Genomic DNA, 56,277 nt, shown 5'->3' on the forward strand with positions numbered 1-56,277 from the left:
GGTGCATCCGGGAGGATTCGAACCTCCGACCGCTCGGTTCGTAGCCGAGTACTCTATCCAGCTGAGCTACGGATGCAAAATGGCGGTGAGGCGGGGATTCGAACCCCGGATGCAGCTTTTGACCGCATACTCCCTTAGCAGGGGAGCGCCTTCAGCCTCTCGGCCACCTCACCACACAACGCCTCTTTCGAGTGCTTCGAGCAACTCGTTAAGAGCTTCTCGTCGCTGCGTGGCGCATATATTACTTTCTGGGACTTATAAGTCAAACAATTTTCCAAAAGCTTTTATCGTTTGCACAAATCACACGCAATTCGCATGTAAAAGCCGCAAAGAGGGTGTTTTATAAGCGGATTTTGCAGGCAACGCCACAGAAAACATCTGCCGAAATGGCGGTATTGAGACGAGTTAAGGGTAACGGAGTGGTTAAAAAGAGAGCGATTGAAATTAAACGGTAACTTTGAGCAGGAAAAATAGCGGGAGGGTTGCGTCTCGCCCGACAGCGAGACGCGACAATATCAGTAACTGGACTGCTGGGATTTTTCAGCCTGGATACGCTGGTAGATCTCTTCACGGTGGACAGATACTTCTTTAGGAGCGTTAACACCAATACGTACCTGGTTACCCTTTACCCCTAAAACTGTCACGGTGACCTCATCCCCAATCATGAGGGTCTCACCAACTCGACGAGTCAGAATCAGCATTCTTTGCTCCTTGAAAGATTAAAAGAGTCGGGTCTCTTGTATCCCGGCATTATCCATCATATAACGCCAAAAAGTAAGCGATGACAAACACGTAAAGTGTAAGCAGTCACGGCATCACATTCTGTTAAACGTAAGTTTAGCCGATATACACAAACTCAACCTGACTTTATCGTTATCGATAGCACAGTGAACAAGACGCCATAACGTTGCCGCTATGGCGTCTGCTTGTGCTTTGTAGTTATTACAGTTTCGCGCTTACCCAGCTTTCAACGCTGGCTAATGCCGCAGGAAGTGCCGCCGCATCCGTACCACCGGCTTGCGCCATGTCCGGACGACCGCCACCCTTGCCCCCCACCTGCTGAGCGACCATACCAATCAGTTCCCCTGCTTTAACGCGGTCGGTCACATCCTTAGAGACGCCCGCAATCAGAGAAACCTTACCTTCTGCCACCGTCGCCAGCACGATAACGGTAGAACCAAGCTGGTTCTTGAGATCGTCGACCATAGTGCGCAGCATCTTAGGCTCAACGCCCGCCAGATCGCTGACCAGCAGTTTGACGCCCTTAATGTCTACAGCCTTGCTGGAGAGGTTTGCACTCTCCTGCGCCGCAGCCTGCTCTTTCAGCTGCTGCAGCTCTTTTTCCAGCTGACGCGTGCGATCCAGCGCAACGCGCACTTTCTCGCCCAGATTCTGGCTATCGCCTTTCAGCAGCTGCGCGATGTCGTGCAGCTGATCGCTCTGCGCATGCAGGCTGGCGATTGCGCCTTCACCGGTCACCGCTTCAATACGACGCACACCTGCAGCCGTACCGGATTCGGAAACAATGCGGAACAGGCCGATGTCACCGGTGCGTGAGGCGTGGGTACCGCCGCACAGTTCGGTAGAGAAGTCGCCCATGCTCAGCACGCGAACGCGCTCGTCATATTTCTCGCCAAACAGCGCCATCGCACCTTTTTTCTTCGCGTCCTCAAGATCCATGATGTGGGTCTCAATTGGCAGGTTACGACGGATCTGCGCGTTCACCAGGTCTTCCACCGCGCGAATTTCAGACGGCTTCATCGCTTCAAAATGCGAGAAGTCGAAGCGCAGCACTTTATCGTTTACCAGAGAACCTTTCTGTGCAACGTGGGTACCCAGCACGTCACGCAGGGCTGCGTGCATCAGGTGGGTTGCAGAGTGGTTCAGACGAATGCGCGCACGGCGTGCTTCATCAACGTTAGCCTGTACGCCCTCGCCCACTTTCAGAGAACCGGATACCAGTTTGCCCTGGTGACCGATCGCCTGACCGTATTTCTGGGTGTCGCTGACGCTGAAGCTAAAACCGTTGCCTTTCAGTTCGCCTTTATCGCCAACCTGGCCGCCGGATTCCGCATAGAACGGCGTTTTGTCCAGAATGACGACGGCTTCCTGACCCGCGCTGATGCTGTCTACGGCTTTACCGTCAACAAACAGGGCGGTCACTTTGCCGGTCAGTTCCAGCGCTTCATAACCTTTGAATTCAGACGCGCTATCAACGCGGATCATCGCGTTGTAGTCTGCACCGAAACCGCTGGACTCACGCGCACGACGACGCTGCTCTTCCATCGCGGCTTCAAAGCCTGCTTCATCAACTTTGATGTTGCGCTCGCGGCAAACGTCCGCCGTCAGGTCAACCGGGAAGCCGTAGGTGTCGTACAGGCGGAAAGCGGTTTCGCCATCCAGCGTGTCGCCCTTAAGCTTCGCCAGTTCTTCGTCCAGCAGCGCCAGACCGCGCTCCAGCGTACGAGCGAACTGCTCTTCTTCGGTTTTCAGAACCTGCTCAACCTGCGCCTGCTGGCGTTTCAGCTCGTCGCCGGCTGACCCCATCACGCCAATCAGTGGCCCAACGAGTTTATAGAAGAAGGTGTCCTTCGCGCCCAGCATGTTGCCGTGACGGATCGCACGGCGAATGATACGACGCAGCACGTAGCCACGGTTTTCATTCGACGGAATAACGCCGTCGGCAATCAGGAACGCACAGGAACGAATATGGTCTGCGATAACGCGCAGCGATTTGTTGTTCAGATCGGTCGCGCCGGTAACGTTCGCAACGGCTTTGATCAGAGTGCTGAACAGGTCAATCTCGTAGTTGGAGTTAACGTGCTGCAGAACCGCGGCGATACGCTCCAGGCCCATACCGGTATCAACGGACGGCTTCGGCAGCGGCTCCATGGTGCCGTCAGCCTGGCGGTTGAACTGCATGAAGACGATGTTCCAGATCTCAATATAGCGATCGCCGTCTTCTTCCGGGCTGCCTGGAGGGCCGCCCCAGATATGGTCGCCGTGATCGTAGAAGATCTCGGTGCACGGACCGCAAGGACCGGTGTCGCCCATCTGCCAGAAGTTATCAGACGCATATGGCGCGCCTTTGTTATCACCGATGCGAATAATACGCTCGCGCGGGATACCCACTTCTTTTTCCCAGATTTCGAACGCTTCGTCATCGGTTTCGTAGACGGTCACCCACAGACGCTCTTTCGGCAGGTTGAACCAGTTTTCACCGGTCAGCAGCTCCCATGCGTATTGAATGGCATCATGTTTGAAGTAGTCGCCGAAGCTGAAATTACCCAGCATTTCGAAGAAGGTGTGGTGGCGCGCGGTGTAACCGACGTTTTCCAGGTCGTTGTGTTTACCGCCCGCACGCACGCAACGCTGTGAGGTTGTGGCGCGGGAATAATTACGCTTGTCGAGACCAAGGAACACATCCTTGAACTGGTTCATCCCGGCGTTGGTAAACAGCAGAGTCGGATCGTTGTTCGGTACCAGGGAGCTGCTGGCAACAACCTGGTGTCCCTTACTATGGAAAAAATCGAGAAACGCCTGACGGATCTCAGCGGTGCTCTTGCTCATAATTATCCTGAAATCAAGCTAACGAAATGTCGTAGCCAGCCTGTATCGGTAAACCGTTGGACGGACCAGCTACTGGAAAAAGTGGGAATAAGATAAGTTTTCTTTAGTGGGAAGTAAAATCCCGCATGCGTTCAATCGGCAAAATTACGCCAGATATCCTGAATATCTTCCATCAGAAAGCCGCGGTAGAGCAAAAAGCGCTGGATTTTGACTTTTTCTGAAAATTCACGCGGCAACGGTTCGCCGTACTTACGAATCGCCTGCTCTTTTGCCAGTTCGCACCAGTCGATGTCGCTTTCGCGCATCGCTTTTTCGATGGACTCTCTGGCTACCCCTTTCTGGTTCAGCTCCTGGCGGATGCGCGCGGGCCCATACCCTTTGCGACCACGGCTGGCGAGAAAACGCGAGGCAAACCGGTCATCGTCCAGGTAATGATGCTCATAGCACCAGGCCACCACGCGGTCGTAGTCTTCCGCAGTGGCATCAATCTCTTCCGGCCCGTTTTTGCTCATGACGGGCGCTGACAGCTTCCGCCGCAGCTCCTGTTCACTGTGGTCGCGCACGGCGAGAATGCGTACCGCACGATCCAGCAAGCGCGCGTAGGCGGGTCGGCGTGATGTCGGTTCACTCATAAAAAACCTGCAGAATCAGAAATGCAAAAAGGGCCGCGTCAGCAGCCCTTCATCTTTACACGAGAGACTTAAAAGTCTTCGTTGGTTTCTTCAGCATCCGCGGCATCCACCACGAAATCAGGTTTGGAGTCCTGGTTGTTCAGCAGAAGCTCACGCACCTTCTTCTCAATCTCTTTCGCCGCAGCCGGGTTCTCTTTCAGCCAGGAGATAGCATTCGCTTTACCCTGACCAATCTTGTCACCGTTGTAGCTGTACCAGGCGCCCGCTTTTTCAATCAGCTTCTCTTTCACGCCCAGGTCAACCAGCTCGCCGAGGAAGTTGATACCTTCGCCGTAGAGGATCTGGAATTCGGCCTGTTTGAACGGTGCTGCGATTTTGTTCTTCACAACCTTCACGCGGGTTTCGCTACCCACCACGTTCTCGCCCTCTTTCACCGCGCCGATACGGCGGATATCCAGACGGACAGAGGCGTAGAATTTCAGGGCGTTACCACCGGTGGTGGTTTCCGGGTTACCGAACATCACACCAATTTTCATACGGATCTGGTTGATGAAGATCAGCAGCGTATTGGACTGTTTCAGGTTACCGGCCAGCTTACGCATCGCCTGGCTCATCATACGTGCCGCGAGGCCCATGTGAGAGTCACCGATTTCACCTTCGATTTCCGCTTTTGGCGTCAGCGCCGCAACGGAGTCGACGATGATCACGTCAACCGCACCGGAGCGTGCCAGCGCGTCACAAATTTCCAGCGCCTGCTCGCCGGTGTCCGGCTGGGAACACAGCAGGTTGTCGATATCAACGCCCAGCTTACGGGCATAGACCGGGTCCAGCGCGTGCTCGGCATCGATAAACGCACAGGTTTTACCTTCGCGCTGCGCCGCTGCAACAACCTGCAGGGTCAGCGTCGTTTTACCTGAGGATTCCGGACCGTAGATTTCTACGATACGCCCCATCGGCAAACCGCCCGCGCCCAGTGCGATATCCAGAGAAAGCGAACCGGTGGAGATAGTTTCCACATCCATGGAACGGTCTTCACCCAGGCGCATGATGGAGCCTTTACCGAATTGCTTTTCGATCTGGCCCAGTGCTGCCGCCAACGCTTTCTGTTTGTTTTCGTCGATAGCCATTATTACTCCTGTCATGCCGGGAGAAGCAACTGCGCTTCACCATGGACTTCTGTTCTGTTGGTGCAATTATACTGTATAGTCATACAGTATCAAGTATTTTGTAGAAATTGTTGCCAGAGCGTTTTTAACGCATAAACGGTAGCCTGACGACGCACGCTTTCGCGATCGCCGCTGAAGCACTCCCGGCGGGTGATCCCCTCCCCTTTGGACGTGGCAAACCCGAACCAGACGGTGCCGACAGGCTTCACGTCGCTGCCGCCGTCCGGCCCCGCGATGCCGCTGATGGAAATGGCGTAATCTGCCCGCGCCTCTTTCAGCGCGCCAATGGCCATTTCAATGACAACCGGTTCGCTGACCGCGCCATGCTGTTCCAGCGTGGCTTCGCGCACGCCAATCATCTGCGCCTTAGCTTCGTTACTGTAGGTCACAAAGCCACGTTCAAACCAGGCGGAACTGCCGGCGATATCGGTAATCGCTTTCGCCACCCAGCCGCCGGTGCAGGATTCCGCAGTGGTAATAGTCGCGCCACGCTGCTTCAGGGCAAGGCCAACGATCTCGCTAAGCTGCATCAATTCATGGTCAGTCATTCTAGCTCCAGGCTTGAGAAAAACGTGCAGCACAAGATAGCACTTTCTCGTCAGATATGGGGATGCGCTTCAGGTTTTACGAGGGGGCTTCAGAAAAAAGCCGGTGCGAGCGCACCGGCTGTAGAAATATTATTTCATGCTGTTCGCAAGCGTATCGACATTATGGCGAAACGCCTTAACGTAGGTGTCTGCTGCCCCACCTTTTGCCGACAGGGCTTCCGGGTAAAGTTCGCCGCCCGGCTGTGCGCCCGTCGCCGACGCAATCTGCTTCACCAGACGCGGATCGAGCTGGTTTTCCATAAACCACGTTTTCACGCCGTCGGCTTTAATCTGCTTGATAATCTCCGCCACCTGCGACGCGCTGGCCTCGCTCTCTGAAGAGAGTCCTTGAGGTGCCATGAAGGTTACGCCGTAAGCGCGGCCAAAATAACCAAACGCGTCATGGCTGGTCAGCACTTTGCGCTTTTCCTGCGGGATCTGGCTAAAGCGCGTTTTTGCCCAGCTGTCCAGTTGAGTCAGTTGCGCAATGTATGGTTTTCCTGAAGCCTCCAGCGCCGCTTTGTCTTCCGGATCGGCTTTCACCAGCCCGTTCAGAATATTTTGCGCATACAGCGCACCGTTCGCCGCGCTGTTCCAGGCGTGCGGATCGGTCACGGTCTTTCCATCTTCCTCAAGCGTGTGGGTTTTCACCCCGTTTGAGGCAACGACCAGCTGGCCTTTGAACCCGGAGGCTTTCACCAGGCGGTCGAGCCAGCCTTCCAGCCCCAAACCGTTGACCACGACCACGTCAGCCTTGCTCAGCGCCGCGCTGTCCTTAGGCGACGGTTCGAAGGTATGCGGATCGCCGTCCGGCCCCACCAGCGTCGTCACGTTTACACGATCGCCCCCCACCTCCTGCGCGATATCCCCCAGTATCGAAAAGCTGGTGACCACATTCAGCGTTTTCGCCATCACGCTATGCGACATCATCCCCAGCGCTAGCGCCATGATTAATCCTGTACTTTTCATCGTTTCCCCTTGCGTTAATAAAGCGCCCGCAGGCTGCCAGCCAGCCTGCTGCGCGTGCCAAATAAAACGGAAATAAAGAACAGCGCGCTGGCGGTCAGCACAATAGATGGCCCCGCGGGTAAACTTGCCGCCCAGGAGAGGCTTAGCCCCAGCCACGCGCAGAAAATACCGCTGATACCAGCCATCAGGAGTAATCCGGGTAAGGTGCGGACCCAACAGCGCGCCGCCACCGCCGGGAGCATCATCAGCCCGACGGCCATCAGCGTGCCGAGCACCTGAAAACCGGCCACCAGGTTCAGGACCAGCAGCGCCAGAAACAGACCGTGCAATAAGCCGGGTAGCCAGCGGGCATTCACCTGCAGCCAGGCGGTGTCAAACGCCTCCGTCACCAGCCCGCGGTAAAAAAGGGCCAGCATGATAAGGGTGAAGATGCACACGCCGGTCACAAACAGCGCGGCGTCGTTGTCCACCGCGAGGATTGAGCCAAACAGCAGATGCAGCAGATCGACATTCGAGCCGCGCAGAGATACCAGCGTGACGCCCAGCGCCAGTGACCCCAGGTAAAAACCGGCAAAGCTGGCATCCTCTTTCAGCGGCGTGCGGCGGCTGACCAGCCCGGCCACCAGCGCAACGGCAATCCCGGCGATAAACCCGCCGACGGTCATAGCCAACAGCGACATCCCGCTGAGCAAATACCCCACGGCGACGCCGGGCAAAATGGCGTGAGAAAGCGCATCGCCCATCAGGCTCATCCGGCGCAGCTGAAGAAACACGCCGAGCGCGGTGGTGCTGACGGAGAGCGCCAGGCAAACCACCAGCGCGCGACGCATAAAGCCGAATTCGATAAACGGCTGGAAGAATGTGTGCCAGATCATGCCACCCTCACCCGTTCGGTTTTCCACTGGGGGGCGTCAGCATCCAGCCGCAGCGTCTGCGGGAAGTGGCGCGCCACGCGCTCGCTGTCGTGCAGTACCGCGAGCAGCGTTTGCCCCTGCATATACATATCCAGCATCAGATCCATCAGCACGTTGCAGGTCGCTTCATCAACGCCGGTGAAGGGCTCGTCGAGCATCACCAGCGGCGCCTGCTGTACTAACACGCGGGCAAAAAGCATGCGCTGAAACTGGCCGCCGGAGAGTTCATCAATGGTGGAGAGCGCCATCGACTCCAGTCCCACGCGCTCAAGTGCACCACTAATGCGCAGACGCGCTTCGCGACGAAAACCGGCGAAAAGCGAAATTCCGGGCCAGCAGCCCATGCTCACCACGTCCTGCACGGTCAGCGGAAACTGCGCTTCCAGCGCGTGACGCTGCGCCAACCAGCCGATTACCGGTCGTCTACCCTGCCAGTGAAATCTGCCGCTGACGGGCGGAATAAATCCGGCGAGGGTTTTCAGCAGCGTGGATTTGCCGCAGCCGTTGGCGCCGATAATCGCGGTCATGCTGCCGCGTTCAATCACGCCCGAAAGCGGACGCGTGACGGGCTGGCGGTCGTAGCCCGCAACCAGTGCGTTCATCACGATCATGGCAGCGCCACCGCCCAGCGCACGGCCAGCCCGAGAAACAGAATGAGCACCATCGCCAGCAGCAGCCGAACCGGGGATGAGAGAGAAAACAGGGACATGGATATTTCAACTCAAAAATAATGTTATAACATAACAATAATGAAAGGCGATGAAGATGTAAACGGCGGAAATGAAATGGGAGTGTGGCGAAATGTTTCTGCGGGAAAGCGGTGCGCGCGGGTGCCCTCTCCCACAGGGAGAGGGCGGAATAAGGCGAGTTACTGACTAAACGGCGACGCCGCCGGGACGCGAGCCTGCGATACCGCAAGCCCCAGTTGCCACACCGCCATCGCATAGTGGGTGCTATGGTTGTAGCGGGTGATGGTGTAGAAGTTCGGCATGCCGTACCAGTACTGGTAGCCAGTTCCCACGTCCAGACGCAGCAGGCTCACCTGGTCAACATTGCCCAGCGGCTGGGTTGGCGTTAAGCCTGCCGCCGTCAGCTGCGCAACGCTGTATTTGGTTTTAAAGCCGTTTTCCAGACCAAACGCTTCGCCGTTCGCCTGCACGGCAACCTGGCCGCCCGGCGTCCAGCCGTGCGCTTTGAAGTAGTTCGCCACGCTACCGATGGCATCCACCGGATCCCACAGGTTAATGTGACCATCCCCGTTAAAGTCGACGGCATACTGCTTATAGGAGGACGGCATAAACTGGCCGTAGCCCATCGCGCCGGCAAATGACCCTTTCAGATCGAGCGGATCGTCCTTCTCGTTGCGCGCCATCAGCAGGAAGGTTTCCAGCTCGGAAGAGAAATACTCCGCGCGGCGCGGGTAGTTAAAGGAGAGTGTCGCCAGTGCGTCGAGGATGCGGGTTTTGCCCATCACGCGCCCCCAGCGGGTCTCTACGCCGATAATCCCGACGATGATTTCCGGCGGCACGCCGTAAACCTGCCACGCGCGGTTGAGCGCATCTTCATACTGGTTCCAGAACGCCACGCCGTTTTGCACGTTGTCCGGGGTAATAAACTGTTTGCGGTAGCGCAGCCATGCGCCGTTCGGCCCGCTCGGCACCTGGGCGGACGGTGCCTGCCTGTCCATCAGGCGCAGAACATAGTCCAGACGCTTCGCCTGAGACAAAATTTCATGCAGCTGCTGGCGGTCGAAACCGTGTTTGCTCACCATTTTATCGATGAACTGCTCGGCCGCCGGGTTATTCGCGAAGTCGCCTCCCATCTGCATCATATTGTGCTGCGGCTCCAGCAGGAATCCCCCGGAAGGCGCGCCCGCCGTTTGCTGAACGGCTTCGGTCTTAGGTTTGCTGCTACAGGCAGACAGCAGGATAAGCGCAGGCAACAGCGCTGCATAACGACGCTTGAACATGAGACATCCATTTAACGGGTTCGATAAGAACCCAGTATGGTAAAGCATCCGCAACACCTCAAGGAAGCGGTACGCGCCTCCACAACGCAAATCCGCGCTTTTTTCCACCGAAAATCATTCACCCCACCAATTAACTTTCAAAATAATACATTTTTCTTTCATTGTGAGATCCAACTAACACTTTAAAACCTTTCAAAGTGATTATTATTAGCCGCAGTTATACAAAAACAAAAAAGCCCCACAGGAGAGAAGAATGATAGAGACCATCACCCACGGCGCCGAGTGGTTCATCGGGCTGTTTCAGAAAGGCGGAGAAGTGTTCACCGGCATGGTGACCGGGATCCTGCCCCTGCTGATCAGCCTGCTGGTGATCATGAACGCGCTGATCAACTTTATCGGCCAGCAGCGCATCGAACGCTTTGCCCAGCGCTGCGCCGGTAACCCGCTGTCCCGCTACCTGATATTGCCATTCATCGGCACCTTTGTTTTCTGTAACCCGATGACCTTAAGCCTCGGCCGCTTTATGCCGGAAAAGTACAAGCCGAGCTACTACGCCGCCGCCTCCTACAGTTGCCACTCGATGAACGGCCTGTTCCCGCACATCAACCCCGGAGAGCTGTTTGTCTACCTCGGGATCGCCAGCGGCCTGACCACGCTTGGCCTGCCGCTCGGCCCGCTGGCGGTGAGCTACCTGCTGGTTGGCCTGTTGACCAACTTCTTCCGCGGCTGGGTGACTGACCTCACCACCGCTATTTTCGAGAAAAAAATGGGCATCCAGCTTGAACAGAAGGTCCATCTTTCAGGAGCGACAGCATGAACCGGATCCGCATTGAGAAAGGCACGGGCGGCTGGGGCGGCCCGCTGGAGTTCAACGCCACCGAAGGCAAAAAGATCGTCTACATCACCGCGGGCACGCGCCCGGCGATTGTCGACAAGCTGCGCGAGCTGACCGGCTGGGAAGCGGTTGACGGCTTTAAAGAGGGCGAGCCGCCGGAAGCGGACATCGGCGTGGCGGTGATTGACTGCGGCGGCACGCTGCGCTGCGGCATCTATCCGAAGCGCCGCATTCCGACGGTGAATATTCACTCCACCGGGAAATCCGGCCCGCTGGCGCAGTACATCCTTGAGGACATTTATGTCTCGGGCGTGAAGGAGGACAACATCACTCTGGTGAATGGCACTGCCGCGCCGCAAAAAGCAGCCCCGCGCGAGTACGACACCAGCAAGAAGATCACCGAGCAGAGCGACGGCCTGCTGGCAAAGGTCGGGATGGGGATGGGCTCCGCCGTGGCGGTGCTGTTCCAGTCCGGGCGCGACACTATCGACACGGTGCTGAAAACGATTCTGCCGTTTATGGCGTTCGTCTCGGCGCTGATCGGCATCATCATGGCGTCCGGTCTGGGCGACTGGATTGCCCACGGCCTCGCCCCGCTCGCCAGCCACCCGCTCGGGCTGGTGACGCTGGCGCTGATCTGCTCCTTCCCGCTGCTGTCGCCGTTCCTCGGTCCGGGCGCGGTGATTGCCCAGGTCATCGGCGTACTGATAGGGGTGCAGATTGGTCTGGGCAACATTCCCCCGCACCTCGCCCTGCCCGCCCTGTTTGCCATTAACGCCCAGGCGGCGTGCGACTTCATCCCCGTGGGGCTGTCGCTGGCCGAAGCGCGCCAGGACACCGTGCGCGTGGGCGTGCCGTCCGTGCTGGTGAGCCGCTTCCTGACGGGCGCGCCGACGGTGCTGATTGCCTGGTTTGTCTCCGGCTTTATCTATCAATAAGAGGTTCCTGCAATGAACGTCATTTACCAGACCACCATTACCCGCATCGGCCAGAGCGCAGCAGACGCGCTGAGCGACCAGATGCTGATCACCTTCCGCGAAGGCGCTCCGGCGGATATCGAAGAGTTTTGCTTTATCCACTGCCACGGCGAACTGAACGGCGAGCTGAAGGCCGGAAGCCAGCTGGAGCTGGGCGAGGCGCGCTATGCCGTCACCGCCGTCGGCGACGTGGCGGAGCAAAACCTGCGCGAGCTCGGCCACATCACCCTGCGCTTCGACGGCCAGCCGCAGGCGGAATACCCCGGTACGGTTCACGTGGATGGCCCGGTTCCGCAGGCTGTCACCCCAGGCTGCACGTTAAAATTTGTTGCGTAATTAAGGAGAATCACATGAGTCAGGTTGCCGTTGTCATTGGTGGGGGACAAACCTTAGGCGAGTTCCTCTGCCGTGGGCTTGCCGCAGAGGGCTACCGCGTGGCGGTAGTGGACATTCAGAGTGAAAAAGCCGCCCGCGTGGCGGACACCATTAACACCGAGTTTGGCGAAGGGATGGCGTACGGGTTTGGTGCCGACGCCACCAGCGAGCAGAGCGTGATGGCGCTAGCTCGCGGCGTGGACGAGATTTTTGGGCGCACCGACCTGCTGGTCTACAGCGCGGGAATTGCGAAAGCGGCGTTTATCAGCGATTTCGAGCTGGGGGATTTTGACCGTTCGCTGCAGGTGAATCTGGTGGGCTATTTCCTTTGCGCCCGCGAGTTTTCCCGCCTGATGATCCGCGACGGGATTCAGGGGCGCATTATTCAGATCAACTCAAAATCCGGGAAAGTGGGCAGCAAGCACAACTCCGGGTATAGCGCGGCGAAGTTTGGCGGCGTGGGGCTGACGCAGTCCCTGGCGTTGGATCTGGCCGAATACGGGATTACCGTGCACTCGCTGATGCTGGGCAACCTGCTGAAATCGCCGATGTTCCAGTCCCTGCTGCCGCAGTACGCCACCAAGCTCGGCATCAAGGCTGAGGAAGTAGAGCAGTACTACATCGATAAAGTGCCGCTGAAGCGCGGGTGTGACTATCAGGACGTGCTGAACATGCTGCTGTTTTACGCCAGTCCGAAAGCGTCGTACTGCACCGGGCAGTCGATTAACGTGACCGGTGGGCAGGTGATGTTCTGATCGAGCGGCCTGATGCCCTCACCCTAACCCTCTCCCACCGGGAGAGGGAACAAAACAAGGAGTCGATATGGTAACCGCACTCATCACCGTCGCCGGCCTCGCCTGGCTGTGCCAGATGGCGTTTGGCGGCTGGCAGATCCACCAGTTTAACCGCGCGTTTGATGCGCTGTGTCAGAAGGGCCGCGTCGGCGTCGGGCGTTCCGGCGGACGCTTTAAACCGCGCGTGGTCGTCGCCGTAGCGCTGGACGAGCACGACCGGGTGTGCGATTCCCTCCTCATGCGTGGCATGACGGTATTTGCCCGTCCGGCCAAAATCCAGGCAATCAACGGCCTCTTGTTACAGGAATTGCAGCCTGATGTGATCTTTCCCCATGATCCACTCTGTCAGAATGCACTATCATTAGCGCTCAATCTGAAACATGGATAATTTCGTTGTGAAAGTTATAGACTTGCGAAATTATCATTTCGCAACCTAAGGAACGAAGCGCCTATGAAACCACGTCAGCGGCAGGCGGCCATTCTTGAGCATCTACAAAAGCAGGGAAAATGCTCGGTAGAGGATCTGGCCCACTACTTTGACACCACCGGCACGACAATACGCAAGGACCTGGTATTGCTCGAAAACTCTGGCGCCGTTATTCGCACCTACGGCGGCGTGGTGCTCAACAAGGACGAAGCGGACCCGCCAATCGATCACAAAACGCTGATCAATACCCACCAGAAAGCGCTGATTGCCGAAGCCGCCGTGAAATTTATCCAGGACGGCGATTCCATCATCCTCGACGCAGGCAGTACCGTCCTGCAGATGATCCCCCTGCTCAGCCGCTTTAACAACATCACGGTGATGACCAACAGCCTGCACATCGTCAACGCGCTGTCCGAGTTCGACAGCGAGCAGACCATCCTGATGCCCGGCGGCACCTTCCGCAAAAAATCGGCGTCCTTTCACGGCCAGCTGGCGGAGAACGCTTTCGACCACTTCAGCTTCGATAAACTATTTATGGGCACCGACGGCATCGACCTGAACGCAGGCGTCACGACGTTTAACGAGGTGTTCAGCGTCAGTAAAGCCATGTGCAACGCCGCGCGGGAAGTGATTTTAATGGCCGACTCGTCGAAGTTTGGCCGCAAAAGCCCCAATATTGTCTGTAGCCTCGAAAGCGTTGATAAGCTGATTACCGACGCGGGTATCGATCCGGCGTTCAAAAAAGCGCTGGAAGAAAAAGGCATCGACGTGATCGTAACCGGAGAAAGAGATGAGTGATTTTCTGTTAGAAACGGGCCGCCAGACGCTGATGCTGGAGCTGCAGGAAGCCAGCCGCCTGCCGGAACGTCTGGGCGAGGAGTTTGTCCGCGCCGCCAACACCATTATCCACTGCGAAGGCAAAGTGATTGTGGCGGGCATCGGTAAATCTGGCCATATCGGCAAGAAGATTGCCGCGACGCTCGCCAGCACCGGTACCCCGGCGTTCTTCGTGCATCCGGCAGAGGCGCTGCATGGCGATCTCGGGATGATCGAAAGCCGCGACGTGATGCTGTTTATCTCCTACTCCGGTTCGGCCAAAGAGCTGGATCTGATTATTCCGCGCCTGCAGGAAAAATCTGTCGCCCTGCTAGCGATGACCGGGAAACCCCGCTCGCCGCTGGCGCTGGCCGCCAAAGCGACGCTGGATATTTCCGTTGAGCGTGAAGCCTGCCCGATGCACCTCGCCCCCACCTCCAGCACCGTTAACACCCTGATGATGGGCGACGCACTGGCGATGGCGGTAATGCAGGCGCGCGGATTCAATGAGGAAGATTTTGCCCGTTCGCATCCGGCAGGTGCGCTCGGTGCGCGACTGCTCAACAAGGTTCACCATCTGATGCGCACCGACGATGCCATTCCGCAGGTCAAACTCGATACCAGCGTGATGGACGCGATGCTGGAGCTGAGCCGCACCGGTCTGGGGCTGGTGGCGGTATGCGATGACGGCGGAAACGTGAAGGGCGTGTTCACCGACGGCGACCTGCGCCGCTGGCTGGTGGGCGGCGGCAGGCTGGAAACAAACGTGTCTGACGCCATGACCAAAGGCGGGCTGACGCTCAACGCCGACAGCCGCGCCATTGAAGCCAAAGAGGTGCTGATGAAGCGCAAAATCACCGCCGCACCGGTGGTGGACGAGCACGGCAGGCTGTGCGGCGCTATAAACCTGCAGGACTTCTACCAGGCCGGGATTATTTAACCCTTCAGCCCAAGACGCTTCGCCAGCCGGTGCAGGTTGGCGACGTCCATCTCCAGCGCCCGCGCGCACGCCGCCCAGCTGCGGTTATTCTGCTCCAGCGCGCGGGTAATCATCTGACGCTGAAACTCTTCCGTCGCTTCGCGCAGGTTTTCGATTGCGCTTTCAGGCACAGCAGGCTTCACGATCGGGGCATTTTCCTCATGCAGCGCAAAATGGCGCGCATGAATCACCACTTCATCCCCCGAGCGCGTCGCCCTCGCCAGCACCACCGCGCGGTGAATCGCATGCTCCAGCTCGCGCACGTTGCCCGGCCAGCCGTAGCTGAGCAGATGCGCTCTCGCCCCCGGGCTAAGCACCACGCGGGACAGCCCCATTTTGAGACGGCACTGTTCGCAGAAATAACCCGCCAGCAGCACCACGTCGTCTCCGCGCTCACGCAGCGGCGGCACGGACAGCGGGAACACGCTCAGGCGATGGAACAGGTCGGCGCGGAACTGCCCGGCCAGCACCGCTTCGCGCAGATCCCGGTTGGTCGCAGCAAGGACCCGCACGTCCACCCGCAGGCTGCGGTCATCCCCCACGCGCTGGATGTCGCCGTACTGCAATACGCGCAGCAGCTTGGCCTGAAGTGAAAGGGAAAGCTCGCCAATCTCATCAAGAAACAGCGTGCCGTTATCGGCCATTTCAAACTTGCCGCTGCGGTTGCTGATGGCCCCGGTAAACGCCCCTTTGACGTGACCGAAAAGTTCGCTCTCCGCCACGCTTTCCGGCAGCGCCGCGCAGTTGAGGTACACCAGCGGGTTGACCGCGCGCGGCGAAGCTTCGTGGATGGACTTCGCCACCAGCTCCTTACCGGTACCGGTCTCTCCGAAGATCAGCACGTTCAGATCGGACGCGGCAACAATCTCAATCTCTTTTTTGAGCTGCGCCATGCCGGGCGAAAGGCCGATCATCTCCGTATGCGCCACCTGTTCAAACGCCGCCGGGCTGCCGGGAAGAATATTCTGGCTCTCCAGCTGCTCTATCAGCAGCGCATTATTCAGCGCTCCAGCGGCCAGCGCCGCAATCAGGCGCAGCTCTTCGTCGCTGAAGGTATCGAACTGATCCGGCGACATGCCGTCGAGGGTTAATGCGCCAATCAGATTCTGCCCGGCGAACAGCGGCAGGCCAATACAGGCGTGCACCTTCAGGCTCTCCTGCCCCGGAATCAGGCCGTCGTATGGATCGGGCAGATCGCTGTCTGCCGGGAAACGCACCACGTCGCCCGCGCGGGCGATGGTTTCCAGACGCGGGTGGCCCTCCAGCGTAAAGCGCCGCCCGAGTACGTCCTTCGCCAGGCCGTCGATAGCCAGCGGAATAAACTGCCGCCCTTCGTAACGCAGCAGCGCCGACGCATCGCAATCCAGCACGTGGCGCAGCGTGGAGATCAGGCGCTGAAAGCGGTCCTGATGGCCGATACCGGTTTGCAGCTCAATGGCGATCTTCGCCAGCACGTCTACGGAAAAGCTCATGTCTGCCTCACTGTCATTTTGACAATGCATAATGTCATATTGACTCTTTTTAGGATAGTCATAATGACTACTCATTATGGGGCATTAAATCACAAGTTATTGAATATTAATAATTTAAAAAGTTGGCACGCAACTTGATATAAGCAAACCATCTTATTTGAAAACGCTGTATTAAGTTGAGGTTGCTATGTCTATTCTGGTTAAAAATAACATTCATTGGGTGGGTCAACGTGACTGGGAAGTGCGCAATTTCCACGGGACGGAATACAAAACGCTGCGCGGCAGCAGCTACAACAGCTATCTCATCCGCGAAGGTAAAAACATCCTGATCGATACCGTCGATCACAAATTCAGCCGTGAGTTCGTGCAGAACCTGCGCGGTGAAATCGACCTGAATGACATCGACTACATCATCATCAACCATGCGGAAGAGGACCACGCCGGGGCGCTGACCGAGCTGATGTCCCACATTCCGGATACCCCAATCTACTGCACCACCAACGCCATTGATTCAATTAACGGCCACCACCATCATCCAGAGTGGAACTTCCACACTGTAAAAACCGGCGACACGCTGGATATCGGCAACGGCAAGCAGCTGATCTTCGTCGAAACCCCGATGCTGCACTGGCCGGACAGCATGATGACCTACATGACCGGCGACGCGGTGCTGTTCAGCAACGACGCCTTCGGCCAGCACTACTGCGACGAACGCCTGTTTAATGATGAAGTGGATCAGACCGAGCTGTTCGAACAGTGCCAGCGCTACTACGCCAATATCCTGACCCCGTTCAGCCGCCTGGTGACGCCTAAAATTACCGAGATCCTCGGCTTCAACCTGCCGGTGGAGATGATTGCCACCTCCCACGGCGTGGTGTGGCGTGAAAACCCCACCCAGATCGTCGAGCTGTACCTGAAATGGGCCGCGGATTACCAGGAAGACCGCATCACTATCTTCTACGACACCATGTCCAACAACACCCGCATGATGGCGGACGCGATTGCCCAGGGTATCAATGAAGTTGACCCTAACGTGGCGGTGAAAATCTTCAACGTGGCGCGCAGCGATAAGAACGAGGTATTGACCAACGTCTTCCGCTCCAAGGGCGTGCTGGTGGGTACCTCCACCATGAATAACGTGATGATGCCGAAGATTGCCGGCCTGGTGGAAGAGATGACCGGCCTGCGCTTTCGTAACAAACGCGCCAGCGCCTTTGGTTCACACGGCTGGAGCGGCGGCGCGGTAGACCGTCTTTCCACCCGTTTACAGGATGCGGGTTTTGAGATGTCCATGAGCCTGAAGGCGAAATGGCGTCCGGATATCGACGCGCTGGAAATCTGCCGCCAGCATGGCCGCGACATCGCCCGTCAGTGGGCGCTCGCCCCGCTTCCTGAAGTCACCGCAAAACCTGCGGAACAGCCACAAACCTGTTCTACGGCAGCCAGCGCCGATCTCGGTCCGCGCATGCAGTGCAGCGTCTGCCAGTGGATCTACGATCCTGAGCTTGGCGAACCGCTGCAGGATGTAGCCCCGGGCACGCCGTGGAGCGAGGTGCCGGACAACTTCCTCTGCCCGGAATGCTCGCTCGGCAAAGACGTCTTTGATGAACTGGCAACGGAGGCAAAATGAGCAACGGCATCGTTATCATCGGCTCGGGCTTTGCTGCCCGCCAGCTGGTGAAAAATATCCGCAAACAGGATGCAAACGTGCCGTTGACGCTGATCGCCGCCGACAGCATGGACGAGTACAACAAGCCTGATTTAAGCCACGTCATTAGCCAGAATCAGCGCGCCGATGACCTCACCCGCCAGACGGCGGGGGAGTTCGCGGAGCAGTTCAACCTGCGTCTGTTTCCGTACACCTGGGTCACCGATATCGATGCCGACGCCCACGTGGTAAAAGCGAAAGAGAAAACCTGGCAGTACGACAGGCTGGTGCTGGCGACCGGGGCATCTGCGTTTGTGCCGCCGGTTGAAGGCCGCGAGCTGATGATTACCCTCAACAGCCAGCAGGAGTATCAGGCCAGCGAAACCCGGCTACGCGATGCCGCCAGAGTGATGATTGTCGGCGGCGGGCTGATCGGCACCGAGCTGGCGATGGACTTCTGTCGGGCGGGAAAATGCGTGACCCTGGTTGACCACGCAGCGAGCATTCTGTCGGCGCTGATGCCCGCAGAAGTAAGCAGTCGCTTACAGCATCGTCTGACCGATATGGGCGTGCATCTGCTGCTGAAATCGCAGCTACAAAGCCTGAGCAAAACCGAAGGCGGTATGCGTGCCACGCTCGACCGAAGCCGCAGCGTAGAAGTGGATGCGGTGGTTGCCGCGACGGGCCTGCGCCCGGAAACCGCGCTGGCGCATCGCGCAGGGGCTGAAATAAACCGCGGCGTGAAGGTAAATAGCTACCTGCAAACCACGCGGCCGGATATTTATGCCCTGGGCGACTGCGCGGAAATTAACGGCCAGGTGCTGCCCTTCCTGCAGCCGATACAATTAAGCGCCATGTATCTGGCAAAAAACCTGCTCGGCGGCAGCGCGCCGCTGAAATTACCCGCCATGCTGGTAAAGGTCAAAACGCCGGAATTGCCGCTGCATCTTGCAGGTGAAACGCAGCGTCGGGATCTGGACTGGCAGATTGCCCTTTCGCCGCAGGGCATGGTGGCGCGCGGCACCGATGCTGACGGTCAGATACGCGCCTTTGTCGTCAGCGAAGACCGGATGAAGGAGGCTTTCGCGCTGCTGAAATCGCTGCCTGCTTAACCCTCGTATTGCCGGGTGGCGCTCCGCTTACCCGGCCTATATGCAGACCCGCGCAAGCGTAGCGCCGCCGGGTAAAACAGGGTGGGGAGTTCAGGAACGCACCACCAGCGCGTCGTAGCCGCGCCAGCGATAGTTGGCCATGGAGATGAGCCAGCAGGCAACGAACAGCCCGACAACCACAAACCCGGCGTTGCCCAGGTTGTCATTTACCGCGCCGATCAGATCCCAGATGCCGCCGCTGAGGGCAAATTTATCCATCAGCAGACCCAGCGCTTCCAGCCCGCCGATAAACAGCGCCACCACCACGGAGGTGCCGGTGATGGTCATGTTGTAGTAGAGCTTGCGCTGCGGTTTATCAAACGCCCAGCCGTAGGCACCGACCATCAGCAGGTTATCGAGCGTATCCACCAGCGCCATGCCGCTGGCGAAGAGCGCCGGGAAGATCATGATTGACCACACGGACATCCCGCTGGAGGCGCTGGCGGCGGAGATCCCCAGCACGCCAATTTCGGTGGCCGTGTCGAAGCCGAGGCCAAACAGGAAACCCACCAGATACATCTGCCAGCTTTTATTGACGAGGCGGAAGGTTTTACCGAACAGCCAGTTCATAACGCCCCCCTGGGTAGGCAGCGTGACGTCACCCTGCACCGTCTGGCCCTTTTTCAGCGCCTGGAAACTGCGCCAGACGCCGCGCAGGATCACCATATTCACCAGCGCCATCGCCAGCAGGAAGGTGGCGGATACCGCAGTGCCAATCAGGCTGCCGGTTTCGTGGAACCATTCCATGTTTTTCTGAAACGCCGTGGCGGTGGCGGCGATGGCAATGGAGGCCAGCACCACGATGGTGGAGTGCCCCAGCGAGAACCACGCCCCCACCCCGCACGGGCGTTTGCCCTGCTGCATCATCTTACGCGTCACGGTATCAATGGCCGCGATGTGGTCGGCATCCACCGCATGGCGCAGCCCGTAGCACCACGCCAGCAGGCTGGCGGCCATCAGCGCCGTGCTGCCGCTAAAAGAGTGCCATGCCCATCCCCAGGCCAGCAGGTTTGCCATTACCAGAGCCAGCAGCAGAAGCGCGGCGCGAGGTTCGTTGCGTAACAGTCGTAACATTTTAAATCCTTTTTGAACATGACCGGGCAGCGGCAACCACCGCCTGCCCGAAGGAGATCGCTCCGTCACCTGCGGGCAGGCGCGAAGGAAAAAGAAGCGTAAAGTCAGAAAGATAATGATGCAGGCGCGCGCGCAGCAGGCGGTTGTGCAACACGCCGCCGCTGAAGCAGATTGTCGAAATCGATAAGCGTCGGGCATGGCGCGCGGCGAGCTGAGCCAGCCCTTTTGCCAGCGCGTCGTGAAACGCCCACGCGCGCTCGCAGGGCTCCGCCTGCCAGTTCAGCCACTGCTGCCAGAACAGCGCAAGGTTATTCGCTTCCAGAATCACCGGATGGTCAACGCCCGCGCACTGCGATGCCAGCGCCTCCAGCCTGCACGCTGCCTCGCCTTCGTAGCGCTGCGCGTCGATGCCCAGCGCGCAGGCGACCGCGTCAAACAAACGACCGCAGGACGACGCCTGCGGCGCGTTGATGCCACGCTGGATCGCCGTTGCCAGCATCGGCCAGCTGTGGCACTGAACCGCTCGCGTTTCCGGGTAGCGTTGCCAGTCCGGGACAAACGCCAGGCAGTGGGCGAGCAGATTACGCCACGGCTGTTTTGCCGCCAGATCGCCGCCCGGCAGCGCCACGGCAGGCAGGCCGCCGAGCCGTTCGCAGTCGAGATAGTTCACCCGCAGGCACTCTCCGCCCCACAGCGCGCCGTTCTCGCCCATGCCGATCCCGTCCAGCGTCAGAGCGATAGCGTCTCCGCCGCCGAGCGGCCAGCCGTTCTCCGCCAGGCACGCCGCCGCGTGAGCGTGATGATGTAGCACGGTTTCGACGGGCAGCGCCTGCTCCTGCGCCCACTGGCGCGCGCGATACCCCGGATGGGCATCGCACACCAGCTTATCAGGCTGGAAAGCGTAGATGTCCTGCATCGTCGAGAGCGCGCTGCGCCACTGCGCCTCTACGCCCTCGTCGCTCAGATCGCCAAAGTGCTGGCTCAGCACCGCCTGGTTGCCGCGCACTAGGCAGAAGGTGTTTTTCATCTCTGCACCGGTACACAGCATGGCGGGGATATTCTCAAAACCCGCGGGCAACGTGACGGCATCGGGCACAAAACCCCGGGCACGACGCAGGATAGCGCCATCCCGATCCATCACCGAATCATCCATGCGCTGCAGGATGTCGCGGTTGTGCAGCAGGAAGCCGTCCGCGATGCCGCCGAGCTCCTCCAGCGCCTGCGCGTTGGTGACGGCAGGCGGCCTGCCGCAGAGGTTGCCGGAGGTCATCACCAGCGGGCGCCGGCAGTCCATCAGCAAAAGATGCTGGAGCGGGTTCGCGGGCAGCATCACGCCTACGCAGTCGAGCCCTGGGGCAATTTCCTCGGGAAACGCGGGAAGCGAAGCTTTCGGCGTCAGCACGATCGGTGCCGCGGGCGAGCGTAACAGCGTCTGTATCGTCTCCGGCAGATCGTCCGCATCCGGTAGCATCACCGCCAGCGGCTTCGTCGGGCGCTGCTTGCGTGCCCGCAGCGTCGCCACTGACTGCGGGTTAAGCGCGTCGCAGACCAGATGAAATCCCCCCAGCCCTTTAACCGCCACGATCCCGCCGTTTTTCAGCCTCTTCACCGCCTCGTTTAAGGCCGATTCGCGAGTGGCAATAGTGTCTCCGGCTCGCCATTCCAGCTGCGGCCCGCAGTCCGGGCAGGCCACCGGCTGGGCGTGGAAGCGGCGGTCGGCCGGGTTGCGGTACTCAGTTTCGCACGGCGCGCAGAGCGGGAATGCGGCCATCGATGTGGCCGGACGGTCGTACGGCATGGCGCGGATAATGGTAAACCGCGGCCCGCAGTGGGTGCAGTTGATAAACGGGTAACGATAGCGGCGCTCGCGGGGATCGCGCATTTCAGCCAGACACGCCGGGCAGGTGGCGGCATCCGGCACGATTTGCGTATCCATCGCCCCGCGATCGCTGTGGCGGATGGTAAAGTCCTCAGGCATGTCCGCCCAGGTGAACGGCTGCGTTTCAACGCGATCGATGCGCGCCAGCGGTGGGCAGTCCTGATGCAGCCTCGCGGTAAAGTCCCCCCCATTACCCGCGAGACGCACCAGGACACCCTCTCCGTCGTTGCAGACATCGCCCACAAGCTTCAGCCGGTGCGCCAGCTGCCAGACGAAGGGCCGAAACCCCACGCCCTGCACTTTGCCGCGCACCCGAAGCAGTACGCCGTTAACGCTCATCGCAGCTTAAAACAGCAGCGATGACGAGGTGTCGAACGCCGCGCGACGGCGTTTTTCTGCGCTCATCTGCTCAAGCTTGTCACGATCCACGCAGACCAGCGCGTGCGTCGGGCAGGCCTCCATACAGGCCGGGCCGGCTTCGCGGTGATAGCAAAGATCGCATTTATTGGCTTCGGCTTTCTCCGCCCGCACGCTCAGCCCCATGCCGCTGTTGCGCACCACCGGGCGGACAACCACCTCCATCGCGCCATACGGACACGCCACCACGCAGGTTTTGCAGCCAATGCAGCGCTCCTGCATCACGTGCACAAAGCCCTTCTCGCGCTTAATCGCCCCGTTCGGGCAGACGTTCGCGCACGGCGCATCTTCGCACTGGCGACAGATGGCGGCGGTGGAAATATTCACACCTTTAATGACGTGAATGCGCGGCAGGAAAGTATCGGGAGTGAGAGAGGCGCAATCCTGCTCCGCCTGGTGGGAAACCACGCACGCCACTTCACAGGTACGGCAACCAATGCACTTGCTGGCATCGGCCATAATAAAACGGTTCATCTGCTTCTCCGGCATAACTGTTATGCGCGAAGCTATTCATAAACCGTGCCAATATTTAACACACTGATTTTTAATAATAATAAAACCGCAGCGTTTCTGTCATCGTCATTAGTGACGATGACAGATGTCGACGTCAGCGGTGCGGGCCATCGGTAACGGAGTCGCGCAGGACAAGCTCGCCAGAAAAGGTTTGCTGGTATTTAAACTCACCGCCGTCGAGCATGAAAATCAGGCGGCTGACGGTCTCCTGGATCATCGCCGTCACCGGAATGCGCACGCTGGAGAGCGACGGCACGATGTAGGGCGCAATCGCCACGTCGTCAAAGCCGATGACGGACACCGCGTCCGGCATGGCGACGCCGCTGTCGTGCAGCTGCTTGATGGCGCCGATCGCCATATCGTCGTTGCTCGCCACCAGCGCGGTAAACGGTTCGCCGCGGGAGAGGAGTTGAGTGACCGCCGCCGCGCCGCTGGCCGGGTTCCACTTCCCTTCGGCGATAAGCGCGTCACGCGCTGCAATACCGTGCTGCGCCAGCGCATCCCTGTAACCGGAAAGACGCTCAACCCCGGTGGGGGAATCCAGCGAACCGGTGATAAAGGCAATCTCCCGGTGCCCTTTCGCAATCAGCTGCGACACCGCGTCCTGACACGAGGCTTTATGATCGGACCAGACGCTGTGGCTGCTGTTTTTCCGCAGGCGGCGGTTAAGCACCATAATCGGCTGCTCGCATTTCTCGACGAGCTCGTCCAGCTCTTCCACGCTCAGAAAACGCGGGTAGATAATTACCGCATCGCAGCGCATATCCAGTAGATACTGGATCGCCTCGCGCTCTTCTTCGGCGCTGTGCTTGCCGTCGGCGAGGATCAGCTGCCGCCCTTTTTCTTCCGTCATCCGCGCGGCGTTAAACAGCAGCTCGCTAAAGTAGACGCCGTGATACAGGGTGTTGGTCACTACCAGCCCAAGCGTCTGGGTGCGTTTGGTCGCCAGATTTCGCGCCAGCAAGTTCGGGCGATAGCCGCTCTCTTCAATGGCCTGAAAAACCCGGTCTTTGGTCTCCTGGCTAACGTAGCCGTTGCCCGACAACACCCGGGAGACCGTCGCTTTCGATACGCCTGCCCGCTTCGCCACTTCCAGCATCGTGGTCATATTGTTCTTCCATCCGAAACTCATGCGGGCAGTGTACTGCACCGCGAAAAAATTGTCGCAGCGACGACGTCACGCTTTCTACACCCCACTGCGATCTTCATCACGAAAAGAAAAAATGTCCAAAAAACGGTCTTGTTTCAACAAAAGAAACTCATGATGATTATGTGGAACCGGTTTCCTACATTTCACACAACGATAACAGGAACAGATCCGATGGCCAAAAACTACGCTGCGCTGGCAAACGACGTTATCAGCGCGCTGGGCGGCAAAGAGAACATCGTCGCCGTCACCCACTGCATGACGCGCCTGCGTTTCGTTCTGAAAGACGAAAATCTTACCGACGTTGCGCGCCTGAAAAGCATCAGCGGCGTGCTTGGCGTGGTGCGTAACGACAACCAGTGCCAGGTGATTATTGGCAACACGGTTTCACAGGCGTACCGCGAAGTAGTGAGCCTGCTGCCCGTTGACCTGCAGCCCGTGGTACCGGAAGGCCCGCAGAAGCTGACGTTACGCCGCATTGGTGCCGGGATCCTCGACGCGCTGATCGGCACCATGTCGCCGCTGATCCCGGCGATCATCGGCGGTTCGATGGTCAAGCTGCTGGCGATGATCCTCGAAATGACCGGCGTGCTGGAAAAAGGCGCGCCGACGCTCACCATTTTGACGGTCATTGGCGACGGGGCGTTCTTCTTCCTGCCGCTGATGGTGGCGGCCTCGGCGGCGGTGAAGTTTAAAACCAACATGTCGCTGGCGATTGCCATCGCGGGCGTGCTGGTGCACCCGAGCTTTATCGAACTGATGGCGAAAGCCGCGCAGGGCGAGCACGTTGAGTTCGCCTTTATTCCGGTGACGGCGGTGAAATACACCTATACCGTCATCCCGGCGCTGGTCATGACCTGGTGCCTGTCGTATATCGAACGCTGGGTGGATCGCATCACCCCGGCGGTGACCAAAAACTTCCTCAAGCCGATGCTGATCGTGCTGATTGCCGCCCCGCTCGCCATCGTGCTGATTGGCCCGCTGGGGATCTGGATCGGTAGCGCCATCTCCGCGCTGGTTTACACCATTCACGGCTACCTGGGCTGGCTCTCCGTCGCCATCATGGGCGCACTGTGGCCGCTGCTGGTGATGACCGGGATGCACCGCGTGTTTACGCCGACCATCATTCAGACCATTGCCGAAACGGGCAAAGAAGGAATGGTGATGCCGTCAGAAATCGGCGCCAACCTGTCGCTCGGCGGCTCGTCGCTGGCGGTAGCATGGAAAACGAAAAACCCGGAACTGCGCCAGACGGCGCTGGCCGCGGCGGCCTCCGCCATCATGGCGGGGATCTCTGAACCGGCCCTGTACGGCGTAGCGGTACGCCTGAAGCGTCCGCTGATTGCGAGCCTGATCAGCGGTTTTATCTGCGGCGCGGTGGCGGGTATGGCAGGCCTTGCCAGCCACTCGATGGCGGCGCCGGGGCTGTTTACCAGCGTGCAGTTCTTCGACCCGGCCAACCCGATGACCATCGTCTGGGTGTTTGGCGTAATGGGGCTGGCCGTGGTGCTGTCATTTGTTCTGACCCTGCTGTTAGGGTTTGAGGATATCCCGGTCGAAGACGAGGCTGAAAAAGCGCGCGCCCTGCAGACCGCACCGGTACAGAACAACGCAGCAAAAGCATAAATTGAAAGCGAGGTAAGAATGTCTGTTTTTCCACAAGGATTTTTATGGGGCGGCGCGCTTGCCGCCAACCAGAGTGAAGGTGCTTACCGTGAAGGCGGCAAAGGACTGACGACGGTCGATATGATCCCCCACGGCGCGAACCGCCTGGCGGTGAAGCTGGGGGAAAAGCGTTTTTCGCTGCGTGACGATGAGTTTTACCCGAGCCATGAAGCGATTGATTTTTACCATCGCTATAAAGAGGACATCGCCCTGATGGCGGAGATGGGCTTTACGGTGTTCCGCACCTCGATCGCCTGGAGCCGCCTCTATCCGAACGGCGACGAGCCGTTGCCGAACAAAGAGGGCATCGCCTTCTACCGCGCGGTGTTCGAGGAGTGCAAAAAATACAACATTGAGCCGCTGGTGACCCTGTGCCACTTCGACGTGCCGATGCACCTGGTGACGGAGTACGGCTCCTGGCGCAACCGTAAGATGGTCGATTTCTTCGCCCGCTACGCCCGCACCTGCTTCGAGGAATTTAACGGGCTGGTGAAATACTGGCTGACCTTCAACGAAATCAACATCATGCTGCACAGCCCGTTTTCCGGCGCGGGGCTGGTGTTTGAGGAAGGTGAAAACGAGGATCAGGTGAAATACCAGGCCGCGCACCACGAGCTGGTGGCGAGCGCGCTGGCGACCAAAATCGCCCACGAGGTGAACCCGGAAAACCAGGTCGGCTGCATGCTGGCGGGCGGAAATTTCTACCCGTACTCCTGCAAGCCGGAAGACGTGTGGATGGCGCTGGAGAAAGACCGCGAGAACCTGTTCTTTATCGACGTGCAGGCGCGCGGCAGCTATCCGGCCTACTCCGCCCGCGTGTTCCGCGAGAAAGGCGTCGTGATTGTGAAAGACCCAGGCGATGACGAACTGCTGAAAAATACCGTCGACTTTGTCTCGTTCAGCTATTACGCCTCGCGCTGCGCGTCGGCGGACATGAACGCGGGCAACACCAGCGCGGCAAACATCGTGAAGTCCCTGCGTAACCCGCATATTCAGGTAAGCGAGTGGGGCTGGGGCATCGATCCGCTCGGCCTGCGTATCACCATGAACATGATGTACGACCGCTACCAGAAGCCGCTGTTCCTGGTGGAAAACGGCCTCGGCGCGAAGGACGTCATAGATGAAAATGGCGAGATCAACGACGACTACCGCATCAGCTACCTGCGCGAGCATATCCGCGCGATGGGCGATGCGATTGAGGACGGCGTGCCGCTGATGGGCTACACCACCTGGGGCTGCATCGACCTGGTGTCGGCTTCAACGGGCGAGATGAGCAAGCGCTACGGGTTTGTGTACGTTGACCGCGACGACGCCGGGAACGGCACGCTGGATCGCAAGCGCAAGAAGTCGTTCTGGTGGTATAAGAAGGTGATTGCGAGTAACGGGGCGGATCTGGCGTAGCCTGTTGCCCGGTGGCGCTACGCTTACCGACCCTACGGTTTTGTAGGCCCGGTAAGGCGTAGCCGCCACCCGGCACTGCTCAGAGCGGAGAAAACCCTCCATCCCCAACCCACTCCGCCAGCCGCGAATACACCTCTTCCACCGCCGCCTTCACCGGCGGCGTCATCGGGTAATAAAAGCCGACAATGTCCGGCTGGATCCCCAAAAACAGCACCTCGCCCACGTCGTCTTTAATCTGATCGACCAGGTAGTTCAGCGGCATATTGTGGGTGGTCATCATAAACATCTCGGCGATGTCGTCCGGATCAATCAGGCGGATTTCGCCCGGGTTCAGCCCCATATCGGTGGCATCGACGATTAGCAGCCTTTCCGGGTGCAGCTCGCGAATGGCGACCACATCGTTTTCCGGCGCGCTGCCGCCGTCAATCACCACCCAGTCGCCCTGCGGTTTTGCGGCGCACATCTCCGCCAGCAGCGGGCCCGCGCCGTCGTCGCCCATCATGCTGTTGCCGACACACAGTAAAACGTCAGTCACGTAATCTCCTCACCATCAGGTAGATGGCGCTCTCCTGATGAATATCATGCAGCATGCCGAGCAGCGTTTTGCTCCACGCCTGCTGCGCCGGGGTTTGCCTGCCGAGCGCCGCGTCAAAGGCGTTAGCGAGCATCGTGATATGGTTGGCGTCGATGACGATCTCGCCATACTTCGGCACGCCCTCCATCTTGCGCCGCGCGGTGCTGCCCTCCTCCAGCGTGGCGATCCACGCCAGGTATTCCGTCCACGGGCAGGTTAGCGCCGCCTCCAGACAGTCGATCACCCCGAGGTGGTGCCCAATCGCCAGGCTGTAATAGACCACCTGCTGCGCCGCATCCGGCGTGGCATCGTTCTCATCAATAAACTTACGGCTCAGCTGGCTGAACACCACCGTTTCACTCATCGGATACGCGCCTCATCCACAATGCTGTTCAGGTTTGCCACGATCTCATTGAGACGCGGATCGTTTTCCGCCTCCAGCCAGCGCGCCACCTGATGCTCGCCCTGGCTCAGCAGGCGCAGGTAATCGTCGGCAATCTGACGCCCGTAGCGATAGCCCGCCAGCCTGCGCGCCGTGCGGTCCACCTTCACGCGCAGCGGCTGCACCATGTCCGGATGCAGAATGGCTGCGGGCTGGTTGTCGATCTCGCCAGGTGCGCGGGCGTGGATCTTCTGCTCCAGCAGGCCGAGCGCCATCGCAAAGCCGTACAGCGTGGCGGCGGGCGTCGGCGGGCAGCCCGGAATATAGACATCCACCGGCACGATTTTGTCGGTGCCGCCCCAGACGCAGTAAAGATCGTGGAAGATGCCGCCGCTGTTGCCGCAGGCGCCGTAGGAGATGCAGATTTTCGGATCCGGCGCGGACTGCCAGGCGCGCAGCGCGGGCGATCGCATGGCGCGGGTCACCGCCCCGGTAAACAGCAGAATGTCCGCATGACGCGGGGACGGTACCACTTTGATGCCGAAGCGCTCGGCGTCAAATAGCGGCGACAGGGTGGCGAAGATCTCGATCTCACAGCCGTTGCAGCCGCCGCAGTCCACGCGGTAGACGTAGGCCGAGCGTTTGATTTTTTTCAGTAGCGACGCTTTCATGCTGGCGATGGACTCCTCCACCGTCAGCGGCACCGGAATGCCGTTATCGTCGCGCGGGCCGAGTAAGTTTTCCATCAGCTGGCCTCTCTCATATGGCGGGTAATATCAATGCGGTCGGACGGCAGCAGGCATTTCTGGCGCTTACACTCCGGGCAGGTTTCGAAGCTTTCGCGGTGATGCTCCGCGCGGGCGTCGCCGTTGTGCTGCAGCAGCGCGATGGCGTAGTCGATCTCTTTTTGCACGGCGAACGGACGCTTGCAGACGCGGCAATTGCACAGCGCGAAGCGCGACTGCTGGAGAAAATCCTCTTTTTTCCACACCGCCAGTTCGTACTCCTGGGAAAGTCGAATGGCGACCGTCGGGCAGACCTCCTCGCAGCGGCCGCAGAAGATGCAGCGCCCGAGGTTAAACTGCCAGGCCAGCTCGCCGGTTTTGAGGTCCGTTTCCACCGTTAAGGCGTTCGACGGGCAGGCGTTGACGCAGGCCGCGCAGCCGATGCACTGCTGCGGGTTGTGCTCCGGCTTGCCGCGAAAGTTTTTATCCACCGGGATCGGCTCCAGCGGATAGCTGCTGGTCTGCGCGCCGGTTTTGATCACTTTTTTGATAAAGGTAAACATGGCGTGTCCTTATTTCAGCGGCGAGTTCTTGCGCTCAATGCTGTAGCGCTCAAGCTCTTTGTACGGCACTACCTGGCTTTTCTTCTTGCGCACGTCCACCACCGTCATGCGGTCGGTGCAGGAGTAGCACGGATCGAGGCTGCCGATGATCAGCGGCGCGTCAGAGACCGTGTTACCGCGCAGCATATAGCGCAGGGTAGGCCAGTTGGCGTAGGTCGCCGCGCGACAGCGCCAGCGGTAGAGCTTCTGATTGTCGCCGGTCATGCTCCAGTGGATATCATCCCCTCGCGGCGCTTCGGCAAAGCCGAGGGCAAAGCGGTTTGGAATGTAGGTGAAGCCCTCCACCATCAGCGGACCGCCCGGCAGGTTATCGAGGCCGAAGTCAATCATGTTCAGGGCGGTGTAGACCTCGTTGATACGCACCTTGAGGCGAGAAATAACATCGCAGCCCTGTTCGCTGTGCACGGTCATCGGCAGCAGGCCGTAGCCGACGAACGGGTGATCGGCGCGGGTGTCGCGGGCGTGGCCGCTGGCGCGCACCATCGGGCCGACATTGCTGAAGTCGCGGGCAATTTCCGGATCGAGGCGACCAATCCCGACGGTGCGCTGCTCGATGTTTGGCGTGCTGAGCAGCATGTCCACCAGCTCCTGCACGTCCCGGCGCATCTGCTGCGCCAGCTGGCGGGTCTTGATCATGTCGTCTTTCAGCAGGTCGCGGCGGATCCCGCCGATCAGGTTCAGGCCGTAGGTTTTACGCGCCCCGGTGAGAATTTCCGCCATCTTCATCGACGCTTCGCGCACGCGGAAGAACTGCATAAACCCGGAGTCAAAGCCGACGAAGTGGCAGGCCAGGCCGAGGTTCAGCAGGTGTGAGTGCAGGCGCTCCACCTCCAGCAGAATGGCGCGGATCATCTGCGCGCGCTCCGGCACCACGATCCCCATGCCGTTTTCCACCGAGGTGGTGTAGGCGGTGCTGTGGGCGAAGCCGCAGATGCCGCACACGCGGTCTGAGAGGAACGTGACCTCGTTGTAGCCCATGCGGGTTTCCGCCAGCTTCTCCATGCCGCGGTGGACGTAGAACAGGCGGTAGTCGGCGTCGATGATATTTTCGCCGTCGACGAACAGGCGGAAGTGGCCCGGTTCGTCGGAGGTGACGTGCAGCGGGCCGATCGGCACCACGTTGTTCTTCTTGCTGCCCAGCTCGTTGATGAACTCGTAGGTTTCGCTGTCGGTGGTCGGGGCCGGACGCTGGCGGTAATCCATGCTGTCCTTGCGCAGCGGATAGAGTTCATCCGGCCAGTCGTCCGGCAGCACCAGACGACGCTCGTCCGGCAGGCCGACCGGCACCAGGCCGTACATGTCGCGCACCTCGCGCTCACCCCAGACGGCGGCAGGAACGCGCGGCGTCACGGACGGGTATTCCGGCTTATTCGGGTCGACTTCGACGCGCACGGTGAGCCAGCACTTCTCACCCTGCTCCATCGACATCACGTAGTACACCGCGTAGTTACCGCACAGCTGGCGCTCGTCGTTACCGAACAGCACCGACAGCCAGCCGCCCTGCTGGTAATAGAGAAACTCCACCACTTCCGGCAGGTAGTTCACCTTCACGGTAATGGTGATCTGATCTTTGGTTTGCCAGGACTCCTCCAGCACCACGCCGGGGAAAGCCTGATGCAACGCGGCGAGATACTGCTGACCTTTCTTTTCTTCAGACATAAACACTCTCTTTAATCACGCCACCAGCAAGGAGACGAACGCTAAAAATGCAAAACCAAAACCGGCCCAGGTGATGCGCGAGGTTGCCGCAAAACGCAGGCGTGCCATGCTGTTTTCAAACAGGGCGATGACCAGCACGCCGACCAGCAGCTTGAGGGCTGCCACCACCACGGACAGCAGCAGGCCGCCCACAGAGAAGTGCGTCATCTGCCCCCACGGGAAGAAAACGCCAACAAACATCTGCAACACCACCAATTGCTTAAGGCTGATGCCCCACTTCAGCACCGCGAAGCCGTAGCCGCTGTACTCGGTAAGCGGCCCTTCCTGCAGCTCCTGCTCCGCTTCCGCGAGATCGAACGGCAGCTTGCCCATCTCAATAAACGTGGCGAACGCGCAGGCGCAGAGTGCCAGCACGAGCGGGATGGAGCGGGCCACCGGCCAGTGGTAAACGGTGTCGGTGATAAAACTGATGTGGGTCGAACCTGCAACCTGCGCGGCTACCCACAGCCCCAGCAGCAGGATCGGCTCCACCAGCACGCCGAGCATCGCCTCGCGGCTGGCGCCGATGCCGGTAAACGGGCTGCCGGTGTCCAGGCCCGCAATCGCAAAGAAGAAGCGCGCGATGGCGAAGAGGTAGATGAGCGTAATCAGATCGCCGAGCACCGGCAGCGGCGAGCCTACCGTGACCACCGGCAGCGCGGTGGCGATGGTGAGCATCACGCCGACCATCACGAACGGCGTCAGGCGGAACACCCAGCCCGCGGCATCCGGCGCGACGCTCTGGCGGGAGAGCAGCTTGATGAGATCGCGGTACTCCTGGAGCACGCCAGGCCCGCGACGGTTGTGAATTCGGGCGCGCGCCACGCGCGTGATGCCCGACAGCAGCGGCGCGGCGGCGAACAGCACCAGCGCCTGAAGAATTGCCAGTAACAGACTCATGTCAGGCTCCTCGTGAAATCACAATCACCACCAGCACCGCCAGCTCGATCAGCGCCAGTCGGCGGAACAGCACGGGCACGGCAGCACTCTGCCAGCCCGGTACCCAGCCCTGCGGGTTAAGCCACTGGCGCAGCTTTAACACGGCGGCGAAGTTCTCCTTCACCGGCATGGCAAAACCGTGGGCGGTAATGACCATCGACGGCTCGTGTTGGTAGCCGCAGGCCCACGCCGCGCCGCGCGAGCGGGAGGCGAGACGGTCGCGTCTGAAGAACAGCATCAGCACGAACGGCAGGAGCGGCCCGGCGATCAGCAGCAGCGCCATCATCGGCTGGGAGACAACGGTATGCGCCGTCGCCAGCGGCAGCGGAACGGCGTGGCCCAGCAGCGGCAGCAGCCACGGCGCGGCAACCCCGCCCGCAATGCAGCACAGCGCCAGCGCGACCACGCTGGTGGCCATCAATACCGGGGCGCAGCAGGCGTTCTCCGCTTCACGGGTGCGCGGCGCGCCGAGGAAGGTGACGCCGTAGACTTTCGCCATGCACATCACCGCCAGCGCCCCGGTAATCGCCAGGCCCACCGCCAGCAGCGGGCCGAGCAGCCGCGCGATAAACGCGTCGCTCTGGCCGAGCGCGAAGAAGGACTGATAGATCACCCACTCCCCGGCAAAGCCGTTCAGCGGCGGCAGCGCGGCCATCGCCATCAGCCCCACCAGCATGGCGAGTGAAATCATCGGCATCTTTTTGCCAATCCCACCGAGCTTTTCGATATCGCGATGGCCGGTGCGGAACCAGACGCTGCCCGCGCCGAGGAACAGAGTGGTTTTAAACAGGCTATGGTTGACGAGGTGATACAGACCGCCGACAAACCCGGCGGCAATCAGCGCCGGTTGGTTGAGCGCCAGCCCGATGACGCCCGCGCCCATGCCGAGCAGGATAATCCCGATGTTTTCCAGGGTGTGATAGGCCAGCAGACGCTGGATGTTGTGCTCCATCAGGGCGTACAGCCCGCCGACAAAGGCGGTGATCATTCCCGCAATCAGCAGCGCTACCCCCCACCACAGCGGCGGCTGACCGCCCGTCAGGGTAATCGTCAGGATACCGAACAGACCGACCTTCATTACCACCGTCGAAAACAGCGCGGCGGCGGGCGCAGAGGCATTCGCGTGCGCCTGCGGGACCCAACCGTGCAGCGGGATAATCCCGGCCAGCAGGCCAAAACCGACTGCGCCCAGCAGCCAGACGTCGTTGCCCAGCGGCTGGCCGTTAAGCGCGGCAAAGTCCAGGGTGCCGAAACGCTGCCACACCAGCCAGCAGGCCAGCGCCAGCAGCAGCGTGCCGAGGCGTCCGAGCGCAAACCATAGCTTGCCGGAGGCGCTGCAGCCGGTCAGGAATACGCCACACAGCGCCATGATCTCCGCCATCACCACCAGCGCGCCAAGGTTGCTGGCGATAACCGTGCAGACCGCGGCGGCCATCAGCAGATTGACCAGCAGGCCGTTGGCTTTGGTCTGCTGATGGCGGTGCCAGTCAATATTAAACAGGCTGATAAACAGCCCGCACAGGCCAAAGGTCACCAGCCAGATGGCGTTCAGCGGCGTAATCGCCACGGTGTGGCGAATCAGCGGCATGAGTGTTTCCACGGATTGTCCGCAGAGCAGGACGACACCGCCCGCCGCCAGCGTCATCAGGCTGCCGACCACCCCGCCGATCCCGGCTATCCAGCCGCTCAGGGTTTTATGGAAAGAGAATACCAGCGCCAGCACGGCGGCGGCGGCAAAGTACGCCACGGCGCTGTTAATCATAAATATCGCGTTCATTTCGCCCCCTCGTTAAGCGCCTGCAGAAGCGAAAGATCGCCGACGTCGGTATTAATGGTCAGCTCGCGCTTGCGCCTGCTGGTGCGGGCGATATCGCGGATGTTAACCAGGATCAGCGCTTTGGTCGGGCAGGTCCGCACGCAGGCCGGGCCCTGTTCGTCAAAGCTGCACAGGTCGCACTTCACCGCAATAGCGCGGATGCCGGGCACCCAGTCCAGCAGCGTGCTCACGCGTGCCGGAGCCGGTGGCGCAGGCGGCGCTTTCGGGGTATTGGCGTTCGCCGGGATATGCAGCGGGCGGCTGCCGGAGAATTCAATGGCACCGAACGGGCAGGCGATGCCGCACAGCTTGCAGCTCACGCACAGGCTTTCGTTCAGCTGGACCGCGCCATCGACGCGGGTGATGGCATTGACGGGACACACGCCCGCACAAGGGGCATCTTCACAGTGGTGGCAGAGCTGCGGGGCAGACTCTTTCTCATTACGCATGACGCGCAGGCGCGGCATGGACTGCAGCCCGTGCAGGCGGTGCGTTTCCGAACACGCCGCCTCACAGGTCCGACAGCCAATACAGACCGTCGAGTCAGCAATTACAAAACGGTTCACCGGGCAATCCTCTGGTGATAGTCATTTTTGACGACGAAAAACTGTCTCATCGACACTTTTCGTCATTCGGTTATCAGGCAAGATTTGCGGGGGTCTTTCCCACGACGAGCTGTTTGAGGTCGACCGGCAAGTCGTGCTCAACCGCGGCGTAGAGACCGTTGTAAACCGGCGCGATTTTCTCCAGATAGTGCTCAAGCACCTGCTGGCGATCGCGGTTGCTGACGTAGCCGTCGACCATGCCGTCGGCCATCAGCTGCGCCTGCGCAATACGTTGTTTTTCACCCTCTTTATTCTCAACGTAGTACTCGATGGTGTGGCTGTTAAAGCTGTCTGCCAGGGTCACAAAGACCGTGAAATGACCGAACAGGACAAAGCGCATATCCCCCTGCGCCGCACAGCTCATCGCATGATGCAGTCGGGCTTTTGACAGGGTGATCCCCTGAACCAGAGAGTTACAGTAGAGGTGCCACTGATCCTGAAGCTGCTGGTGGCGCTGCGCGATGTAATCCGCTTTTTCGCTAATTTCCCAAATAGTCATAGAAGGTATCCGGTTAATGGAGATAGCGGCTGTTAAGCAGATTCCGTGCCAGTTTTTAATTTGTTGATTTGAATGATTTTTATCAAAAAAGATACTGTCAACGCCGCCGTGTCGACGTGTCATTTCGACAGCGCTGACATCGTCACGCCGTAACGCAAATCAAGCTGGCACCGTTATTGCATTTACTGGCGCAAATCATTGAGGAGGCGTCATGCACGAAATCACCCTCTGCCAGCGGGCTCTGGAACTTATCGAACAGCAGGCAGTGCAAAACCACGCGAAGCGCGTCACCGGCGTCTGGCTGAAGGTCGGGGCGTTTTCCTGCGTCGAGACCAGCGCCCTGCACTTTTGTTTTGAGCTGGTGTGCCGCGGCACGCTGGCGGAAGGCTGCGCGCTGCATATCGACGAGCAGCAGGCGGAGTGCTGGTGTGAGCAGTGCCAGCAGTACGTCACCCTGCTCTCATCAAAGGTTCAGCGCTGCCCGCAGTGTCAGAGCACGGATCTTCGCATCGTGGCGGATGAGGGTATGCAGATCCAACGCCTCGAAATCGAGAAGGAGTAATGTATGTGTAGCACCTGCGGTTGCGCCGAAGGCAACCTGTATATAGAAGGGGATGAACACCGTCCCCACTCCGCGTTTCGCTCCGCGCCCTTTTCCCCTGCCCCGCGTCCTGCGGCGGCCCTGACCGGCATCACCTTTGCGCCGCAGCGCTCCGACACGGGCGATCTGCATTACGGCCACGGCGAAGCGGGCACCCACGCGCCGGGCATAAGCCAGCGCCAGATGCTGGAGGTGGAGATCGACGTGCTGGACAAAAATAACCAGATCGCCGCCCGCAACCGCGCCCGCTTTGCCGCGCGTCAACTGCTGGTGCTGAACCTGGTCTCCAGCCCCGGCTCCGGCAAAACCACGCTGCTGACCGAAACGCTCACGCGCCTGAACGAACGCGTCTCCTGCGCGGTGATCGAAGGCGATCAGCAAACCGTTAACGACGCAGCGCGCATCCGCGAAACCGGGACGCCCGCCATCCAGGTTAACACCGGCAAGGGCTGCCACCTGGATGCGCAGATGATTGCCGACGCCGCCCCTCGCCTGCCGCTGGCGGATAACGGCATCCTGTTTATCGAAAACGTCGGTAACCTGGTATGCCCGGCAAGCTTCGACCTCGGCGAACGGCATAAAGTGGCGGTGCTCTCCGTGACTGAAGGAGAGGACAAGCCGCTGAAGTACCCGCACATGTTCGCCGCCGCCTCCCTCATGCTGCTGAACAAAGTCGATCTGCTGCCGTACCTGAACTTCGACGTGGATAAGTGCCTTGCCTATGCCCGCGAGGTGAACCCGGACATTCACATCCTGCTGGTTTCCGCCACGCGCGGCGACGGCATGGACGCCTGGCTGGAATGGCTGGAGAGCGAACGATGTGCATAGGCGTACCGGGACAAATCCATTCCCTCGACGGCAATCAGGCCAAAGTGGAGGTTTGCGGCATCCTGCGCGACGTGGATCTGACGCTGGTGGGCAGCACCGATGAGACGGGCGCGTCGCGCCTCGGCCAGTGGGTGCTGGTCCACGTGGGGTTTGCGATGAGCGTGATTAACGAAGCGGAAGCCCGCGACACGCTGGACGCGCTGCAAAACATGTTTGACGTGGAGCCGGACGTGGGCGCGCTCCTGTACGGCGAGGAGCGCTAGCCTATGCGTTACGTTGATGAATACCGCGCGCCAGAACAGGTGATGCAGCTTATCGGACATCTGAAAACGCGCGCGGCGCTGCTGGACTACACGAACGAAAGGCCGCTGCGGATCATGGAGGTGTGCGGCGGGCACACGCACGCCATCTTCAAGTTTGGCCTCGACCAGCTGCTGCCGGAGAACATTGAGTTTATTCACGGCCCCGGCTGCCCGGTGTGCGTTTTGCCGATGGGGCGTATCGACAGCTGCATCGAAATTGCCGGCCAGCCCGACGTCATTTTCTGCACCTTTGGCGACGCGATGCGCGTGCCGGGGAAAAACGGCTCGCTGCTGCAGGCGAAGGCGCGCGGCGCGGACGTGCGGATCGTTTACTCGCCGATGGATGCCCTGACGCTGGCAGAGGCTAACCCTGAGCGCAAGGTCGTCTTTTTCGGGCTGGGTTTTGAAACCACCATGCCCGCTACGGCCATCACGCTGCAGCAGGCGAAAGCGCGAAACGTCACTAACTTTTTCTTTTTCTGCCAGCATATTACGCTCATTCCCACGCTGCGCAGCCTGCTCGAAGAGCCAGACAACGGCATCGATGCGTTTCTGGCGCCGGGCCACGTCAGCATGGTGATTGGCACAGACGCCTACGGTTTTATCGCTGATCAGCACAATCGTCCGTTAGTGGTGGCTGGTTTCGAACCGCTTGATCTACTGCAAGGCGTAGCCATGCTGGTTGAGCAGAAAATAGCGTCCCTGAGCGCGGTCGAAAACCAGTACCGCCGCGTGGTGCCCGATGCGGGAAATGAACGGGCGCAGCAGGCGATTGCCGACGTGTTTAGCGTTGAGGGCGACAGCGAGTGGCGTGGGCTGGGGCTGATTGCCGAATCCGGCGTGCACCTGACGCCTGCCTATCGCGAATTTGATGCCGAAGCGCACTTCCGCCCTCAGCCGCAGCAGGTGTGCGACGATCCCCGGGCCCGCTGCGGCGAGGTGCTTACCGGCAAATGCAAACCTCATCACTGCCCGCTATTTGGCAACACCTGTAACCCGCAAACCGCGTTTGGCGCGCTGATGGTCTCCTCTGAAGGGGCATGCGCCGCGTGGTATCAGTATCGCAACCAGGAGTGTGAAGCATGAACACGGTGGAAATGGCGCACGGAAGCGGTGGACAGGCGATGCAGCAGCTGATTAACAGGCTGTTCATGGAGGCCTTTAATAACCCCTGGCTCGCCGAGCAGGAGGATCAGGCGCGCATCGCGCTCTCAACCCTCACCGCACACGGCGACCGGCTGGCGTTCTCCACCGACAGCTACGTGATTGACCCGCTATTCTTCCCGGGCGGCGATATTGGCAAGCTCGCCGTCTGCGGTACGGCCAACGACGTGGCCGTCAGCGGCGCCATTCCGCGCTACCTCTCGTGCGGATTTATCCTCGAAGAAGGATTACCGATGGAGACGCTTGCGGCAGTGGTCAACAGCATGGCGCACACCGCCCGCGAGGCGGGGATCGCTATCGTCACCGGGGATACCAAAGTGGTCCAGCGCGGCGCGGCGGATAAGCTCTTCATCAACACCGCCGGAATGGGGGCGATCCCCGCCGACGTTCACTGGGGCGCGCAGCGGCTTTCGGTGGGCGACGTGCTGATTGTCAGCGGAACGCTGGGCTGCCACGGGGCAACCATCCTGAACCTGCGCGAAGGCCTGGGGCTGGACGGCGAGCTTCGCAGCGACTGCGCGGTGCTCACCCCGCTTATCCAGACGCTGCGCGACATACCGGGTGTCAAAGCCCTGCGCGACGCCACCCGGGGCGGGGTGAATGCCGTTGTCCACGAGTTCGCCGCAAGCAGCGGGTGCGGGATTGAACTGAGCGAGCGCGACCTGCCCGTTAAGCCTGCCGTGCGGGGGCTGTGTGAGCTTTTAGGGCTTGACCCGCTAAACTTTGCCAACGAGGGCAAGCTGGCGATCGGCGTGGAACGTTCGGCGGCGGAAGCCGTACTTGAACAGCTGAGAGCGCATCCCTTAGGGAAAGATGCGGCCATCATTGGAGACGTGGTTGAGCGCAAAGGGGTGCGCCTGACCGGACTTTATGGCGTGAAGCGCACGCTGGATCTACCGCACGCTGAGCCGTTACCCCGAATTTGCTAGAACCGCGCCATAAGCGGTCAGCAGTGAAGTCTCTTTTTTGCCAGTTTCTATTGGAAAGCAATAATGCCGTATACACCGATGAGCGATCTTGGACAGCAGGGCCTGTTTGACATCACGCGCACACTTTTACAACAGCCCGATCTCGGCGCGCTGAGCGATGCCCTGACGCGGCTGGTCAGGCAATCAGCGCTGGCGGACAGCGCGGCGATTGTGCTCTGGCATAGCGGAACGCACCGCGCGAGCTACTATTACACGCGCGAGAATGGCAAAACGTTTGAATACGAAGACGAAACGTACCTCGCGCACGGCCCGGTGCGCCGCATTCTCTCCCGGCCTGAAGTGCTGCACTGCAATTTTGAAGAGTTTCGGATGGCATGGCCGCGGCTGGCAGAGAGCAATCTCTATCAGCCTTTCGGTCATTACGGCATGCTGCCGCTGGCGGCGGAGGGCCATATTTTTGGCGGCTGCGAGTTTATCCGCACTACCGACCAGCCCTGGAGCGAGGCGGAGTACGAGCGGCTGCACACCCTTGCCCAGATTGTGGCCGTCGTCGCGGAGCAGATCCAAAGCCGCGTCACCAATAACGTGGATTACGACCTGCTGAGCCGCGAGCGCGATAACTTCCGCATTCTGGTCGCCATCACCAACGCCGTACTCTCAAGGCTCGACATGGACGAGCTGGTCAGCGAAGTCGCCAAGGAGATCCACCACTATTTCAGGATCGACGCCATCAGCATCGCGCTACGCGGGAACCGCAAAGGCAAGCTGAACATCTACTCCACCCACTATCTTGATGAGGCCAACCCGGCGCACGAGCAGAGCGAGGTGGACGAAGCGGGCACCCTTTCTGAGCGGGTATTTAAAAGCAAAGAGATCCTGCTGCTGAATCTCAGCGAGCAGGACCCGGTGGCGCCGTACGAGCGGATGCTGTTTAACACCTGGGGCAACAAAATTCAGACCCTGTGCCTGCTGCCGCTGATGTCCGGCAGCACCATGCTTGGGGTGCTCAAACTGGCGCAGTGCGATGAAGCCGTGTTTACCACCGCCAACCTGAAGCTGCTGCGCCAGATCGCCGAGCGTATTTCCATCGCGCTGGATAACGCCCTCGCCTATCAGGAGATCCACCGCCTGAAAGAGCGGCTGGTGGACGAAAACCTGGCCCTGACCGAACAGCTCAACAACGTAGACAGCGAGTTTGGCGAAATCATCGGGCGCAGCGATGCCATGTACAGCGTGCTTAAGCAGGTGGAGATGGTGGCCCAGAGCGACAGCACGGTGCTGATCCTCGGTGAAACCGGCACCGGTAAAGAGCTGATAGCGCGCGCCATTCATAACCTGAGCAACCGCAACAGCCGCCGGATGGTGAAGATGAACTGCGCGGCGATGCCCGCGGGTCTGCTGGAAAGTGACCTCTTCGGCCACGAGCGCGGCGCCTTTACCGGGGCCAGCAGCCAGCGGCTGGGCCGTTTTGAACTGGCGGATAAAAGCTCCTTGTTCCTCGACGAAGTGGGCGATATGCCGCTGGAGCTGCAGCCCAAGCTGCTGCGCGTTTTGCAGGAGCAGGAGTTTGAGCGCCTCGGCAGCAACAAGCTGATCCAGACCGACGTGCGGCTGATTGCCGCCACCAACCGCGACCTGAAAAAGATGGTCGCCGACCGCGAGTTTCGCAGCGATCTCTACTATCGCCTGAACGTCTTTCCGATCTGCCTGCCGCCGCTGCGCGAGCGCCCGGAAGATATTCCGCTGCTGGTGAAGGCCTTTACCGCGAAGATTGCCCGCCGGATGGGGAGGAATATCGACAGTATTCCTGCCGAAACGCTACGTACCCTCTCGTCGATGGAGTGGCCCGGCAATGTGCGCGAGCTGGAAAACGTCATTGAGCGCGCGGTGCTGCTGACGCGCGGGAACGTGCTGCAGCTCTCTTTGCCTGAAGTCTCCCTTCAGGAAGCCCCCACGCTTTCGGCAGAAGTTGCGCAGGAAGGCGAAGATGAATATCAGCTGATATTGCGCGTACTGAAAGAGACCAACGGCGTGGTAGCCGGACCGAAGGGCGCAGCTCAGCGGCTGGGGCTGAAACGCACTACCCTGCTCTCTCGCATGAAACGTCTGGGAATCGATAAAGAGAGCCTGCTTTAACCCGTCATTCCGGCGCCGCTTATGGCGCCGCTTTTCGTCACCCTGCGCAATTGTCCCTCATTGACACAATATATTTTCCTCTGTATAAAATTCCGCCTTAATAATGCGTTTCATTTGCATCAAAAATAATATTAATGAAGGGTAGCGTTTCATGAAGAAGGTCATCTGCGCGTTAGGCCTGGCGATTGCGTCGGTCAGTTCTGCTCTGGCAACCACATATCCTCTGACGATTGAAAACTGTGGCTATAAAGAGACATTCACTAAAGCGCCGGAACGCGTCGTGGCCCTCGGTCAGAACACCGTGGAAATTTTGCTCCTGCTGGGGCTGGAAGATAAGGTCAAAGCCAGTGCCTTCTGGCCGACCAAGGTGCTGCCGCAACTGGCTGAGCAGAATACAAAAATCAAAACCCTGACCGTCGAAATTCCGACTCTTGAATCCATCCTTGCGCAAAACCCCGATTTTGTTCCTGCCCAGCTGCCGCTGCTGCTTGGGCCGGAAAGTAAGGTCGCAAAACGTGAAGATCTGGCTACCGTCGGCGTGAACAGCTATTTATCTCCAGGCATGTGCGCCACCAAAAAAGCGGCAGGCGATATGTACGGCAGCCGCCAGACGCTGTGGGATATGACGTACCTTTATAAAGAGATTGAAGATTTCGCGAAGATTTTCAACGTTGAAGCGCGCGGCCAGGCCGTTATCGCTGATTTCAAAAAACGTGAGGCCGACCTGCGTCAGGAATTTGGTAAAAACAAAAAAGATCTCTCGTTTGTTTTCTGGTTCTCAAGCGCCTCGCCTTCGGCAGATGCCTATGTCGGCGGGAAAAACAGCGCCTCCGGTTTTATTGCTAACGTGCTGGGTGGCCATAACGCCATTACCGCTGAGACCGAATGGCCGACCGTCGGCTGGGAAAGTATTATTGCCGCGAACCCTGATGTGATTGTCGTCTCCAGTCTGGACCGCAACCGCTGGGCGCTGGATAACGCGGATGAGAAAATCAAATTCCTGAAAAGCGATCCTGCCGTGAGCCAGCTTGATGCCGTCAATAAAGGCCATATCGTGGTGATGGACGGTCAGGCGATGAACCCGACGATTCGTACGATTTACGGTGCTGAACAGGTGGGTGAACAGCTCAGAAAACTGGGGCTGAACTGATGACGGCAGCCGTACTTCAGGCCCGCCAGGGCCTGATCCTGACCACATCCGCTCTGCTTGCCGTTGTCCTGCTGTTTTTAGTGATTGCTCTTGGTGTCAGCGTCGGCGAGCTGTCGATTCCGCTGTCCAACGTCTTTTACGCTATTGGTAATAAGCTGGGGCTGACCGACGTTCCGCTCAACCGCATCTATGAGAGCGTGATCTGGGACTTTCGCCTGAGCCGCGCGCTGGTGGCGGCCTGCTGCGGGGCCGGTTTAGCCATCTGCGGTGCCGTGCTGCAAAGCCTGCTGAAGAACGCGCTGGCGGAACCCTACGTGCTCGGCGTGTCGGCGGGTGCCTCAACAGGGGCGGTGTCGGTCGTCGTCCTGGGCATCGGCACCGGCGCGGTGTCGCTCTCTGCGGGCGCGTTTGCCGGGGCGTTCGCCGCCTTTGCGTTTGTCGCCTTTCTGACGAACGGCGCGCGCGGCGGCAATGAACGCACCATTCTGGCAGGCGTTGCTGCATCTCAGCTTTTCAACGCCATTACCGCTTACACCATCAGCACCTCCGCCAGCGCGCAGCAGGCGCGCGACGTGATGTTCTGGCTGCTGGGCAGCTTTAGCGGCGTGCGTTGGCCGGAATTCCAGCTGGCGCTGGTTGTCGTGCTGGCGGGCCTTGCCGTCTGCCTCTACTATTCCCGGGCGCTGGACGCCTTTACCTTTGGTGATGACGCGGCTGCCTCTTTAGGCATTGCCGTGCCCTGGGTGCGTCTTGCCCTGTTTACCACCACGGCCCTGATCACCGCGACCATCGTCAGCATGGCGGGCTCAATCGGCTTTGTAGGGCTGGTGGTGCCGCACGTCATGCGCTTCCTGTTCGGGCCGCTGCACCGCACGCTGCTGATTGCCAGCGCGCTGGCGGGGGCGATCCTGATGGTGCTGGCCGATATCGCCTCGCGCATGCTGATTGCCCCGCAGAGCCTGCCCGTCGGCGTGGTCACCGCGCTGGTGGGCGTGCCTTTCTTTGCCGTGATTATCTACCGCTCAAGGAATAAGTGATGAGTATCTGCGCTGAAAATATTACCTGGAAGGTAGGCAAAAAAGTTATCGTCAATGGTGTCTCGCTGAAGGTTTCACGCGGCGAAACGGTGGGTTTGCTTGGTCCTAACGGCTGCGGCAAATCGTCCCTTTTGCGTATCCTGGCAGGCCTGCGTCGCCCGGATGCGGGCAGCGTGACCCTGGACGGGCAGGACATTTCCCGCATCGCCAAAAAGCAGCTTGCCCGCCGGGTGGCGTTCGTTGAGCAGCACGGGATGACCGACGCCAACATGCGCGTGCGCGACGTGGTCAAACTTGGACGTATTCCGCACCACTCCCCTTTTTCTAACTGGAGCGCGCAGGATGACGACACCGTCACCGCGGCTCTGCAGCGTGTCGATATGCTGGACCGCAGCGAGCAGGGCTGGCTGAGCCTGTCCGGCGGCGAGCGTCAGCGGGTGCATATTGCCCGCGCGCTGGCACAAACGCCAACCGAAATCCTGCTGGATGAACCGACCAACCACCTGGATATCCATCATCAGATGCAGCTGATGCAGTTGATCAGCCAATTACCCGTTACCAGTATCGTCGCCATCCACGATCTCAACCACGCTTCAATGTTCTGCGACTCGCTGATTGTGATGCAGAAAGGGCAAATTGTGGCGACCGGAACGCCGCAGGACATCTTATCCGAGTCGTTGCTCTGGGATGTCTTCCGGGTCAAAACTAAAATTGAGATCTCGCCGTTTCATGGCAAAAAGCATATTCACTTTATCGTTTAGGGACGAGTGATCGACAATGTCCCTTCGCCCCGCCACCACGCTCTGGCCGCCCGTTTTACTGGGTAGTCAGTTTGTTTTTAACATTGGTTTTTACGCCGTCGTTCCCTTCCTGGCGATATTTCTGCGTGACGACATGCTGCTCTCCGGCGGGCTCATCGGGCTGATCCTGGGCCTGCGCACGTTCTCGCAGCAGGGGATGTTTATCGTTGGCGGTGCGCTCTCGGACCGGTTTGGCGCGAAGGTCATCATCCTCAGCGGCTGTATAGTTCGTGTTTCAGGCTATCTGCTGCTGGCCTTCGGGGGATCGCTGTGGCCGATTATTCTGGGCGCGTGTCTGACGGGCGTCGGCGGCGCGCTATTTTCTCCCTCAATTGAGGCTCTGCTGGCGAAAGCGGGTACCCACAGCGAGGCGAAAGGGAAACGAAGCCGGGCGGAGTGGTTTGCGCTCTTTGCCGTCTGCGGGGAGCTCGGCGCGGTACTGGGCCCGGTTGCTGGCGCTCTGCTAACGGGGCTTGGCTTCCGCCAGGTGGCGCTGGCGGGGGCAGGCGTCTTTATCATTGCGCTAGTGGTGCTTTACTTCTGTCTGCCTGCTGCCGGGCAACGTTCACAGAAGATAAAAATAGTGCCCTGGTGGACGACGTTCCGCCAGCCGCGCTTTGTCGCCTTTATCATTGCCTACAGCTCCTGGCTGTTAAGCTATAACCAGCTCTATCTGGCGCTGCCGGTGGAGATCCAGCGCTCCGGCGGTAACGAGAAAGATCTCGGCCCGCTTTTTATGCTGGCCTCCGTTCTGATCATTACCTTACAGCTGCCGCTGGCGCGTTTCGCCCGACGCGTGGGCGCGGTGAACATTCTTCCGGTGGGCTTTTTGCTGCTTTCCGCCGCCTTTGCGAGCGTGGCAATGTTTGCGGCAACAGAACCGCCTGAGGGCTGGCTGCGGCTTCTGCCCTCGGTCTCGTTTGTCACGCTGCTGACGCTGGGGCAGATGCTGCTGGTGCCGTCGGCAAAAGATCTCATTCCGCGGTTCGCCGATGAATCCACGCTGGGCGCGCACTATGGCGCACTCTCCACCGCAGGAGGCATTGCGGTACTGGCTGGAAACTTGTTATTTGGCAGCCTGCTGGATCGCGCGCTGGTGCCTTCAACGCAGGCGATTTACCCGTGGCTGCTGCTGGCGCTCTTTCCACTCTGCAGCGCGCTGGCCCTGAACGTGATTTGCCGCCCGCTACGAAGCTGATCGGTTCACTTTTTCGGGCGATACTTCTCCGGCAGTTCCGGCACCGGACGACGGTCATCCATCAGATGGCGGACGGTCAGAATGGGGTGACGCCATAACATACGCGGGCCTGCCCAGCGCATAATCTGCTTCATCTGTTCACGTCTGGCAGGCTGGTAGCAGTGCACCGGGCATTGTTTACAGGCGGGCTTTTCTTCACCAAAAACGCACTTATCCAGGCGCTTATCAGCATACGCGTTGAGCGCCTGATAATGCCCCGCTTCCTGAGAAGCCTGTGGACACTGCTTTGCGTACAACGCGATCATTTTCGCGATGGTCTCTTTTTCACGTGATATGCGTTTACCGGTCATAGCGACTTACCAAATAATAAGATGCATCAATAATACACTTTAAAATTGTGGATTTCAGGTGTTGCATTCCGTTTTCTGAAGCCTGATTCCACTATTAACCCTGCACATCCTGAAAATCACTGGTATTTTATACAGGCATCAGGAATGACCGTTGTCCGTATAGTCTGGAGACCCTATGAAAGAGATCGCGATCGGCAAACCCTACCGCCATTTAAAAGTGGGATATTTCAGAAAACGTCACGAGGATCGAAAAACGAAGATACCAAAGCGATACAGCGTGCATGCGGCGCTGAGCTTAAAAGGAGACTGGCTTGAAAAGGCGGGCTTTACCACCAACTCCCAGGTCAGGGTGGGCGTTGAGCATGGAAAAATCGTCATTGAGTTAATGTCTGAAGGCGCCTCGTAAAGCCGCCACATTTTTCTGCGCCGTACCTTTTTTTCATGCGACAATAGAACGAACAAACGGCCACTGAGCCGCTCAAAACGGTTTATTTTCAAAGAAATGGACATCATAACTCCATGAGCACAATCGACAATTTCGACGCACATACGCCGATGATGCAGCAGTACCTGAAGCTGAAGGCACAGCATCCGGAAATCCTGCTGTTTTACCGCATGGGCGATTTTTACGAGCTGTTTTATGACGATGCTAAACGTGCCTCGCAGTTGCTCGACATCTCGCTAACCAAACGTGGCGCATCCGCAGGCGAGCCCATCCCGATGGCCGGTATCCCGCACCACGCGGTTGAAAACTACTTGGCCAAGCTGGTGAATCAGGGTGAGTCCGTTGCCATCTGCGAACAAATCGGCGATCCGGCAACCTCGAAAGGCCCGGTTGAGCGCAAAGTCGTGCGCATCGTCACGCCAGGCACCATCAGTGATGAAGCCCTGCTCCAGGAGCGCCAGGATAACCTGCTGGCGGCGCTGTGGCAGGACGGCAAAGGGTTTGGCTACGCCACGCTGGACATCAGCTCCGGGCGTTTTCGCCTGAGTGAGCCGGCTGACCGCGAAACGATGGCTGCCGAACTGCAGCGAACCAACCCGGCAGAATTGCTCTACGCCGAAGACTTCGCCGAAATGGCGCTGATTGAAGGCCGTCGCGGATTGCGCCGTCGCCCGCTGTGGGAATTTGAAATTGATACCGCGCGCCAGCAGCTGAACCTGCAGTTCGGTACCCGCGATCTGATTGGCTTTGGCGTGGAAAATGCTCCACGCGGGCTGTGTGCCGCAGGTTGCCTGCTGCAGTACGTGAAAGACACCCAGCGCACCGCCCTGCCGCATATCCGCTCTATCACCATGGAGCGCCAGCAGGACAGCATCATCATGGATGCCGCCACGCGCCGTAACCTGGAGATCACCCAGAACCTGGCAGGTGGCGTTGAAAACACGCTCGCGTCGGTGCTCGACAGCACGGTGACGCCAATGGGCAGTCGCATGCTGAAGCGCTGGCTGCATATGCCGATTCGCGATACCGATACGCTGGTTTGCCGCCAGCAGACGATTGCTGCGTTGCAGGATCGCTATACCGAGCTGCAGCCGGTCCTGCGCCAGGTGGGCGATCTGGAGCGTATCCTGGCCCGTCTGGCTCTGCGCACCGCGCGACCACGCGACCTTGCGCGGATGCGACATGCTTTCCAGCAGCTGCCGGAGCTGCGTGCTCAGCTGAGTGACGTTGACAGCGCGCCGGTACAGAAACTCCGCGAAACGATGGGCGAATTCACTGAACTTCGCGAGCTGCTGGAGCGCGCCATTATTGATGCGCCTCCGGTTCTGGTGCGCGACGGCGGCGTGATTGCTCCAGGCTACAACGAGGAGCTGGACGAATGGCGCGCGCTGGCTGACGGTGCGACGGACTACCTGGATAAGCTGGAAATCCGCGAGCGCGAGCGTCTTGGGCTCGACACGCTGAAAGTGGGGTATAACGCGGTACACGGTTACTACATTCAGATCAGCCGCGGGCAAAGCCATCTGGCGCCGATTCACTACGTACGTCGTCAGACCTTGAAAAACGCCGAGCGTTACATCATTCCCGAGCTGAAAGAGTACGAGGACAAAGTACTCACCTCGAAAGGTAAAGCCCTGGCGCTGGAAAAACAGCTGTATGACGAGCTGTTCGACATGCTGATGCCGCACCTTGCTGACCTACAGCTCAGCGCCAGCGCGCTGGCGGAGCTGGACGTGCTGGTGAACCTGGCAGAACGGGCTGAAACGCTGAACTATACCTGCCCGACCTTTACCGACAAGCCCGGCATTCGCATTACGGAAGGCCGTCACCCGGTCGTTGAGCAGGTGCTGAACGAACCGTTCATCGCCAACCCGCTGAGCCTGTCGCCGCAGAGAAGAATGCTGATCATTACCGGCCCGAACATGGGCGGTAAGAGTACCTACATGCGCCAGACGGCGCTGATTGCTTTGCTCGCCTATATCGGCAGCTACGTCCCGGCGCAAAAAGTGGAGATTGGCCCCATCGATCGTATCTTCACCCGCGTTGGGGCAGCGGACGATCTGGCGAGCGGTCGCTCAACCTTCATGGTCGAGATGACCGAAACGGCTAATATTCTGCATAACGCGACGGAGCACAGCCTGGTGCTGATGGATGAGGTAGGACGCGGAACCTCAACCTATGACGGCCTGTCTCTGGCCTGGGCCTGTGCTGAAAGCCTCGCGAATAAAATCAAGGCCATGACGCTGTTCGCCACCCACTACTTCGAGCTGACGCAGCTGCCGGAGAAAATGGAAGGCGTGGCTAACGTTCATCTTGATGCGCTGGAGCACGGCGATACCATTGCCTTTATGCACACGGTGCAGGATGGCGCGGCGAGCAAGAGCTATGGCCTGGCCGTTGCGGCGCTGGCAGGTGTACCAAAAGAGGTGATCAAGCGCGCTCGCCAGAAGCTGCGTGAGCTGGAAAGCCTCTCGCCGAATGCGGCGGCGACGCAGATTGATGGCACCCAGATGTCGCTGTTGGCGCCAGCTGAAGAAACGTCGCCTGCTGTGGAAGCGCTGGAGAACCTCGACCCGGATTCACTGACGCCACGTCAGGCGCTGGAGTGGATTTATCGGTTGAAGAGTCTGGTTTAGTTTTCTGCGGTCTGTTTTGTCGGGTGGCGGCTTCGCCTTACCCGACCTACAAAACCCTTAGGCCCGGTAAGCGCAGCGCTACCGGGCTTATTTTTACAACAGCGGCGGGATCGTCGGCACCTGCGGTGCTTCATCAATATCCTTCTGCGTCATGCGGAACGCTTCCGGGTAATGCTCGCGGCTGGTACGACGCAGCGGTTCGGTATCGCGCCAGGTATAAAGACAATGCTGGCACTGATAAACGGTCCAGACCCCTTTCACCGGTGACGTCGCCATCACTTCAATATGCTCATCGGCACAACGTGGACAAATCATCTTTTCCTCCTTATTGGCGTGCTGCCAGCATCGCGGTCAGTTTTTCAGCCCAGGCTTTAGTTTCAGGCAGATCCTGTACCGGCTGGCTGTAGTGGCCACGGGTGTCCGGTGCAACAGGCGTGGTGGCATCAATAATCAGTTTGTCGGTAATGCCCGCCGGGCTGGAGCCAGGGTCGAGTTCAAGCACTGACATGTTCGGCAGCTGCACCAGATCCCCTGCCGGATTGACCTTCGATGAGAGCGCCCACATCACCTGCGGGAGGTTGAACGGATCGACATCCTCATCCACCATAATCACCATCTTCACGTAGCCCAGACCGTGCGGCGTGGTCATGGCGCGTAAACCGACCGCGCGGGCAAAACCACCGTAGCGTTTTTTGGTGGAGATAATTGCCAGCAGACCGTGGGTGTACATCGCGTTCACCGCCTGCACTTCCGGGAATTCCGCCTTCAGCTGCTGGTAAAGCGGCACGCAGGTGGCTGGTCCCATCAGATAGTCAATCTCGGTCCACGGCATGCCGAGGTAAAGGGATTCGAAGATCGGTTTGGTGCGGTAAGAAACTTTGTCGATACGGACCACCGTCATATTACGGCCACCGGAATAGTGTCCGGTAAACTCGCCGAACGGCCCTTCGATTTCACGTTTGCGGCCTTCAATCACCCCTTCCAGGATCACTTCAGACCCCCACGGCACGTCGAAGCCGGTCAGCGGCGCGGTGGCAATCGGGTACGGGCTTTCGCGCAGCGCGCCGGCCATTTCATACTCAGACTGATCGTATTTCAGCGGCGTGGCGCCCATCAGGGTGATGATCGGGTCGTTGCCGAGAGTAATCGCGATCGGCAGATCTTGCCCGCGCTCTTCCGCTTTGTGCAGATGGAGGGCGATATCGTGCATCGGTACCGGCTGCAGGCCGAGCTTGCGCTTGCCCTTGACCTCCATGCGGTAGATCCCGACGTTCTGCTTGCCGAAATGGTCCGGGTCGAGCGGATCGCGCGAGACAACGCACGCTTTATCGAGATAAAAACCGCCGTCACCGTCGTTCAGGCGAAACAGCGGCAGGATATCGAACAGGTTAATGTCTTCACCGTCGACCGTATTTTGCGCCCAGGCCGGGTTAGCGCGGCGCTCCGGCGCAACGGGGAATTTATCCCAGCGGCGAATAAACTCGTCGATCTGTTTTTTTACCGGGGTATTCGCTGGCAGCCCCATCGATATGGCGTGGTTTTGCCACGAGCCGATGGTGTTCATCACCACGCGGGCATCGGTAAAGCCACGAATATTGTCGAACCACAGCGCGGGCGCGCCGTCGCCAATACGGCCTGTGGCGTTGGCTGCCGCCGCCAGATCCGGCTCCGCATTCACCTCTTCCTCAATTTTCAGCAGTTGCCCTTGCTCATCGAGCGCCTGCAGGAAGCTTCTCAAATCATCAAATGCCATCTTTGTTCTCCTGTGAAAAATGTTTCGCCTCCCGCAACCCGTTCCATCGGCGCGCCTTTTTGTGCTCCAGACCAAACTGGTCGAGCACACGGGTGACGATATGCTGGGTGATATCATCGGCGGTTTGCGGGTGGTTGTAATACGCAGGCATGGGCGGCACCATCGCCACGCCCATGCGGGAAAGCGCCAGCATGTTCTCCAGATGAATGGTGCTGAGCGGCGTTTCGCGGGGAACGAGCACCAGCTTGCGCCCCTCTTTCAGCACCACATCTGCCGCACGGCCCACCAGCCCTTCGGCGTAGCCCGCGCGGATCCCCGCCAGCGTTTTCATGCTGCAGGGAATGACGATCATGCCGTCGGTGCGAAACGAGCCGGAGGAGATGGTGGCGGCCTGGTCAGCCGGGCTGTGAACAACGTCAGCCAGCGCAGCAACGTCCTGCACGCTGTAAGGCGTTTCCAGCTCAATGGTTGTTTTTGCCCACTTCGACATGACCAGATGGGTCTCTACCTCCGGCATTTCCCTCAGCGCCAGCAGCAGCGCCACGCCCAGCGGAGCCCCCGTTGCTCCTGTCATTCCCACGATCAATCTCATTCATCACCTCAATCAATTTGTTCGTGTACGAACTTTTATAGATAAACTACTCCCGGATCGCTCTACTGACAAGATCGTTCGCACACGATCACATTAATTACTAAAAAATCCCGCGTTATCATCCCGGGCTTTAGCGGCTATCATAGGGGGTGATTTTTTCTGTCGGAGTGTTCATGGAACTTAGACAAGAGGCGTTCCACCTGTTACGTCAGCTTTTTCAACAGCATACCGCTAAGTGGCAACATTCCCTGCCGGAACTGACCAAGCCGCAGTATGCGGTTATGCGCTCCATTGCCGAGCACCCGGGCATTGAGCAGGTGGCATTGACCGAAGTGGCGGTCAGCACGAAGGCGACTCTTGCGGAGATGCTCAGCCGAATGGAGGCGCGCGGGCTGGTCAAACGCGAGCACGATCCCGCAGACAAGCGCCGCCGGTTTGTCTTCCTGACGCCGGAAGGCGAAGCCCTGCTTGCAGACTGCCAGCCGGTCGGCAACGAGGTGGATGAGGCGTTTTTAGGGCGTCTTAATAAGGCCGAACGGGAGCAGTTCTCTGCGCTCATCAAAAAGATGATGCACGATTAATTCACGCTGGCGCGCATAAAATCAATAAAGGTGCGCACTTTCGCAGGCACGTGCCGGGCATCCGGATAAACCGCGTGGATGCCCTGCCGCGCGAAGGTATATTCCGGTAAAACCGGGACCAGTTTTCCCGCATCAAGCGCATCGCGCACCAGCCATTCCGGCAGTAACGCCACGCCACTTCCCGCAAGCGCAAAGGCCATAAGCGCCTGCGCGCTGTCGGCAAACAGGCGCGGCGCTTTTTTTATCTCAAGCATTTCAGGCGCACCGCTGGCATCTTTCACCTGCCAGCGCAGCGGCGACGCTAAGCGCTCGTGAATAATCCAGTCGGCTTGCGCCAGCTGCGCAAGCGATTCAACCGGATGATTCGTCCGCCATTCCGGCGTCGCGACGGGCAGGATGGAAAAATGTGAAATCAATGCGGCGTGGTAGCGCGAGTCGGTAAGCGTTCCCAACCGAATAGCCACGTCAAAGCGCTCTGAGATCAGGTCGGCATGGAGTGAAGACGAAACATGACGCACGCGAAGCTCCGGGTGCAGCTGGCTAAACCTTGCCAGCAACGGTACCACGACCCGCGAACCATACTCAGGGGTGGTGGTGATCCGCAATTCACCCGTGAGTCCTGCATGATTCGCGCGAACGTCATCCTGCAGCCGTTCTGCGTCCTTCAGAAGCGCCACGCTGCGCTGATGAAAAAGCGCTCCCGCCTCGGTTAACGTCAGGCGGCGGGTGGAGCGCAGCAGCAGCGTCACCCCCAGCTCGGCTTCGAGCTGGCGAATATTGAAGCTGACCACGGCTTTTGTCAGACCCAGCGCATCGGCTGCGGCAGTAAAGCTGCCGGTATCGGCCACCGCAACAAACATCTGCGTCCGCTGTAGGTTAATCATCATTACGCCTTTTACCGTCAAAATTTTTTTGACAGTATATCGCGCTTTGTCAGGTTTATCCGTGCTTCCGGGGTCGATACGATACGCCACCTCACGGGAGGATCCACCATGACATATCGCAGCAAAGTCGCCGCTGTCTATCTGCTGGGCTTTTTTCTTGATTTGATCAACATGTTTATTGCCAGCGTCGCTTTTCCGGCGATGGCGCAAGCTCTTAACGCCACGCCTTCAGCGCTTGCCTGGGTCAGTAACGGGTACATTGCCGGCCTGACGCTGGCGATCCCGTTCAGCAGCATGCTCACGCGCCGCTTCGGACCAAAACGGGTCATCCTGATCTCGCTTTTTCTGTTCAGCGCGGCTTCTGCTGCGGCAGGCTTGTCTGCAACGCTGGAAAGTCTGATCGCCTGGCGCGTGCTGCAGGGCGTGGGCGGTGGCTTACTGATCCCCGTCGGACAGGCGCTGACCTGGCAACTGTTTCAGCCTCACGAGCGAGCCAGACTCTCCTCGGCGGTCATGCTGGTCGCGCTGCTTGCTCCCGCCTGCTCCCCCGCTATCGGGGGCCTGCTGGTGCAGATGCTAAGCTGGCGGTGGATATTTTTCGCGACGCTTCCGGTGGCCATCGTGACCTTTGTGTTGGCCTGCCTGTGGCTTAAACATGAAATACCCGCGATGAAAGCGGCCAGACTGCTCAACCTGCGGTTGCTCGCGGACCCGCTTTTGCGTTTTGCCATGCTTGTCTATGTATGCGTTCCAGGCGTATTTATCGGGGTGAACGTCACGGGCATGTTTTATCTTCAGCACGAGGCAAACATGAGCCCAGCCGCAACGGGTATGCTCATGCTGCCGTGGTCCGTGGCATCGTTTATCGCCATCACGGCGACGGGACGCTATTTTAACCGTATCGGCCCACAGCCGCTGATTGTTATCGGCTGCCTGCTGCAGGCGACGGGCATTCTGCTTTTGCTTAACGTCAGTTCGGCTACGCTGCTTCCTGTCGTTGCGTTTACCCTGATGGGCGCGGGGGGAAGCCTGTGCAGCAGTACCGCTCAGAGCAGCGCTTTTCTGACAACGCGCCGGGAAGAGATGCCGGATGCCAGCGCGCTGTGGAATCTCAATCGTCAGTTGAGTTTTTTTGCCGGTGCCCTGCTGCTGGCAGAGGTGCTGAGTCTGGCGCAGAGTTATCTGGCGCCGCTCGCCGCCTGGCACGGAATGTTTCTTTTTGCCGCAGGCATGACCCTATTGCCTGTACTGTACGTTTTCCGACTTAACAATACGCAGGTGCTCGCCCAGCTGCGACAGGAGAATTCATGACGCCTTTTGAACACGACATTATCGACCTCCACATTGCGCTTGAAAACTGGTTAGGCAAAGGCGAAGGCGACTCCGACGCCCTGCTCGCCCGTTTCCGGCCAGATTTTCTGATGATCCCACCGGGTGGCGTTCATATCGACTATCACGGCCTTGTGGACTTTCTGCACAGTCAGCGAGGAAGCCGCCCCGGACTGAAGATCGTCATTGACGAATTATCCACGATCGAGCGCTGGGATCGTGGCGCGGTACTGCACTACCGGGAGACGCAAACCCGGCCGGACCTGCCCGTCAACGTGCGCTGGTCAACCGCGGTGCTTAATCAGGAAGGCGGCGGGATTACATGGCGTCTGCTGCACGAAACGGCCCAGCCGTAGCACAAAAGAAAAAGGCCCGTCTCACGACGGGCCTTTTTTGACGAAAGGATGCTTATTCGCGGAAAAGCGCTTCGATATTCAGACCTTGCCCCTGCAGGATTTCACGCAGGCGGCGCAGACCTTCTACCTGAATCTGACGAACACGTTCACGGGTCAGGCCAATTTCGCGGCCGACGTCTTCCAGTGTCGCAGCTTCATACCCCAGTAAACCGAAACGACGTGCCAGCACTTCACGCTGTTTGGCGTTCAGTTCGAACAGCCATTTGACGATGCTCTGCTTCATGTCATCGTCCTGCGTGGTGTCTTCCGGGCCGTTGTCTTTTTCATCGGCCAGGATGTCCAGCAGCGCTTTTTCGGAGTCGCCACCCAGCGGGGTGTCAACCGAGGTAATGCGCTCGTTGAGACGCAGCATACGGCTTACGTCATCAACCGGTTTGTCGAGTTGTTCGGCAATTTCTTCTGCGCTTGGCTCGTGGTCCAGTTTATGGGACAACTCGCGCGCGGTACGCAGATAGACGTTCAACTCTTTGACGATGTGGATCGGCAGTCGGATCGTACGGGTCTGGTTCATAATAGCCCGTTCGATGGTCTGACGAATCCACCAGGTCGCGTAGGTTGAGAAACGGAACCCGCGTTCCGGGTCAAACTTCTCAACTGCGCGGATGAGACCTAAGTTGCCCTCTTCAATCAGATCCAGCAGAGCCAGACCACGATTGCCGTAACGGCGGGCAATTTTCACGACCAGTCGCAGGTTACTTTCGATCATGCGACGACGCGAGGCAACATCACCACGCAAAGCACGACGTGCGAAATAGACTTCTTCTTCGGCCGTTAGCAGTGGGGAGTAACCAATCTCCCCAAGGTAAAGCTGAGTCGCGTCCAGTACACGCTGTGTGGCGCCCTGCGATAACAGCTCTTCTTCAGCCAAATCGTTATCACTGGGTTCCTCTTCTACTAAGGCTTTTTCGTCAAAAGCCTCTGCTCCGTTCTCATCAAATTCCGCGTCTTCATTTAAATCATGAACTTTCAGCGTATTCTGACTCATAAGGTGGCTCCTACCCGTGATCCCTGAACGAGACACCCTGGCTGGCATGCCCCGTCAATTTATCGCTGCGGCAAGTACTGCAGCGGGTTTACGGATTTCCCCTTGTAACGAATTTCAAAATGCAAGCGTGTAGAACTGGTTCCGGTGCTACCCATGGTAGCGATTTTTTGCCCCGCCTTAACTTCTTGTTGTTCCCGGACCAGCATTGTGTCGTTATGGGCGTAGGCACTCAGGTAATCATCGTTATGTTTGATGATAATCAGATTACCGTAACCGCGCAGCGCGTTACCGGCATACACAACGCGTCCGTCTGCGGTCGCGATGATAGCCTGTCCTTTACTGCCTGCGATATCGATCCCTTTGTTCCCACCCTCAGAGGTTGCGAAGTTCTCGATAATCTTGCCGTCGGTTGGCCAGCGCCATGCGGTGATGGACGAACTGGCATTCTGACTGCTTGCAGTCGGTTCAGTAGAGCTAACCACAGGTGCCGTGGTCGGTGCTGTGACAACAGTCGCAGTCCCTTTATTATTCGGCAACATTTTGTTAGCAGTCTGATCACCTGAATCCTCAGAATACGTAATTACAGGTTGTGAAGCAACCACCGTGGTGGATTTTTGTGCAGGCTTAACGCTGTTATTTTGAGCCGTCACATCGGCCGCTGAAACCGTATTGCCAGGCGTCAGTGGCGTACCCGTTGCGTTGCCCACCTGGAGCGTTTGGCCAACTTCCAGAGCATACGGGGCCTGGACGTTATTGCGCTGCGCGAGGTCACGGAAATCGTTCCCGGTGATCCAGGCAATGTAGAACAGCGTATCGCCGCGCTTCACGGTATAGGTGCTGCCGCCGGTATAGCTGCCTTTCGGAATGTTCCCATACTGACGGTTATAGACTATGCGGCCATTTTGGGTCTGAACAGGCTGTTC

The 56,277-nt window shown here is 59.1% G+C and carries 56 protein-coding genes and 2 tRNA genes (1 of these 58 cut by a window edge); 26 read left to right on the plus strand and 32 right to left on the minus strand.

Annotated features, from left to right (window positions below; translation table 11 throughout):
* Positions 1-2: 2 nt before the first annotated feature.
* The 11 genes from IM294_RS04340 to mltB all read right to left on the minus strand — a co-directional run bounded on the left by IM294_RS04340 (position 3) and on the right by mltB (position 9,807).
* Positions 3-76: transfer RNA gene (locus IM294_RS04340), tRNA-Arg, on the minus strand.
* A gap of 4 nt (positions 77-80) precedes the next feature.
* A tRNA-Ser gene (locus tag IM294_RS04345) sits at positions 81-173 on the minus strand.
* A gap of 342 nt (positions 174-515) precedes the next feature.
* Positions 516-701 carry a carbon storage regulator CsrA gene (csrA, locus tag IM294_RS04350; protein WP_000906486.1) on the minus strand — a complete coding sequence of 62 codons (186 nt, stop codon included), beginning with the start codon at positions 699-701 and terminating at the stop codon, positions 516-518.
* Between the two features lie 241 nt (positions 702-942).
* Complete coding sequence (alaS, locus tag IM294_RS04355; RefSeq protein ID WP_028014187.1) at positions 943-3,570, minus strand: alanine--tRNA ligase; 2,628 nt, start codon at positions 3,568-3,570, stop codon at positions 943-945.
* A 131-nt stretch (positions 3,571-3,701) separates the two neighbouring features.
* Positions 3,702-4,202, minus strand: a complete 501-nt coding sequence (gene recX, locus IM294_RS04360) for a recombination regulator RecX (protein WP_061097291.1) — start codon at positions 4,200-4,202, stop codon at positions 3,702-3,704.
* A 68-nt stretch (positions 4,203-4,270) separates the two neighbouring features.
* Positions 4,271-5,329: a recombinase RecA gene (gene recA / locus IM294_RS04365; protein ID WP_028014189.1), complete on the minus strand. Its 1,059-nt coding sequence runs from the start codon at positions 5,327-5,329 to the stop codon at positions 4,271-4,273.
* A gap of 89 nt (positions 5,330-5,418) precedes the next feature.
* A complete protein-coding gene (gene pncC, locus IM294_RS04370; RefSeq protein ID WP_028014190.1) occupies positions 5,419-5,916 on the minus strand; it encodes a nicotinamide-nucleotide amidase in 498 nt (165 codons plus the stop codon).
* Between the two features lie 129 nt (positions 5,917-6,045).
* Positions 6,046-6,924 (minus strand): metal ABC transporter substrate-binding protein, encoded by an 879-nt coding sequence (locus IM294_RS04375; protein WP_028014191.1) that lies wholly within the window; start codon positions 6,922-6,924, stop codon positions 6,046-6,048.
* A 14-nt stretch (positions 6,925-6,938) separates the two neighbouring features.
* Positions 6,939-7,799 carry a metal ABC transporter permease gene (locus IM294_RS04380; RefSeq protein WP_041908508.1) on the minus strand — a complete coding sequence of 287 codons (861 nt, stop codon included), beginning with the start codon at positions 7,797-7,799 and terminating at the stop codon, positions 6,939-6,941.
* Entirely contained in the window at positions 7,796-8,449 is a 654-nt protein-coding gene (locus tag IM294_RS04385; protein WP_126817320.1) for a metal ABC transporter ATP-binding protein, read from the minus strand. Before IM294_RS04385 ends, IM294_RS04380 begins: the two co-directional genes overlap by 4 nt.
* Before the next feature lie 257 nt (positions 8,450-8,706).
* Positions 8,707-9,807, minus strand: a complete 1,101-nt coding sequence (gene mltB, locus IM294_RS04390; RefSeq protein ID WP_185860335.1) for a lytic murein transglycosylase B — start codon at positions 9,805-9,807, stop codon at positions 8,707-8,709.
* Positions 9,808-10,060: 253 nt separating this feature from the next.
* On the opposite strand from mltB, the gene srlA reads away from it, so the two are divergent.
* The 7 genes from srlA to gutQ all read left to right on the plus strand — a co-directional run bounded on the left by srlA (position 10,061) and on the right by gutQ (position 14,971).
* A complete protein-coding gene (gene srlA, locus IM294_RS04395; protein ID WP_126817316.1) occupies positions 10,061-10,624 on the plus strand; it encodes a PTS glucitol/sorbitol transporter subunit IIC in 564 nt (187 codons plus the stop codon).
* Complete coding sequence (locus IM294_RS04400) at positions 10,621-11,580, plus strand: PTS glucitol/sorbitol transporter subunit IIB (RefSeq protein WP_126817314.1); 960 nt, start codon at positions 10,621-10,623, stop codon at positions 11,578-11,580. Before srlA ends, IM294_RS04400 begins: the two co-directional genes overlap by 4 nt.
* A gap of 12 nt (positions 11,581-11,592) precedes the next feature.
* Positions 11,593-11,955, plus strand: a complete 363-nt coding sequence (gene srlB, locus IM294_RS04405; protein WP_045261263.1) for a PTS glucitol/sorbitol transporter subunit IIA — start codon at positions 11,593-11,595, stop codon at positions 11,953-11,955.
* 14 nt (positions 11,956-11,969) lie between these two features.
* A complete protein-coding gene (srlD, locus tag IM294_RS04410) occupies positions 11,970-12,749 on the plus strand; it encodes a sorbitol-6-phosphate dehydrogenase (protein ID WP_023294411.1) in 780 nt (259 codons plus the stop codon).
* 67 nt (positions 12,750-12,816) lie between these two features.
* On the plus strand, positions 12,817-13,176 hold the full coding sequence (gene gutM, locus IM294_RS04415) for a transcriptional regulator GutM (RefSeq protein ID WP_126326381.1): 360 nt from the start codon (positions 12,817-12,819) through the stop codon (positions 13,174-13,176).
* Between the two features lie 63 nt (positions 13,177-13,239).
* Positions 13,240-14,013 carry a DNA-binding transcriptional repressor gene (locus tag IM294_RS04420; protein WP_010434430.1) on the plus strand — a complete coding sequence of 258 codons (774 nt, stop codon included), beginning with the start codon at positions 13,240-13,242 and terminating at the stop codon, positions 14,011-14,013.
* On the plus strand, positions 14,006-14,971 hold the full coding sequence (gutQ, locus tag IM294_RS04425) for an arabinose-5-phosphate isomerase GutQ (protein WP_126817312.1): 966 nt from the start codon (positions 14,006-14,008) through the stop codon (positions 14,969-14,971). The genes IM294_RS04420 and gutQ overlap by 8 nt, the downstream gene beginning before the upstream one ends.
* Here the strand turns inward: gutQ and norR are convergent.
* A complete protein-coding gene (gene norR / locus IM294_RS04430; RefSeq protein WP_126817310.1) occupies positions 14,968-16,482 on the minus strand; it encodes a nitric oxide reductase transcriptional regulator NorR in 1,515 nt (504 codons plus the stop codon). The genes gutQ and norR overlap by 4 nt on opposite strands.
* 187 nt (positions 16,483-16,669) lie before the next feature.
* Here norR and norV point away from each other — a divergent pair, with 187 nt between their 5' ends.
* Complete coding sequence (gene norV / locus IM294_RS04435) at positions 16,670-18,112, plus strand: anaerobic nitric oxide reductase flavorubredoxin (protein ID WP_126817308.1); 1,443 nt, start codon at positions 16,670-16,672, stop codon at positions 18,110-18,112.
* Entirely contained in the window at positions 18,109-19,242 is a 1,134-nt protein-coding gene (gene norW, locus IM294_RS04440) for an NADH:flavorubredoxin reductase NorW (RefSeq protein ID WP_126817306.1), read from the plus strand. The genes norV and norW overlap by 4 nt, the downstream gene beginning before the upstream one ends.
* Positions 19,243-19,332: 90 nt before the next feature.
* Here norW and IM294_RS04445 read toward each other — a convergent pair whose 3' ends face one another.
* From IM294_RS04445 to IM294_RS04460, 4 genes are all read right to left on the minus strand, one after another.
* The gene (locus IM294_RS04445) at positions 19,333-20,355 is read right to left on the minus strand and encodes a HoxN/HupN/NixA family nickel/cobalt transporter (protein WP_063155075.1); all 1,023 of its coding nucleotides are present in this window, start codon (positions 20,353-20,355) and stop codon (positions 19,333-19,335) included.
* A gap of 1 nt (position 20,356) precedes the next feature.
* The gene (gene hypF, locus IM294_RS04450; protein WP_126817304.1) at positions 20,357-22,573 is read right to left on the minus strand and encodes a carbamoyltransferase HypF; all 2,217 of its coding nucleotides are present in this window, start codon (positions 22,571-22,573) and stop codon (positions 20,357-20,359) included.
* Between the two features lie 6 nt (positions 22,574-22,579).
* Positions 22,580-23,125: an electron transport protein HydN gene (gene hydN, locus IM294_RS04455; RefSeq protein ID WP_008499565.1), complete on the minus strand. Its 546-nt coding sequence runs from the start codon at positions 23,123-23,125 to the stop codon at positions 22,580-22,582.
* Positions 23,126-23,258: 133 nt separating this feature from the next.
* A complete protein-coding gene (locus tag IM294_RS04460; protein WP_126817302.1) occupies positions 23,259-24,272 on the minus strand; it encodes a LacI family DNA-binding transcriptional regulator in 1,014 nt (337 codons plus the stop codon).
* Between the two features lie 213 nt (positions 24,273-24,485).
* Here IM294_RS04460 and ascF point away from each other — a divergent pair, with 213 nt between their 5' ends.
* Positions 24,486-25,937 (plus strand): PTS cellobiose/arbutin/salicin transporter subunit IIBC, encoded by a 1,452-nt coding sequence (ascF, locus tag IM294_RS04465; RefSeq protein WP_045261256.1) that lies wholly within the window; start codon positions 24,486-24,488, stop codon positions 25,935-25,937.
* Positions 25,938-25,955: 18 nt separating this feature from the next.
* On the plus strand, positions 25,956-27,377 hold the full coding sequence (locus IM294_RS04470; protein WP_126817300.1) for a 6-phospho-beta-glucosidase: 1,422 nt from the start codon (positions 25,956-25,958) through the stop codon (positions 27,375-27,377).
* Positions 27,378-27,456: 79 nt separating this feature from the next.
* Here the strand turns inward: IM294_RS04470 and hycI are convergent, their stop codons facing one another.
* The 9 genes from hycI to hycA all read right to left on the minus strand — a co-directional run bounded on the left by hycI (position 27,457) and on the right by hycA (position 35,238).
* The gene (hycI, locus tag IM294_RS04475; RefSeq protein WP_126817298.1) at positions 27,457-27,912 is read right to left on the minus strand and encodes a hydrogenase maturation peptidase HycI; all 456 of its coding nucleotides are present in this window, start codon (positions 27,910-27,912) and stop codon (positions 27,457-27,459) included.
* Complete coding sequence (locus tag IM294_RS04480; RefSeq protein ID WP_028014209.1) at positions 27,905-28,315, minus strand: formate hydrogenlyase maturation HycH family protein; 411 nt, start codon at positions 28,313-28,315, stop codon at positions 27,905-27,907. The genes hycI and IM294_RS04480 overlap by 8 nt, the downstream gene beginning before the upstream one ends.
* Positions 28,312-29,079, minus strand: coding sequence for an NADH-quinone oxidoreductase subunit B family protein (locus IM294_RS04485; protein WP_126817296.1), 768 nt, complete (start codon positions 29,077-29,079; stop codon positions 28,312-28,314). Before IM294_RS04485 ends, IM294_RS04480 begins: the two co-directional genes overlap by 4 nt.
* The gene (locus IM294_RS04490) at positions 29,079-29,621 is read right to left on the minus strand and encodes a formate hydrogenlyase complex iron-sulfur subunit (RefSeq protein ID WP_041908477.1); all 543 of its coding nucleotides are present in this window, start codon (positions 29,619-29,621) and stop codon (positions 29,079-29,081) included. Before IM294_RS04490 ends, IM294_RS04485 begins: the two co-directional genes overlap by 1 nt.
* A 9-nt stretch (positions 29,622-29,630) precedes the next feature.
* On the minus strand, positions 29,631-31,340 hold the full coding sequence (hycE, locus tag IM294_RS04495) for a formate hydrogenlyase subunit HycE (protein ID WP_041908476.1): 1,710 nt from the start codon (positions 31,338-31,340) through the stop codon (positions 29,631-29,633).
* A 15-nt stretch (positions 31,341-31,355) separates the two neighbouring features.
* Complete coding sequence (locus tag IM294_RS04500) at positions 31,356-32,279, minus strand: respiratory chain complex I subunit 1 family protein (protein ID WP_126817294.1); 924 nt, start codon at positions 32,277-32,279, stop codon at positions 31,356-31,358.
* A gap of 1 nt (position 32,280) precedes the next feature.
* Positions 32,281-34,095: a formate hydrogenlyase subunit 3 gene (gene hycC / locus IM294_RS04505; protein WP_126817292.1), complete on the minus strand. Its 1,815-nt coding sequence runs from the start codon at positions 34,093-34,095 to the stop codon at positions 32,281-32,283.
* Positions 34,092-34,700 (minus strand): 4Fe-4S dicluster domain-containing protein, encoded by a 609-nt coding sequence (locus tag IM294_RS04510; protein WP_028014215.1) that lies wholly within the window; start codon positions 34,698-34,700, stop codon positions 34,092-34,094. The genes hycC and IM294_RS04510 overlap by 4 nt, the downstream gene beginning before the upstream one ends.
* A 73-nt stretch (positions 34,701-34,773) precedes the next feature.
* Entirely contained in the window at positions 34,774-35,238 is a 465-nt protein-coding gene (gene hycA, locus IM294_RS04515; RefSeq protein WP_126817290.1) for a formate hydrogenlyase regulator HycA, read from the minus strand.
* Positions 35,239-35,449: 211 nt separating this feature from the next.
* Between hycA and hypA the strand changes: the two genes are divergently transcribed.
* The 10 genes from hypA to IM294_RS04565 all read left to right on the plus strand — a co-directional run bounded on the left by hypA (position 35,450) and on the right by IM294_RS04565 (position 45,383).
* A complete protein-coding gene (gene hypA, locus IM294_RS04520) occupies positions 35,450-35,800 on the plus strand; it encodes a hydrogenase maturation nickel metallochaperone HypA (protein ID WP_126817288.1) in 351 nt (116 codons plus the stop codon).
* 3 nt (positions 35,801-35,803) lie between these two features.
* Positions 35,804-36,667 carry a hydrogenase nickel incorporation protein HypB gene (gene hypB, locus IM294_RS04525; RefSeq protein WP_126817286.1) on the plus strand — a complete coding sequence of 288 codons (864 nt, stop codon included), beginning with the start codon at positions 35,804-35,806 and terminating at the stop codon, positions 36,665-36,667.
* Positions 36,658-36,930, plus strand: coding sequence for a HypC/HybG/HupF family hydrogenase formation chaperone (locus tag IM294_RS04530; RefSeq protein WP_028014219.1), 273 nt, complete (start codon positions 36,658-36,660; stop codon positions 36,928-36,930). The genes hypB and IM294_RS04530 overlap by 10 nt, the downstream gene beginning before the upstream one ends.
* A 3-nt stretch (positions 36,931-36,933) precedes the next feature.
* On the plus strand, positions 36,934-38,055 hold the full coding sequence (hypD, locus tag IM294_RS04535) for a hydrogenase formation protein HypD (protein WP_126817284.1): 1,122 nt from the start codon (positions 36,934-36,936) through the stop codon (positions 38,053-38,055).
* Positions 38,052-39,062: a hydrogenase expression/formation protein HypE gene (gene hypE / locus IM294_RS04540; protein WP_126817282.1), complete on the plus strand. Its 1,011-nt coding sequence runs from the start codon at positions 38,052-38,054 to the stop codon at positions 39,060-39,062. The genes hypD and hypE overlap by 4 nt, the downstream gene beginning before the upstream one ends.
* A 63-nt stretch (positions 39,063-39,125) precedes the next feature.
* Positions 39,126-41,198, plus strand: coding sequence for a formate hydrogenlyase transcriptional activator FlhA (flhA, locus tag IM294_RS04545; RefSeq protein WP_193360306.1), 2,073 nt, complete (start codon positions 39,126-39,128; stop codon positions 41,196-41,198).
* 151 nt (positions 41,199-41,349) lie between these two features.
* Positions 41,350-42,348 (plus strand): ABC transporter substrate-binding protein, encoded by a 999-nt coding sequence (locus IM294_RS04550; RefSeq protein WP_126817278.1) that lies wholly within the window; start codon positions 41,350-41,352, stop codon positions 42,346-42,348.
* Complete coding sequence (locus IM294_RS04555; RefSeq protein ID WP_028014224.1) at positions 42,348-43,385, plus strand: iron ABC transporter permease; 1,038 nt, start codon at positions 42,348-42,350, stop codon at positions 43,383-43,385. The genes IM294_RS04550 and IM294_RS04555 overlap by 1 nt, the downstream gene beginning before the upstream one ends.
* On the plus strand, positions 43,385-44,146 hold the full coding sequence (locus IM294_RS04560; RefSeq protein ID WP_048960092.1) for an ABC transporter ATP-binding protein: 762 nt from the start codon (positions 43,385-43,387) through the stop codon (positions 44,144-44,146). Before IM294_RS04555 ends, IM294_RS04560 begins: the two co-directional genes overlap by 1 nt.
* Before the next feature lie 16 nt (positions 44,147-44,162).
* A complete protein-coding gene (locus IM294_RS04565) occupies positions 44,163-45,383 on the plus strand; it encodes an MFS transporter (RefSeq protein WP_100170792.1) in 1,221 nt (406 codons plus the stop codon).
* Between the two features lie 5 nt (positions 45,384-45,388).
* Here IM294_RS04565 and IM294_RS04570 read toward each other — a convergent pair whose 3' ends face one another.
* Positions 45,389-45,733 carry a nitrous oxide-stimulated promoter family protein gene (locus tag IM294_RS04570; RefSeq protein WP_126817276.1) on the minus strand — a complete coding sequence of 115 codons (345 nt, stop codon included), beginning with the start codon at positions 45,731-45,733 and terminating at the stop codon, positions 45,389-45,391.
* Positions 45,734-45,908: 175 nt separating this feature from the next.
* Between IM294_RS04570 and IM294_RS04575 the strand changes: the two genes are divergently transcribed.
* Both IM294_RS04575 and mutS read left to right on the plus strand, forming a co-directional pair.
* Entirely contained in the window at positions 45,909-46,139 is a 231-nt protein-coding gene (locus tag IM294_RS04575) for a SymE family type I addiction module toxin (protein ID WP_041908449.1), read from the plus strand.
* Between the two features lie 113 nt (positions 46,140-46,252).
* Positions 46,253-48,814 (plus strand): DNA mismatch repair protein MutS, encoded by a 2,562-nt coding sequence (gene mutS, locus IM294_RS04580; protein ID WP_045261242.1) that lies wholly within the window; start codon positions 46,253-46,255, stop codon positions 48,812-48,814.
* 93 nt (positions 48,815-48,907) lie between these two features.
* Here mutS and IM294_RS04585 read toward each other — a convergent pair whose 3' ends face one another.
* Genes IM294_RS04585 through IM294_RS04595 form a run of 3 tightly spaced genes read right to left on the minus strand, consistent with a single transcriptional unit; the run spans position 48,908 to position 51,159 of the window.
* The gene (locus tag IM294_RS04585; protein ID WP_003862116.1) at positions 48,908-49,129 is read right to left on the minus strand and encodes a non-oxidative hydroxyarylic acid decarboxylases subunit D; all 222 of its coding nucleotides are present in this window, start codon (positions 49,127-49,129) and stop codon (positions 48,908-48,910) included.
* A 10-nt stretch (positions 49,130-49,139) separates the two neighbouring features.
* Entirely contained in the window at positions 49,140-50,567 is a 1,428-nt protein-coding gene (locus IM294_RS04590) for a non-oxidative hydroxyarylic acid decarboxylases subunit C (protein WP_126817274.1), read from the minus strand.
* On the minus strand, positions 50,557-51,159 hold the full coding sequence (locus IM294_RS04595; protein ID WP_028014231.1) for a non-oxidative hydroxyarylic acid decarboxylases subunit B: 603 nt from the start codon (positions 51,157-51,159) through the stop codon (positions 50,557-50,559). The genes IM294_RS04590 and IM294_RS04595 overlap by 11 nt, the downstream gene beginning before the upstream one ends.
* A gap of 173 nt (positions 51,160-51,332) precedes the next feature.
* Between IM294_RS04595 and IM294_RS04600 the strand changes: the two genes are divergently transcribed.
* A complete protein-coding gene (locus IM294_RS04600) occupies positions 51,333-51,740 on the plus strand; it encodes a MarR family winged helix-turn-helix transcriptional regulator (RefSeq protein WP_028014232.1) in 408 nt (135 codons plus the stop codon).
* Here IM294_RS04600 and IM294_RS04605 read toward each other — a convergent pair.
* On the minus strand, positions 51,737-52,624 hold the full coding sequence (locus tag IM294_RS04605; RefSeq protein ID WP_126817392.1) for a LysR family transcriptional regulator: 888 nt from the start codon (positions 52,622-52,624) through the stop codon (positions 51,737-51,739). The two genes, IM294_RS04600 and IM294_RS04605, sit on opposite strands and share 4 nt — an antisense overlap.
* 108 nt (positions 52,625-52,732) lie before the next feature.
* Here IM294_RS04605 and IM294_RS04610 point away from each other — a divergent pair, with 108 nt between their 5' ends.
* Positions 52,733-53,935 (plus strand): MFS transporter, encoded by a 1,203-nt coding sequence (locus IM294_RS04610; protein WP_048956593.1) that lies wholly within the window; start codon positions 52,733-52,735, stop codon positions 53,933-53,935.
* On the plus strand, positions 53,932-54,309 hold the full coding sequence (locus tag IM294_RS04615) for a DUF4440 domain-containing protein (RefSeq protein ID WP_048956592.1): 378 nt from the start codon (positions 53,932-53,934) through the stop codon (positions 54,307-54,309). Before IM294_RS04610 ends, IM294_RS04615 begins: the two co-directional genes overlap by 4 nt.
* A 52-nt stretch (positions 54,310-54,361) precedes the next feature.
* Here IM294_RS04615 and rpoS read toward each other — a convergent pair whose 3' ends face one another.
* Positions 54,362-55,354, minus strand: coding sequence for an RNA polymerase sigma factor RpoS (gene rpoS / locus IM294_RS04620; protein WP_013098493.1), 993 nt, complete (start codon positions 55,352-55,354; stop codon positions 54,362-54,364).
* Positions 55,355-55,413: 59 nt separating this feature from the next.
* Positions 55,414-56,277, minus strand: partial view of a murein hydrolase activator NlpD gene (gene nlpD / locus IM294_RS04625; protein ID WP_041908436.1) — the 3' portion only. 261 nt of this gene lie beyond the right edge of the window; only the last 864 of its 1,125 coding nucleotides appear in the window; its start codon lies beyond the right edge, outside the window — the gene reads right to left on this strand; the stop codon is at positions 55,414-55,416.

Source organism: Enterobacter cloacae complex sp. P43RS, from assembly GCF_014930585.1.
In the GTDB taxonomy this organism is placed as follows: Bacteria; Pseudomonadota; Gammaproteobacteria; order Enterobacterales; family Enterobacteriaceae; genus Enterobacter; species Enterobacter bugandensis.

Bases quoted from the DNA above. Each gene is read 5' to 3' on its own strand.
- csrA (WP_000906486.1), bottom strand. From the start codon at position 701: ATGCTGATTCTGACTCGTCGAGTTGGTGAGACCCTCATGATTGGGGAT.
- alaS (WP_028014187.1), bottom strand. From the start codon at position 3,570: ATGAGCAAGAGCACCGCTGAGATCCGTCAGGCGTTTCTCGATTTTTTC.
- recX (WP_061097291.1), bottom strand. From the start codon at position 4,202: ATGAGTGAACCGACATCACGCCGACCCGCCTACGCGCGCTTGCTGGAT.
- recA (WP_028014189.1), bottom strand. From the start codon at position 5,329: ATGGCTATCGACGAAAACAAACAGAAAGCGTTGGCGGCAGCACTGGGC.
- pncC (WP_028014190.1), bottom strand. From the start codon at position 5,916: ATGACTGACCATGAATTGATGCAGCTTAGCGAGATCGTTGGCCTTGCC.
- IM294_RS04375 (WP_028014191.1), bottom strand. From the start codon at position 6,924: ATGAAAAGTACAGGATTAATCATGGCGCTAGCGCTGGGGATGATGTCG.
- IM294_RS04380 (WP_041908508.1), bottom strand. From the start codon at position 7,799: ATGATCTGGCACACATTCTTCCAGCCGTTTATCGAATTCGGCTTTATG.
- IM294_RS04385 (WP_126817320.1), bottom strand. From the start codon at position 8,449: ATGATCGTGATGAACGCACTGGTTGCGGGCTACGACCGCCAGCCCGTC.
- mltB (WP_185860335.1), bottom strand. From the start codon at position 9,807: ATGTTCAAGCGTCGTTATGCAGCGCTGTTGCCTGCGCTTATCCTGCTG.
- srlA (WP_126817316.1), top strand. From the start codon at position 10,061: ATGATAGAGACCATCACCCACGGCGCCGAGTGGTTCATCGGGCTGTTT.
- IM294_RS04400 (WP_126817314.1), top strand. From the start codon at position 10,621: ATGAACCGGATCCGCATTGAGAAAGGCACGGGCGGCTGGGGCGGCCCG.
- srlB (WP_045261263.1), top strand. From the start codon at position 11,593: ATGAACGTCATTTACCAGACCACCATTACCCGCATCGGCCAGAGCGCA.
- srlD (WP_023294411.1), top strand. From the start codon at position 11,970: ATGAGTCAGGTTGCCGTTGTCATTGGTGGGGGACAAACCTTAGGCGAG.
- gutM (WP_126326381.1), top strand. From the start codon at position 12,817: ATGGTAACCGCACTCATCACCGTCGCCGGCCTCGCCTGGCTGTGCCAG.
- IM294_RS04420 (WP_010434430.1), top strand. From the start codon at position 13,240: ATGAAACCACGTCAGCGGCAGGCGGCCATTCTTGAGCATCTACAAAAG.
- gutQ (WP_126817312.1), top strand. From the start codon at position 14,006: ATGAGTGATTTTCTGTTAGAAACGGGCCGCCAGACGCTGATGCTGGAG.
- norR (WP_126817310.1), bottom strand. From the start codon at position 16,482: ATGAGCTTTTCCGTAGACGTGCTGGCGAAGATCGCCATTGAGCTGCAA.
- norV (WP_126817308.1), top strand. From the start codon at position 16,670: ATGTCTATTCTGGTTAAAAATAACATTCATTGGGTGGGTCAACGTGAC.
- norW (WP_126817306.1), top strand. From the start codon at position 18,109: ATGAGCAACGGCATCGTTATCATCGGCTCGGGCTTTGCTGCCCGCCAG.
- IM294_RS04445 (WP_063155075.1), bottom strand. From the start codon at position 20,355: ATGTTACGACTGTTACGCAACGAACCTCGCGCCGCGCTTCTGCTGCTG.
- hypF (WP_126817304.1), bottom strand. From the start codon at position 22,573: ATGAGCGTTAACGGCGTACTGCTTCGGGTGCGCGGCAAAGTGCAGGGC.
- hydN (WP_008499565.1), bottom strand. From the start codon at position 23,125: ATGAACCGTTTTATTATGGCCGATGCCAGCAAGTGCATTGGTTGCCGT.
- IM294_RS04460 (WP_126817302.1), bottom strand. From the start codon at position 24,272: ATGACCACGATGCTGGAAGTGGCGAAGCGGGCAGGCGTATCGAAAGCG.
- ascF (WP_045261256.1), top strand. From the start codon at position 24,486: ATGGCCAAAAACTACGCTGCGCTGGCAAACGACGTTATCAGCGCGCTG.
- IM294_RS04470 (WP_126817300.1), top strand. From the start codon at position 25,956: ATGTCTGTTTTTCCACAAGGATTTTTATGGGGCGGCGCGCTTGCCGCC.
- IM294_RS04480 (WP_028014209.1), bottom strand. From the start codon at position 28,315: ATGAGTGAAACGGTGGTGTTCAGCCAGCTGAGCCGTAAGTTTATTGAT.
- IM294_RS04485 (WP_126817296.1), bottom strand. From the start codon at position 29,079: ATGGAAAACTTACTCGGCCCGCGCGACGATAACGGCATTCCGGTGCCG.
- IM294_RS04490 (WP_041908477.1), bottom strand. From the start codon at position 29,621: ATGTTTACCTTTATCAAAAAAGTGATCAAAACCGGCGCGCAGACCAGC.
- hycE (WP_041908476.1), bottom strand. From the start codon at position 31,340: ATGTCTGAAGAAAAGAAAGGTCAGCAGTATCTCGCCGCGTTGCATCAG.
- IM294_RS04500 (WP_126817294.1), bottom strand. From the start codon at position 32,279: ATGAGTCTGTTACTGGCAATTCTTCAGGCGCTGGTGCTGTTCGCCGCC.
- hycC (WP_126817292.1), bottom strand. From the start codon at position 34,095: ATGAACGCGATATTTATGATTAACAGCGCCGTGGCGTACTTTGCCGCC.
- hycA (WP_126817290.1), bottom strand. From the start codon at position 35,238: ATGACTATTTGGGAAATTAGCGAAAAAGCGGATTACATCGCGCAGCGC.
- hypA (WP_126817288.1), top strand. From the start codon at position 35,450: ATGCACGAAATCACCCTCTGCCAGCGGGCTCTGGAACTTATCGAACAG.
- hypB (WP_126817286.1), top strand. From the start codon at position 35,804: ATGTGTAGCACCTGCGGTTGCGCCGAAGGCAACCTGTATATAGAAGGG.
- IM294_RS04530 (WP_028014219.1), top strand. From the start codon at position 36,658: ATGTGCATAGGCGTACCGGGACAAATCCATTCCCTCGACGGCAATCAG.
- hypD (WP_126817284.1), top strand. From the start codon at position 36,934: ATGCGTTACGTTGATGAATACCGCGCGCCAGAACAGGTGATGCAGCTT.
- hypE (WP_126817282.1), top strand. From the start codon at position 38,052: ATGAACACGGTGGAAATGGCGCACGGAAGCGGTGGACAGGCGATGCAG.
- flhA (WP_193360306.1), top strand. From the start codon at position 39,126: ATGCCGTATACACCGATGAGCGATCTTGGACAGCAGGGCCTGTTTGAC.
- IM294_RS04550 (WP_126817278.1), top strand. From the start codon at position 41,350: ATGAAGAAGGTCATCTGCGCGTTAGGCCTGGCGATTGCGTCGGTCAGT.
- IM294_RS04555 (WP_028014224.1), top strand. From the start codon at position 42,348: ATGACGGCAGCCGTACTTCAGGCCCGCCAGGGCCTGATCCTGACCACA.
- IM294_RS04560 (WP_048960092.1), top strand. From the start codon at position 43,385: ATGAGTATCTGCGCTGAAAATATTACCTGGAAGGTAGGCAAAAAAGTT.
- IM294_RS04565 (WP_100170792.1), top strand. From the start codon at position 44,163: ATGTCCCTTCGCCCCGCCACCACGCTCTGGCCGCCCGTTTTACTGGGT.
- IM294_RS04570 (WP_126817276.1), bottom strand. From the start codon at position 45,733: ATGACCGGTAAACGCATATCACGTGAAAAAGAGACCATCGCGAAAATG.
- IM294_RS04575 (WP_041908449.1), top strand. From the start codon at position 45,909: ATGAAAGAGATCGCGATCGGCAAACCCTACCGCCATTTAAAAGTGGGA.
- mutS (WP_045261242.1), top strand. From the start codon at position 46,253: ATGAGCACAATCGACAATTTCGACGCACATACGCCGATGATGCAGCAG.
- IM294_RS04585 (WP_003862116.1), bottom strand. From the start codon at position 49,129: ATGATTTGTCCACGTTGTGCCGATGAGCATATTGAAGTGATGGCGACG.
- IM294_RS04590 (WP_126817274.1), bottom strand. From the start codon at position 50,567: ATGGCATTTGATGATTTGAGAAGCTTCCTGCAGGCGCTCGATGAGCAA.
- IM294_RS04595 (WP_028014231.1), bottom strand. From the start codon at position 51,159: ATGAGATTGATCGTGGGAATGACAGGAGCAACGGGGGCTCCGCTGGGC.
- IM294_RS04600 (WP_028014232.1), top strand. From the start codon at position 51,333: ATGGAACTTAGACAAGAGGCGTTCCACCTGTTACGTCAGCTTTTTCAA.
- IM294_RS04605 (WP_126817392.1), bottom strand. From the start codon at position 52,624: ATGATTAACCTACAGCGGACGCAGATGTTTGTTGCGGTGGCCGATACC.
- IM294_RS04610 (WP_048956593.1), top strand. From the start codon at position 52,733: ATGACATATCGCAGCAAAGTCGCCGCTGTCTATCTGCTGGGCTTTTTT.
- IM294_RS04615 (WP_048956592.1), top strand. From the start codon at position 53,932: ATGACGCCTTTTGAACACGACATTATCGACCTCCACATTGCGCTTGAA.
- rpoS (WP_013098493.1), bottom strand. From the start codon at position 55,354: ATGAGTCAGAATACGCTGAAAGTTCATGATTTAAATGAAGACGCGGAA.